Source organism: Nonomuraea zeae (assembly GCF_005889725.1).
Classification (GTDB): Bacteria; Actinomycetota; Actinomycetes; order Streptosporangiales; family Streptosporangiaceae; genus Nonomuraea; species Nonomuraea zeae.
Map to the genome: position 1 here is coordinate 1 of NZ_VCKX01000088.1, position 42,732 is coordinate 42,732.

General features: G+C 72.5%; 40 protein-coding genes, 6 tRNA genes and 1 riboswitch. Of the genes, 23 read left to right on the forward strand and 23 right to left on the reverse strand.

What is annotated here, in order from left to right; all coding sequences use genetic code 11:
• From ETD85_RS26680 to ETD85_RS26690, 3 genes are all read right to left on the reverse strand, one after another.
• Positions 1–825, reverse strand: an 825-nt coding sequence (locus ETD85_RS26680; protein ID WP_206058587.1) for an AfsR/SARP family transcriptional regulator, incomplete at its 3' end; no start/stop codon positions are given.
• A 98-nt stretch (positions 826–923) separates the two neighbouring features.
• A complete protein-coding gene (locus ETD85_RS26685; RefSeq protein ID WP_138692527.1) occupies positions 924–1,691 on the reverse strand; it encodes an HpcH/HpaI aldolase family protein in 768 nt (255 codons plus the stop codon).
• A gap of 27 nt (positions 1,692–1,718) precedes the next feature.
• Positions 1,719–2,639, reverse strand: coding sequence for an aldo/keto reductase (locus ETD85_RS26690; RefSeq protein WP_138692528.1), 921 nt, complete (start codon positions 2,637–2,639; stop codon positions 1,719–1,721).
• A gap of 124 nt (positions 2,640–2,763) precedes the next feature.
• On the opposite strand from ETD85_RS26690, the gene ETD85_RS26695 reads away from it, so the two are divergent.
• The 3 genes from ETD85_RS26695 to ETD85_RS26705 are packed head-to-tail and all read left to right on the forward strand — an operon-like array spanning position 2,764 to position 5,982.
• Positions 2,764–4,194, forward strand: a complete 1,431-nt coding sequence (locus ETD85_RS26695; RefSeq protein WP_170246850.1) for a four-carbon acid sugar kinase family protein — start codon at positions 2,764–2,766, stop codon at positions 4,192–4,194.
• Positions 4,191–5,189, forward strand: a complete 999-nt coding sequence (pdxA, locus tag ETD85_RS26700) for a 4-hydroxythreonine-4-phosphate dehydrogenase PdxA (RefSeq protein WP_138692530.1) — start codon at positions 4,191–4,193, stop codon at positions 5,187–5,189. Before ETD85_RS26695 ends, pdxA begins: the two co-directional genes overlap by 4 nt.
• Before the next feature lie 16 nt (positions 5,190–5,205).
• A complete protein-coding gene (locus ETD85_RS26705; RefSeq protein ID WP_138692531.1) occupies positions 5,206–5,982 on the forward strand; it encodes a DeoR/GlpR family DNA-binding transcription regulator in 777 nt (258 codons plus the stop codon).
• A 44-nt stretch (positions 5,983–6,026) separates the two neighbouring features.
• Here ETD85_RS26705 and ETD85_RS26710 read toward each other — a convergent pair whose 3' ends face one another.
• A complete protein-coding gene (locus tag ETD85_RS26710; protein WP_206058588.1) occupies positions 6,027–6,677 on the reverse strand; it encodes a maleylpyruvate isomerase family mycothiol-dependent enzyme in 651 nt (216 codons plus the stop codon).
• A gap of 164 nt (positions 6,678–6,841) precedes the next feature.
• Between ETD85_RS26710 and ETD85_RS26715 the strand changes: the two genes are divergently transcribed.
• Together ETD85_RS26715 and ETD85_RS26720 are read left to right on the forward strand one after the other, a co-directional pair.
• Positions 6,842–7,534, forward strand: a complete 693-nt coding sequence (locus ETD85_RS26715) for a TetR/AcrR family transcriptional regulator (RefSeq protein ID WP_206058590.1) — start codon at positions 6,842–6,844, stop codon at positions 7,532–7,534.
• A gap of 46 nt (positions 7,535–7,580) precedes the next feature.
• Positions 7,581–8,210, forward strand: coding sequence for a TetR/AcrR family transcriptional regulator (locus ETD85_RS26720; RefSeq protein ID WP_138692532.1), 630 nt, complete (start codon positions 7,581–7,583; stop codon positions 8,208–8,210).
• A gap of 7 nt (positions 8,211–8,217) precedes the next feature.
• Here the strand turns inward: ETD85_RS26720 and ETD85_RS26725 are convergent, their stop codons facing one another.
• The 8 genes from ETD85_RS26725 to paaA are packed head-to-tail and all read right to left on the reverse strand — an operon-like array spanning position 8,218 to position 14,785.
• Positions 8,218–9,060, reverse strand: a complete 843-nt coding sequence (locus ETD85_RS26725; protein WP_138692533.1) for a 3-hydroxyacyl-CoA dehydrogenase family protein — start codon at positions 9,058–9,060, stop codon at positions 8,218–8,220.
• Positions 9,057–9,797: an enoyl-CoA hydratase/isomerase family protein gene (locus ETD85_RS26730; RefSeq protein WP_138692534.1), complete on the reverse strand. Its 741-nt coding sequence runs from the start codon at positions 9,795–9,797 to the stop codon at positions 9,057–9,059. The genes ETD85_RS26725 and ETD85_RS26730 overlap by 4 nt, the downstream gene beginning before the upstream one ends.
• Complete coding sequence (locus tag ETD85_RS26735; RefSeq protein ID WP_138692535.1) at positions 9,794–10,972, reverse strand: thiolase family protein; 1,179 nt, start codon at positions 10,970–10,972, stop codon at positions 9,794–9,796. The genes ETD85_RS26730 and ETD85_RS26735 overlap by 4 nt, the downstream gene beginning before the upstream one ends.
• Positions 10,973–10,987: 15 nt before the next feature.
• Positions 10,988–12,079, reverse strand: coding sequence for a 1,2-phenylacetyl-CoA epoxidase subunit PaaE (gene paaE, locus ETD85_RS26740; RefSeq protein WP_138692536.1), 1,092 nt, complete (start codon positions 12,077–12,079; stop codon positions 10,988–10,990).
• Position 12,080: 1 nt separating this feature from the next.
• A complete protein-coding gene (gene paaD, locus ETD85_RS26745; protein WP_276617283.1) occupies positions 12,081–12,593 on the reverse strand; it encodes a 1,2-phenylacetyl-CoA epoxidase subunit PaaD in 513 nt (170 codons plus the stop codon).
• Positions 12,590–13,495: a 1,2-phenylacetyl-CoA epoxidase subunit PaaC gene (paaC, locus tag ETD85_RS26750; RefSeq protein WP_240779437.1), complete on the reverse strand. Its 906-nt coding sequence runs from the start codon at positions 13,493–13,495 to the stop codon at positions 12,590–12,592. The genes paaD and paaC overlap by 4 nt, the downstream gene beginning before the upstream one ends.
• Positions 13,496–13,532: 37 nt before the next feature.
• Positions 13,533–13,826 carry a 1,2-phenylacetyl-CoA epoxidase subunit PaaB gene (gene paaB / locus ETD85_RS26755; protein ID WP_138692538.1) on the reverse strand — a complete coding sequence of 98 codons (294 nt, stop codon included), beginning with the start codon at positions 13,824–13,826 and terminating at the stop codon, positions 13,533–13,535.
• Positions 13,823–14,785 carry a 1,2-phenylacetyl-CoA epoxidase subunit PaaA gene (paaA, locus tag ETD85_RS26760; protein WP_138692539.1) on the reverse strand — a complete coding sequence of 321 codons (963 nt, stop codon included), beginning with the start codon at positions 14,783–14,785 and terminating at the stop codon, positions 13,823–13,825. Before paaA ends, paaB begins: the two co-directional genes overlap by 4 nt.
• Before the next feature lie 91 nt (positions 14,786–14,876).
• Here paaA and paaZ point away from each other — a divergent pair, with 91 nt between their 5' ends.
• Positions 14,877–16,913, forward strand: a complete 2,037-nt coding sequence (paaZ, locus tag ETD85_RS26765) for a phenylacetic acid degradation bifunctional protein PaaZ (protein WP_138692540.1) — start codon at positions 14,877–14,879, stop codon at positions 16,911–16,913.
• A gap of 1 nt (position 16,914) precedes the next feature.
• Complete coding sequence (locus ETD85_RS26770) at positions 16,915–17,694, forward strand: enoyl-CoA hydratase/isomerase family protein (protein ID WP_206058592.1); 780 nt, start codon at positions 16,915–16,917, stop codon at positions 17,692–17,694.
• Here the strand turns inward: ETD85_RS26770 and ETD85_RS64800 are convergent.
• The 3 genes from ETD85_RS64800 to ETD85_RS26785 all read right to left on the reverse strand — a co-directional run bounded on the left by ETD85_RS64800 (position 17,634) and on the right by ETD85_RS26785 (position 21,026).
• Positions 17,634–17,945, reverse strand: coding sequence for a hypothetical protein (locus ETD85_RS64800; RefSeq protein ID WP_206058594.1), 312 nt, complete (start codon positions 17,943–17,945; stop codon positions 17,634–17,636). The two genes, ETD85_RS26770 and ETD85_RS64800, sit on opposite strands and share 61 nt — an antisense overlap.
• 106 nt (positions 17,946–18,051) lie before the next feature.
• Complete coding sequence (locus ETD85_RS26780; RefSeq protein ID WP_138692541.1) at positions 18,052–19,452, reverse strand: aldehyde dehydrogenase family protein; 1,401 nt, start codon at positions 19,450–19,452, stop codon at positions 18,052–18,054.
• A 14-nt stretch (positions 19,453–19,466) separates the two neighbouring features.
• Positions 19,467–21,026, reverse strand: coding sequence for a GMC family oxidoreductase (locus tag ETD85_RS26785; RefSeq protein WP_138692542.1), 1,560 nt, complete (start codon positions 21,024–21,026; stop codon positions 19,467–19,469).
• Positions 21,027–21,166: 140 nt separating this feature from the next.
• Here ETD85_RS26785 and ETD85_RS26790 point away from each other — a divergent pair, with 140 nt between their 5' ends.
• Positions 21,167–21,625: a GbsR/MarR family transcriptional regulator gene (locus tag ETD85_RS26790; RefSeq protein ID WP_240779438.1), complete on the forward strand. Its 459-nt coding sequence runs from the start codon at positions 21,167–21,169 to the stop codon at positions 21,623–21,625.
• 4 nt (positions 21,626–21,629) lie between these two features.
• Here the strand turns inward: ETD85_RS26790 and ETD85_RS26795 are convergent, their stop codons facing one another.
• Entirely contained in the window at positions 21,630–22,133 is a 504-nt protein-coding gene (locus ETD85_RS26795; RefSeq protein ID WP_138692544.1) for an Lrp/AsnC family transcriptional regulator, read from the reverse strand.
• A 118-nt stretch (positions 22,134–22,251) separates the two neighbouring features.
• Here ETD85_RS26795 and pdhA point away from each other — a divergent pair, with 118 nt between their 5' ends.
• Genes pdhA through ETD85_RS26815 form a run of 4 tightly spaced genes read left to right on the forward strand, consistent with a single transcriptional unit; the run spans position 22,252 to position 26,839 of the window.
• Positions 22,252–23,358 carry a pyruvate dehydrogenase (acetyl-transferring) E1 component subunit alpha gene (gene pdhA / locus ETD85_RS26800; RefSeq protein ID WP_138692545.1) on the forward strand — a complete coding sequence of 369 codons (1,107 nt, stop codon included), beginning with the start codon at positions 22,252–22,254 and terminating at the stop codon, positions 23,356–23,358.
• 1 nt (position 23,359) lies between these two features.
• The gene (locus ETD85_RS26805; protein ID WP_138692546.1) at positions 23,360–24,370 is read left to right on the forward strand and encodes an alpha-ketoacid dehydrogenase subunit beta; all 1,011 of its coding nucleotides are present in this window, start codon (positions 23,360–23,362) and stop codon (positions 24,368–24,370) included.
• Entirely contained in the window at positions 24,367–25,752 is a 1,386-nt protein-coding gene (locus tag ETD85_RS26810; protein ID WP_138692547.1) for a dihydrolipoamide acetyltransferase family protein, read from the forward strand. Before ETD85_RS26805 ends, ETD85_RS26810 begins: the two co-directional genes overlap by 4 nt.
• A gap of 10 nt (positions 25,753–25,762) precedes the next feature.
• On the forward strand, positions 25,763–26,839 hold the full coding sequence (locus ETD85_RS26815; RefSeq protein WP_138692548.1) for a histidinol-phosphate transaminase: 1,077 nt from the start codon (positions 25,763–25,765) through the stop codon (positions 26,837–26,839).
• A gap of 499 nt (positions 26,840–27,338) precedes the next feature.
• On the opposite strand, the gene ETD85_RS26820 is transcribed toward ETD85_RS26815, so the two are convergent.
• From ETD85_RS26820 to ETD85_RS26850, 6 genes are all read right to left on the reverse strand, one after another.
• Positions 27,339–27,413 (reverse strand) — tRNA-Val (locus ETD85_RS26820).
• Between the two features lie 19 nt (positions 27,414–27,432).
• Positions 27,433–27,504: transfer RNA gene (locus ETD85_RS26825), tRNA-Gly, on the reverse strand.
• Positions 27,505–27,552: 48 nt separating this feature from the next.
• Positions 27,553–27,623: transfer RNA gene (locus ETD85_RS26830), tRNA-Cys, on the reverse strand.
• Between the two features lie 15 nt (positions 27,624–27,638).
• Positions 27,639–27,710: transfer RNA gene (locus tag ETD85_RS26835), tRNA-Gly, on the reverse strand.
• A gap of 91 nt (positions 27,711–27,801) precedes the next feature.
• Positions 27,802–30,033, reverse strand: a complete 2,232-nt coding sequence (locus ETD85_RS26840) for an N-acetylmuramoyl-L-alanine amidase (RefSeq protein ID WP_240779439.1) — start codon at positions 30,031–30,033, stop codon at positions 27,802–27,804.
• 26 nt (positions 30,034–30,059) lie between these two features.
• The gene (locus tag ETD85_RS26850) at positions 30,060–30,668 is read right to left on the reverse strand and encodes a TetR/AcrR family transcriptional regulator (RefSeq protein ID WP_206058596.1); all 609 of its coding nucleotides are present in this window, start codon (positions 30,666–30,668) and stop codon (positions 30,060–30,062) included.
• A gap of 59 nt (positions 30,669–30,727) precedes the next feature.
• Here ETD85_RS26850 and ETD85_RS64805 point away from each other — a divergent pair, with 59 nt between their 5' ends.
• From ETD85_RS64805 to ETD85_RS26905, 11 genes are all read left to right on the forward strand, one after another.
• Complete coding sequence (locus ETD85_RS64805) at positions 30,728–31,531, forward strand: ABC transporter ATP-binding protein (protein WP_138692549.1); 804 nt, start codon at positions 30,728–30,730, stop codon at positions 31,529–31,531.
• Between the two features lie 29 nt (positions 31,532–31,560).
• On the forward strand, positions 31,561–32,301 hold the full coding sequence (locus ETD85_RS64810) for an ABC transporter permease (RefSeq protein ID WP_138692550.1): 741 nt from the start codon (positions 31,561–31,563) through the stop codon (positions 32,299–32,301).
• 121 nt (positions 32,302–32,422) lie between these two features.
• On the forward strand, positions 32,423–32,698 hold the full coding sequence (locus ETD85_RS26865; protein WP_138692551.1) for a hypothetical protein: 276 nt from the start codon (positions 32,423–32,425) through the stop codon (positions 32,696–32,698).
• 20 nt (positions 32,699–32,718) lie between these two features.
• Complete coding sequence (gene glmS / locus ETD85_RS26870; protein ID WP_138692552.1) at positions 32,719–34,539, forward strand: glutamine--fructose-6-phosphate transaminase (isomerizing); 1,821 nt, start codon at positions 32,719–32,721, stop codon at positions 34,537–34,539.
• Positions 34,540–34,609: 70 nt separating this feature from the next.
• Entirely contained in the window at positions 34,610–35,398 is a 789-nt protein-coding gene (locus ETD85_RS26875; protein ID WP_276617284.1) for an SAM-dependent methyltransferase, read from the forward strand.
• Between the two features lie 125 nt (positions 35,399–35,523).
• Complete coding sequence (locus ETD85_RS26880) at positions 35,524–36,471, forward strand: Bug family tripartite tricarboxylate transporter substrate binding protein (protein ID WP_138692554.1); 948 nt, start codon at positions 35,524–35,526, stop codon at positions 36,469–36,471.
• 4 nt (positions 36,472–36,475) lie between these two features.
• A riboswitch (cobalamin riboswitch) is annotated at positions 36,476–36,671 on the forward strand.
• Between the two features lie 115 nt (positions 36,672–36,786).
• Positions 36,787–39,135: a ribonucleoside-diphosphate reductase subunit alpha gene (locus tag ETD85_RS26885; RefSeq protein WP_240779440.1), complete on the forward strand. Its 2,349-nt coding sequence runs from the start codon at positions 36,787–36,789 to the stop codon at positions 39,133–39,135.
• 32 nt (positions 39,136–39,167) lie between these two features.
• Positions 39,168–40,163 carry a ribonucleotide-diphosphate reductase subunit beta gene (locus ETD85_RS26890; protein ID WP_138692555.1) on the forward strand — a complete coding sequence of 332 codons (996 nt, stop codon included), beginning with the start codon at positions 39,168–39,170 and terminating at the stop codon, positions 40,161–40,163.
• A gap of 57 nt (positions 40,164–40,220) precedes the next feature.
• Positions 40,221–41,258 carry a mechanosensitive ion channel family protein gene (locus ETD85_RS26895; RefSeq protein ID WP_240779441.1) on the forward strand — a complete coding sequence of 346 codons (1,038 nt, stop codon included), beginning with the start codon at positions 40,221–40,223 and terminating at the stop codon, positions 41,256–41,258.
• 213 nt (positions 41,259–41,471) lie between these two features.
• A tRNA-Pro gene (locus ETD85_RS26900) sits at positions 41,472–41,547 on the forward strand.
• Between the two features lie 114 nt (positions 41,548–41,661).
• A tRNA-Leu gene (locus tag ETD85_RS26905) sits at positions 41,662–41,734 on the forward strand.
• A 261-nt stretch (positions 41,735–41,995) separates the two neighbouring features.
• Here the strand turns inward: ETD85_RS26905 and ETD85_RS26910 are convergent.
• On the reverse strand, positions 41,996–42,580 hold the full coding sequence (locus ETD85_RS26910) for a hemerythrin domain-containing protein (RefSeq protein ID WP_240779442.1): 585 nt from the start codon (positions 42,578–42,580) through the stop codon (positions 41,996–41,998).
• Positions 42,581–42,732 lie beyond the last annotated feature (152 nt).

Consider the following 42,732-nt stretch of genomic DNA (forward strand, 5'->3'; position numbering starts at 1 on the left):
CGTCCCCGTCCCAGAGCCCGTCCCCGTCCCCATCCCCGAGCCCGGGGGAGGCGGCGGAGTTCGTACCGGTTCCTCGCGCAGGATCGCCAGATGCACCGCCCGCGTCTCCGCCGCAGGGTCGGTGCCCAGCTCCGCCGCCAGCCGGCGGCGCAGCCGCTCGTATGCCAGCAGCGCCTTGGCCGGCTCGCCCGCCGCCACATGCGCCCGCATCAGCAGCCGGTAGGCCACCTCGTCGAACGGATCCACGCGGACCGCCCCCTCGGCCGCCCGCCGCGCGCTCGCCGGATCGGCCGTGCGCAGCCCCGCCGTGCCCGCCGCGTGCCGGGCCCGCCGCACCAGCCCGGCCGCCTCCTCGCGGGCGGCCACCACCCAGCCGGCGTCCGGCTCGCCCTCCAGGACGGCCCCGAAGTGCAGCAGCTCCAGCGCCCGCCAGGCCGCCGCTCCCGCCAGCGCCGGTTCCCCGGCGCCCAGACAGCCCTCAGCCTCGCCGACCAGCCCGGCCGCCACGTCGAGATCGACCAGGACGCCGGGCGGCCCCCCGAGCCGGTACCCGTGCCGCCCGCCGGTCACCACCCCCGGACCGAGCACCCCGCGGACCCTGCTGATCAGGGTCGCGACGTTCTCGACCGGCCGTTTCGGCCCGCCGCCCGGCCACAGCGCCGCGACCACGCGGTCCGCGGACACCGCCCGGCCGCGCTCGGCCGCGAGCAGCTTCAGCAACGTACGCGCCTTCCCGCCGACCACCCCCCGCGGATACGGCACCCCGTCCCGTTCGATCGCGAAGGATCCGGCCAGCCGGATCAGCACACCATTCGGTTCGGTCATGTTCCCCCCGGCGTCCCAGCCCCCTGCCCTGGTGGCGTGACACGCGCGTGCCACGCCCGTTCCACGGCGGCGGTGCAGGATCGCGGGAGGTCAGAGCGTCATGTGTCGCCCCGCGCGGCCTCCAGGTGGGCGGCCGCGGCCTGTTCGAGATGGACGAGGTCGGAGGCCACCGTGGCGAAGGTGAAGCCCTCGGCCAGCCGCCGGGCCGCCTCCTCGCCCGTGGGGTTGTGGATCCCGGCCGCGATCCCGGCGTCCCGCGCGGTCGTGCGGATCTTCTCCAGCGCGGCCTCGAACACGTCGGCGACCTCGGGATCGTTCGGGAACCTGCCGCCCACGGCCAGGCACAGGTCGGACGGGCCGACGTACACGCCGTCCAGGCCGGGCGTGGCGCAGATGGCCTCGATGTCCGCCAGCCCATCGGGGGTCTCGATCATGGCCAGGACCAGCACGCTCTCGTCGGCCTCGGCCGGCGTCGGGCCGATCCTGAGCATCGAGCGCATCGGCCCGTACGAGCGGCGTCCCTTGCCGGGATAGCGGGCGGCCGACACGGCGCGGGCCGCGTCCGCCGCCGAGTCCACCAGCGGCACGATCACGCCTGCCGCGCCGAAGTCCAGGGCCCGGCCGATGACCGCGGGATCGGCGGACTCGACCCGCACCAGCCCGGCCGACCGGCCGCCCGCGTCGACGGCCATGAGGTTGGCCAGCAGCCCGGCGGTGCCGATCAGCCCGTGCTGCCCGTCCAGCGCGACGTAGTCGTACCCCAGCCTGGCCAGGCGCTCGGTGGCCACGGGGGCGTCGAGCACCACCCAGTAGCCGAGGCACCGTTCACGGTTGCGGATCCTGGCGGCGAGCTCGGCTGCGGTCATGCTGGTCGATCCCCTCTGCGAGCATGGTCATCGGTTGTAGGGCGGCATCGGGCCGCGGAGTGCGTCACCGACAGCGTCGCAGGCGGCGGCGACCTCGGCGGGCAGCGGCCCGGCCGCCAGCGCCGCGAGGTTGGCGCGCAGGTGCTCGGGACCGGACGCCCCGAGCAGCACGGCGCTCACCACCGGCCTGCCGAGCAGCCAGCGCAGCGACAGCTCGGCCAGCGGCACCCCGGCGTCGAGGGCGATCGCGCCGAGCGCCTCCACCGCCTTGAACAGCTCCGCGTCCCAGTAGCGCGCCCGGTACATCGCCGCCACCCGCGAATCGCCGAAGCGGCCCGTCTCAGGCGTCCGGTCGAAGCTGTGCCTGCCGGTCAGCAGGCCGCCGCCGAGCGGGTTGTAGACCATCGTGCGCAGGCCGGCGTCGATGGCGAACTCGGCGTACTCGTCCTCGATCCGCCGGGCCAGCAGGTTGTAGAGCTGCTGGGCGACCACGGGGCGCGGGCTGATCCCGGCGATCTGCCAGGCGGCGTAGTTGGACACGCCCAGGGCACCGATCTTCCCCTCGGCGATCAGCTCGCCGACCGTGCCGAGGGTGTCCGCCAGCGGGGTGGCCCGGTCGGGCTGGTGCAGGTAGAACAGGTCCACGTGCTCGACGCGCAACCGCCGGAGGCTGCCTTCCAGGCCGGCGCGCAGCCCGGCGGGGGACAGCGGGGCGTGCTCGCCGGCGTCGGGGTGCGGGATGCCGGCCTTGGTCGCCAGCGTCACCCGGTCGCGCCGGCCGCGCAGCAGCTCGCCCAGGATCTCCTCGGCGGCGCCGCCCGCGTAGCCGTTGGCCGTGTCGACGCCGGTGACCCCCGCGTCCAGCGCCAGGTCGAGCAGGCGCCCGGCCGTCCGTGCGTCGGCGGTGTCGCCGAAGGTCATGGTGCCGAGCACCGGTTCCACGGTCATCGCGGGCCTCCTCCGGCCGCCGCCCAGCGTGCCTGTCTCCCGGGCAACTGTGGCATATCGTGCGTGTTCTGTGCAATTCTGGTGGCGTGATTTACGCAGTTCGGCGTTGCTCGATGGCGTGGGCATGACGGGTGGCCACGTGTTCGCCGTGGCGGACGACCTGTCCGGTGCGGCGGAGGTGGCAGCCGTGCTCATGTCGGCCACCCGCCCTGCGCGAATCGCGCTGGCCGGGCCGCCGTACGCGTCCGGGCCGGTGGTGGTGGTCGATCTGGACGGCCGGCATCGTACGGGCGAGCAGGCGGGCGACTCGGTACGGGAGGCGCTGCGGCACGCGGGCGACCGGCAGCTCTTCCTCAAGGTCGACTCCCTGCTCCGCGGCCACATCGCCGCGACGGCCGCCGCCGCCCTGCGGCTCCCTTCCGTGGCGGGGCCGCCTTTCGCGGTGTTCGCGCCTTCGCTCCCGGCGGCCGGGCGGACCGTGGCCGGCGGCGTGCCGTTCGTCCACGGTGTGCCGCTGCGCGAAACGCGCGCCTGGCACGCCGAGCCGCGCGCCGCTCCGGCCTCCGTCATCGAGGCTCTGGGCGGGCTGCCCTCGGTCCTCGTCCCCCTGTCCACGGTCCGCGCCGGCCACGCCACCCTGGCGGCCGCGCTCACCGCCGCCGCCGGGCGGGTCGCCGTGTGCGACGCCGAGACGGACGCCGACCTGGACGCCGTCGTGGCCGCCGCCCTGGGCGGGGCGGGAGCGCGCCTCATCGGCGCCGGCGCCCTGGCCGCCGCCCTCGGCCGCGCCCTCGACCCCACGCCCCCCGCGCGGACCGGGAACGCCGTCATTCCCGAGGCCGGCGTCCCGGAGCGCCGCATCCCGGAGTGCCGCATCCCGGAGTGCCGCGTCCCGGAGTGCCGCGTCCCGGAGTGCCGCGTCCCGGAGTGCCGCGTCCCGGAGTGCCGGATTCCCGAGGTCGGCGTCCCGGAGGCCGGCGCTCCGCCGCCCGGCACGCCGTTACCCGCCGCCGCCCCGTCGCCCGTCGCCGTCCCGTTGCTCGTCGTCGTCGGTACGGCGGAGCCGGGCGCGGCCGGCCAGGTCAGGCTGCTCGTCGAACACGGTGCCAGGGCGGTCCAGCTCACCGCCCGGGACTTCGCCCTCCCGTCAGGACGCCGGACGGCGGCACGACGCGTACGCGACACGCTGCGAGCCGGCCCGCCCCCGGCCACCGTCCTGACGATCGAGTGGCGAGAGCCCGAGCCGCCGCCGCCCACCCTCACCCGCGCCCTCGGCGAGATCGTGCGCGCGGCGCTCGAAGGAGGGCCGGCCGACCTGGTCCTGACCGGCGGCGAGACCGCGAGGAGGGTGCTCGATGCCCTGGGCGTGCGCGAGCTGGCCCCCGTCACCCAGGTCCACCACGGCGCCGTGCACAGCCGCACCCCCGAAGGCCGCTCGGTGATCACCAGGCCGGGCAGCTTCGGCGACCGGGACAGCCTCCTCCGGATGGCCGCCCACCTCAGGCCCCACCTCTTCGCCACCCCGGCGAGCGAGTCCCACGAAAGGATGAAATGAGCACCCCTCTCATCGCCCTCACCATGGGGGACGGCTCCGGCGTAGGCCCGGAGGTCATCGTCGGCGCGCTTCTGGCCAAGGAGAGCGCCGCGTTCTGCCGCCCGGTCGTCATCGGCGACGCCGGACGGCTGCGCCTGGCCGCCGGGTTCCTCGGCGTGCGGCCGGAGGTGGTCACCGTGAACGGCGTCGGCGAGGCCGTGTTCGAGCCGGGCCGGATCAACGTCATCGACCCCGGCCTGCTCCCCGCCGACCTGCCCTGGGGCGAGGTGTCGCCGGTCGCGGGGCACGCGGCCTACGAGTACGTGCGGCTGGCCGGCGAGCTGGCGATGGCCGGCGACGTACAGGCGATCTGCACGGCCCCGCTGAACAAGGCGGCCCTGCACGCCGCCGGCCACCTCTTCCCCGGCCACACCGAGCTCCTCGCCCACCTCACCGGCACGGAGGAGGTGTCGATGATGCTCTCCACCTCCAAGGTCAAGGTCATCCACGTCACCACCCACATCGGCCTGATCGACGCGGTCGCCCGCATCGAGCCGGGCCTGGTCGAGCGGACCATCCGCCGCGGCGAGGCGGCCCTGCGCGGCTCCGGCGCCGAACGCCGCAGGATCGGCGTGTGCGGCATCAACCCGCACGCGGGGGAGAACGGCCTGTTCGGGTACGGCGAGGAGGAGGAGAAGATCGTCCCCGCGATCGAACGCCTCCAGGCGGAGGGCATGGACGTCCACGGCCCGCTGCCCGCCGACACCGCCTTCTTTCTCGCCGGACGGGGCGACTACGACCTGATCGTGGCCATGTACCACGACCAGGGCCACGGCCCGGTCAAGATCCTGGGCCTGGAGGCGGGGGTCAACATCACCGTCGGCCTGCCCGTGATCAGGACCTCGGTCGATCACGGGACCGCGTTCGACATCGCGGGGAAGGGCGTCGCCGACGCCGGTAGCATGATCGAAGCCCTCCGCCAGGCGGCCGAGCTGTCGTCCGCGCAGGTTTCGTGACGGAAAGGGACCATCGATGGGCCGGGCAGCACAGGTTCGCCGCGACGAGATCGTCCGCCTCGCCACGACCACCGGCCTGGCCAGCGTCGAGGAGCTGTCGGCCCAGCTCGGCGTGACCGCCTCCACGATCCGCCGCGACCTCGCCCACCTCAAGGCCGAAGGGCTGCTGGCCCGCACGTACGGCGGGGCCATGGCCGTGGTCACCCACCCGGAGGCGTCGCTGCGGCAGCGCATCGGGGAGGCGTTCGAGGCCAAGCGCGCCATCGCCGCGTGGGCCGCGGCCCGGATCCGTCCCGGCGAGACGGTCCTGCTCGACTCGGGCTCGACCACCGGCGCCCTGGCCCACGAGCTCAGGCATGCCGTGGACCTGACCGTGGCCACGACCGGCCTGAACGCGTTGCAGGAGCTGGCCGGCGCGACGGGCGTACACGTGGAGTGCCTGGGCGGGACCCTCCGCCACGTGTCACAGGGCTTCCTCGGCCCGCTGGCCGAGGCCGCGCTCAGCCGGATGACGTTCGACCGCGTCTTCCTGGGCGCCGACGGCGTGACGGCGGAGGACGGCATCTGCGAGGCCAGCCTGCAGCAGACCCGCTTCAAGGAGCTGATGATGCAGCGCGCCCGCCACGTCTACCTGCTGGTGCACGCCGCGAAGCTGGGCCGCCGCCCGTTCCACGCCTGGGCCCGCATGCCGGACGCCTGGACCCTGGTCACGGACTCGGCCGCCACCCCGGAGTCCCTGAAGCCCTTCGCCGCGCAGGGCGTGGAAACCGTCGTCGTGGACCCTGAGCGATAGATCACCCGCAGCGGGATCCGACCCCCGCGTCACCCGGCCGCTGACTATGCCGCCAGCCTGGCCGCGGCCTCGCTAACCCCGTCGCCGGTCAGCCCGGCCAGGCCCGCCGGCCGTCCGGTGGCGATGAGGAGCAGGTCCCCGGCCGGTCCGCGGACCTCCAGCGGACCCTCGCCGCCCGCCCAGTCGGCGTCGGCGGCGACGAGCCGCAGCCCGGCGAAGCGCTTGCGGGTGCCGTAGAAGAAGCTCGTCCACACGTGCCGCAGCGCGGGAAGCGCCCGTCCGACGGGCATCGGGCGCTCGCGGCCGAGCGGCCGGGCGATGTCCTGCCCGTGCACCAGGATGTCGGTCAGCGGGTCCATCGCGCTGCTCATCGGGAAGCGCCGGGGCCGGCCCGCGGTCTCCCGGAGCTGCGCGACGAGCTCGGCGGGGCTGTACCGGAGTGCCCGCTCGCGGGCCATGTCCTCGGTCACCCGCTCGAAGTTCCCGCGGGCGCGGATCATCCGCAGCGCGGTGGTGGCGAACTCGCGGTCGGCGAGCGTGAGATGGGCGACCACGTCGCGCACGGTCCAGCCGGCACACAGCGACTTCGCCTGCCACTCGTGGTCGGCGAGCGTGTCGAGGAGGTCGGCCAGATCGAGTCGTTCGGCTTCCACGTCGGGTGCCATGGCGACGCGGGAGCGGGTGGGTGCGGGCATGACGGATCTCCCGGGGGATCAGGAATGGTTTCAGGAGCCCGGCGACGGCGGTGCCGCCGAGAGGAGACGTGCGTCCGTGGCCAAGATCGGCCAAGCAACTTAACTGTACGGTACAGGAAAGTTATCCTGTACTCAAGAGTTAAGTTGGCTGTAGGATGATGACCGTGGCCAAAGACACCAGCACATCGCCGGCGCCGTCCGGCAAGCGCGCCGAACGCAGCCGGCAGGCCATCGTCGCCGCCGCCCGCGAGCTGTTCATCCACGCGGGGTTCGACACGGGCATGGACGCCATCGCCGCCGCGGCGGGCGTGTCCAAGGTGACCGTGTACAACCACTTCGCCGGCAAGCAGGAGCTGTTCACCGAGGTCGTCGGGCAGGCCATGGACGAGGCGCACGCGAGCATGGCCGAGGTCCGGGCGCACCTCGCCGGCGCCACGGACACCCGCGAGGCGCTGACCCGCACCGCCCGCGCCCTGGTGGTCGCGGCCACCGACCCGTCGAGGCTGGCGCTGCGCAACCTGGTCACCGGCGAGCTGGGCCGTTTCCCCGAGCTCGGCCAGGCGTATCAGCAGCGCGGCCCGGCCCGCTCCGCCGCCGCCCTGGGCGAGCTGTTCGGCGACCTGTGCGAACGCGGGCAGCTGGCCATCTCCGACATCGAGGTCGCGGTCATCCAGTTCTTCGGCCTGACCATCTACCCGCACCTGATCGCCGGCTCCTTCGGCGCCGCCCTTCCCGCCGGCCTGGCGGACCGCCTCATCGCCGAGGGCGTGGAGACGTTCCTGAGCCGGTACGGCCGCGACCAACCAGGGGCTGGAGCGCGAGCTGCCGATCCCGCCGGCGCTCGTGACCAGGGGTGAGAACACGCCCGGCAGACCGCCTGATCTGCCATGAGATGCTGCATTCGTGACCACGACCGAGCCCACCGGATCCGCCCCGCGCCGCGGCCGTGGCCGTCCCGGCTACGACCAGGCGGCCATCCTGCGCGCCGCCGTGGAGCTGTTCAACCGCAAGGGCTACGACGCCACGAGCATGGGAGACCTGGCCAAGGAGCTCGGGCTGACGAAACCGGCCATCTACCACCACGTCACGAGCAAGGAGCAGCTGCTCAGCCAGGCCCTGGACGACGCGCTCGACGAGCTGACCGCCGCCGTGACGGCGGCCACCGGCGACCGGGCGGGCCAGACCGCCTACGAGCGGCTGCGTGAGGTGGTGCGGCGCAGCGTGGAGGTGCTGGTGGCGCACCAGCCCACCGTGACGCTGCTGCTGCGGGTGCGCGGCAACAGCGGGGTCGAGCTGGCCGCGCTGGAACGGCGGCGCTGGCTCGACGACCGCCTCGCCGCGCTGGTCGCCGACGCGGTCGCCGAAGGCGCGCTGCGCGACACCGTGCCGCCGGCGCTGGTGAGCCGGCTGCTGTTCGGCATGGTGAACTCGCTGGTCGAGTGGTATTCCGCGGATGGCGCGTACGACCCGGCGATGCTCGCCGACGCGATCACCGTCATCGCCTTCGACGGACTGGCCAAGCACGCGGCCTGAGCGGCCCTCACCAGGTGTAGAAACCCTGGCCCGTCTTGCGCCCGAGGTGACCGGCGGCGACGAGGTCCCGCAGGATCGGCGGCGGCTCGAAGCGGGGCCCCAGCTCGCGGGCCAGGTGCTCGGCGATCGCCAGCCGCACGTCGAGCCCCACCACGTCGGTGGTGCGCAGCGGCCCCATCGGATGGCGGTAGCCGAGGGTCATGGCCGTGTCGATGTCAGCCGCGCCGGCGACGCCCTCCTCCAGCATGCGCATCGCCTCCAGGGCCAGGCAGACGCCCAGGCGGCTGCTGGCGAAGCCGGGCGAGTCGGCGACGGTGATCGGCGTCTTGCCCAGCGCGGCCACCCAGTCCTGGGCCCGGGTCACGAGCGCCGGGTCGGTACGGGGCCCGGTGACGATCTCGACGAGCGCGCTCACCGGGACGGGGTTGAAGAAGTGCAGCCCGAGGAAACGGCCGGGGGCGGCCAGCGCGTCGGCGAGGCCGTCGATCGACAGGCTGCTGGTGTTCGTGGCGAGCACCGCGCCCGCCGCCCGCCGCTCGACCAGGGCGAGCACCTCGGCCTTGAGCGCCGCGTGCTCCGGTACGGCCTCGACGACCAGCTCGCATCCTGCCAGGTCGCCCGCGTCGGTCGTCGTGCGCAGGCGGGCGAGCGCGTCTTCGGGCGGGACGCCGAGCTTGCCCTTCTCGCGGGCCTTGGCCAGGCCGTCGCCGATCCGGGCGCGGGCCGCCCGCGCCGTCTCGGGGCCGCTCTCCACGACGGTCACGTGGCTGCCGGCGGCGAGGAACGTGTGCGCGATCCCGGCCCCCATCCGCCCGCCGCCGTAGACGCCCACCGACTGGGGCAGGGTCATGAGCGCGGCTCCTTCCGCCGGTCCAGGAACGCCGTCATACGGGTCCGCTTCTCCTCGGTCTCGAACAGGACGGCCTGCGCGACGTCGTCCACGAACGGGTGCGCGGACCTGGGCGCGTGGAAGACGGCCTTGGTCAGCCGGGTCGCCAGCGGCGCCCGCGCCGTGATGCGGTCGGCCAGCCGGTGTCCGGCGGCCAGGAGGTCGCCGGGCTCCACGACCTCGTTGAGCAGCCGCACGGCCAGCGCCTCGCCGGCCGTCAGGACCCGGCCGGCGAGCAGGATCTCCTTGGCCAGCGGCTCCCCGACCAGCTCCGCAAGCCGCCAGGCGGCCCCGGCCGCCGCCAGGATGCCGAGCCCGGTCTCCGGGTTGCCGATCCGGGCCTGGGGCGTGCCGATGCGGAAGTCGCAGGCGTAGGCGAGCTCGGCGCCGCCGCCGAGGGCGGGCCCGTCCACGAGGGCCAGGGTGGGCATCGGCAGCCGGTGGATCCGATCGAAGATCTTGGAGTTGATGCCGCGCAGCGCATCCGTCCGGTCCCGTTCGCGTAGCTGGGCGATGTCCGCCCCGGCCGCGAACGTCCGTCCCTCGCCGATGAGGAGGACGACGCGCGGCTCCTCCTCGACGGCGGCGCACGCCTCGTGCAGCGCCGCGACCATCTCCCGGTCGATAGCGTTGCGGACCTCGGGACGGTTGAGCCGCCACACCACCCGGTCCGGTGCCTCCTCGACGATCAGCGTCATGGCCGCTCCACCAGCAGCGCGGTGCCCTGCCCGACGCCCACGCACATGGTGGCCAGCCCGCGCCGGCCGCCGCCGCGTTCGAGCCGGCCGAGCAGGGTGACGAGGATGCGGGCCCCGGACGCGCCCAGCGGATGGCCGAGCGCGATGGCGCCGCCGTCGGCGTTGACGAGGTCGAGGTCGAGCTCCAGGTCGCGGACGCAGGCCAGGGACTGCGAGGCGAACGCCTCGTTCAGCTCCACGGCGTCGAGGTCGCCGACGGACCAGCCGGCGCGGTCGAGCGCCTTGCGGGTGGCCGGGACCGGGCCGATCCCCATGATCTCCGGCGGCACCCCGGCGTTCGCCGCCGCCACCAGCCGGGCGCGCGGCGTCAGGCCCGAACGCTGGAGGAACCGCTCGCTCACCACGACCACGGCCGCCGCGCCGTCGTTGAGCGAGCTGGAGTTCCCGGCGGTGACGACCCCGTCGGGGCCGTTGACCGGCCGCAGCCGGGCCAGCCGCGCCAGGCTCGTGTCCGGGCGCGGGCCCTCGTCGGTGTCCGCCACGCCGTCACCGACGGGCACCGCGACGATCTCGCCGGCGAACCGGCCGTTCTTGATCGCGGCGACCGCCCGCTCGTGGGAGCGCAGCGCGAACGCGTCGAGCTCGTCGCGGGTCAGGCTCCAGCGCGCCGCCACCGTCTCGGCGGTCTGCGGCATGGACGCGGTCGTCGCGGTGCCGAAGCGCGGGTTGGTGAAGCGCCAGCCGATCGAGGTGTCGAAGGACGCGCCCGGCTTGGCGAACGCCTTGGCCGGCTTCTCGGTGACCCACGGCGCCCGGGTCATCGACTCCACGCCGCCCGCGACGACCACGTCGGCGTCGCCCGCCGCGATCATGGCGCGCGCGGTCGCGACCGCCGTGAGACCCGAAGCGCACAGCCGGTTGACGGTGAAGCCGGGCACCGAGTCGGGCAGGCCCGCCAGCAGCACGGCCATCCGGGCGACGTCGCGGTTGTCCTCGCCGGCCTGGTTGGCCGCGCCGAGCACCACCTCGTCCACGAGGGCGGGGTCGATCCCGGCACGGGAGACGGCCTCGCCCACGACGAGGGCGGCGAGGTCGTCGGGGCGGACATGGGCGAGCGCGCCGCCGTAGCGGCCTATCGGCGTCCGGACGCCGGAGACGACGAAGGCTTCGGTCACGATAACTCCTAGGGTTCAGGCGTCGAAGTCGACGGTGACGTTCTCGCCGGCCGGAAAGGTCTGGCAGGTCAGGACGAACCCGGCGGCCACCTCCGACGGTTCGAGGGCGTAGTTGCGCCGCATGTCCACCTCGCCGTCGCGGACGACGGCCCGGCAGGTGCCGCAGACGCCGCCCTTGCAGGCGAACGGGAGGTCGGCCCGGGTCGACTGGGCGCCGTCGAGGATCGTCGTCTCCCGCGAGACGGTCGAGGTGGCCCGCCGGCCGTCGAGCACCGTCGTCAGCTCGGTGGTCGCGCCGGTCAGGGTCGCGCCGTCCCTGCGCGGCGCGGGCGGGGGCGCGTCCACGTAGAACAGCTCCACGTGCACGTTGCGGGCGGGGACGCCGAGGCCGGCGAGCACCTGGCGCGCCTCCTCCACCATGGCCAGCGGCCCGCAGAGCCAGACGTGATCGAACGTCTCGACCGGTACCAGGTCGGTCAGCAGGCGGCGCAGCCGGTCGCCGTCGAGCCGGCCGGAGAACAGCTCGACGTCGCGCGGCTCCCGCGACAGCACGTGCACCACCTGGAGCCGGGGGCCGTAGCGGTTCTTCAGGTCGCCGAGCTCCTCGGCGAACATCACGGTACGGCTGGTGCGGTTGCCGTACAGGAGCGAGACCTGGGCGTCCGGATGGGTCAGCACCGTCGAGGCGACCGACAGCATCGGGGTGATGCCCGAGCCGGCCGCGACGCACAGGTGCCGCTCGCCCCGCGCCGGGTCGGCCCGCCACGAGCCGGACGGCGTGAGCACCTCGATCCGCGTGCCCGGCCGCACCTCGCGCAGCAGCCAGGACGAGAACAGCCCGCCCGGGATCTCCCGCACCCCGATGCGCGGCGCGGCCCCGGCCGGCGCGCAGATCGAGTACGACCGCCGGTGCTCCTGCCCGTCCACCACGCGGCGCAGGGTCAGCGACTGCCCCGCCTGGAAGGCGTACGCCTCGCGCAGCTCGTCGGGCACGGCGAAGGTGATCGCGGCGGCGTCCTCGCACAGGTGGTCGACCGCCGCCACGGTCAGCGGGTGGAAGGCGGCGGGCGTCCGGGCCGGCGCGGGTCCGGGCGCGAACGTGGTCATCTCATATCTCCTTGACATGCTCGAAAGGCTCAAGGCAGTCGGTGCAGGTGTAGAGGGCCTTGCAGGCCGTGGCGCCGAACTCGGAGACCAGCCGGGTGGCGGCCGAGCCGCAGCGCGGGCAGGCGAGGGCGCGGCGTACGGGCCCGAGCGTGAGCGCCACCGGCCCGGCCGCGCGGCGGGCCGGGCCCGGCACCGACAGCCCGGCCTCGTGCAGGGCGGCCCGGCCCCGCTCGGAGATCCAGTCGCTGGACCAGGGCGGGTCGAGCACGACGCGCACCTCGACGCGCGGGAAGCCGGCGTCGTTCAGCCGGTGCACGAGGTCGTCGCGCATGGTCGCCATCGCCGGGCAGCCGGTGTAGGTCGGGGTGATCGAGGCGACGACGACCTCGCCGCCGTCCGGCTTCCGCTCGACGTCCACGGCGCGCAGCACGCCGAGGTCGGCGAGGGTGAGCATCGGCATCTCCGGGTCGCGCACCTGCGCGGCGACCTCGGAAGCGCGTTCCCGGGCGCTCACCAGCGCCCGCTCGGGTGCGCTCGGGCGACCACCTGCATCTCGGCGAGCAGCGGCCCGAAGTCCCCGGTGTGCGTGCCGTGCCGGCCACCGCCGGGCAGCGGCGCGACGTCCGGACGGGCGACGCCGCTCGCGGCGAGCACCTGGTCGAGGACGGCGGCCACGTCGTCGCGCGCGGCGCCCGGATCGACGCCGACGCCGGCCCGCGCGAGCGACAGCTCGACCGGGTGCGCGGCGAACAGCTCGTCCTGGAACGGCCACAACCCGCCGAGGGCCGCGAGGAGCCGGCGGCGCGACTCCTCGGTGCCCTGGGCGAGGGTGAGGAACCAGCGGCCCGCCCAGTCGCGGTGGTAGGTGAGCTCCTTGACGCTCTTGGCGGCCACGGCGGCCAGGACGGAGTCGGCGCTCGCGCGCAGCCGTTCCAGCAGCGCGAGCCGGGCCGTGGCGAACAGCAGCAGGCGGACCACCACGTGCGCGAAGTCGCCGTTCGGAACCTCGGCCAGGCGCACGTTGCGGAACCCGTCCGCGCCGCGGAAGAAGGCCAGCGCGTCCTCCGGCGGGACCGGCGAGCCATCGGGCAGGGCCGGCAGCACGCCGGGGTCGGCGGCGGCCGCCCGCGCCAGCAGCAGGCGCGCCTGCCCGAGCAGGTCGAGCGCGATGTTGGCCAGCGCGATGTCCTCTTCGAGGTCGGGCGCGCGGCTGCACCACTCCGTCAGGCGCTGCGACATGATCAGCGCGTCGTCCCCGAGCATGAGGCAGTACGCGGCGAGCTCGGCGTGGTCGACGCCGCCGGGCACCGTCGTGTCGACGCCGGCCAGCGGGTCCTCGAAGCCGGTGCCGAAGGCCCACTGCGCGGAATCACCGCCGATCAGGCCGTCGAAGATGCTGCCGTGGTCGTCGCTCACGGTGGTCCGCCTTCCTGTGGTGTGGTGCCGCATCGGGTCACATGTGCGGGACGTCGTCGGGGATGTCGTAGAACGTCGGGTGCCGGTAGACCTTGTCGCCGTTCGGCGCGAACAGCGGGTCCTTCTCGTCGGGGCTGGAGGCCGTGATGGCGTCGGCGCGTACGACCCAGATGCTCACGCCCTCGTTGCGCCGCGTGTAGACGTCGCGCGCGTGCCGCAGCGCCATCGTGTCGTCGGGGGCGTGCAGGGACCCGACGTGCACGTGGTTGAGCCCGCGCTTGCCGCGGACGAACACCTCGTACAGCGGCCATTCCCGGCGGTCGGCGCTCATCGGGCGCCCGCCTTCGCGGACCGGTCGGCGAAGGCGGTCGCGGCCTCGCGCACCCAGGCGCCGTCCTCGTGGGCGGTCCGCCGGTGGCTGATGCGCTGGGCGTTGCACGGCCCGTCGCCGCGCACGACGGCGGCGAACTCGTCCCAGTCGGGCGAGCCGAAGTCGTGGTGGCCGCGCTCGTCGTTCCAGCGCAGCTCCGGGTCGGGCAGCGTCACGCCGAGCGCCTTGGCCTGCGGGACCGTCATGTCCACGAATTTCTGCCGCAACTCGTCGTTGGAGTTGCGCTTGACGCCCCAGGCCATCGACCGCTCGCTGTTGGTGGACTCGGCGTCCGGCGGGCCGAACATCATCAGCGACGGCCACCAGAACCGGTCGACCGACTCCTGGACCATGGCGCGCTGGGCGTCGGTGCCGCGCATCATCGTCATGAGCAGCTCGTAGCCCTGCCGCTGGTGGAAGGACTCCTCCTTGCAGATGCGGATCATGGCCCGGCCGTAGGGGCCGTAAGAGGTGCGGCACAGGGGCACCTGGTTGCAGATCGCGGCGCCGTCCACGAGCCAGCCGATCGTGCCGACGTCGGCGTAGGACAGCGTCGGATAGTTGAAGATCGAGGAGTATTTCTGCCGGCCGGCGAGCAGCAGCTCGGTCAGCTCCGTCCGGGAGACGCCCAGGGTCTCGCACGCCGAGTAGAGGTAGAGGCCGTGGCCGGCCTCGTCCTGCACCTTGGCCAGCAGGATCGCCTTGCGGCGCAGGGACGGCGCGCGGCCGATCCACTCGCCCTCCGGCTGCATGCCGATGATCTCGGAGTGCGCGTGCTGGGCGATCTGGCGGATCAGCGTCTTGCGGTAGGCGTCGGGCATCCAGTCGCGCGGCTCGATCCGGTCGTGGCGGGCGATGGTCGCGTCGAACGCGGCCAGCAGCCGTTCCGCCGCTTCCGGCTCCACCGGAGTCGTCGTCATCTCTCCTCCGACACCTCTGTCTTATTTACTTATCGCTCGGTCAGTAATACGGTGACATGAGTCGGGGCATCCGCGCAAGAGAGGAGACAGCGTGAGCACGCTGCTGGAGAGCTACGCCGCCGGACGATGGTTCCGGGCGGCGGACGACGGGGCGCCCTTGCTCGACGCCGCCACCGGCGACGAGGTCGCGCGCATCTCGAGCCGGGGGCTGGACGTCGCCGCCATGGTGCGGCACGCGCGGGAGACCGGCGGCCCCGCGTTGCGCTCCCTGACCTTCCACGAGCGGGCCGCCCTGCTCAAGGCGCTGGCCAAGCACCTGTCGGCGGCCAAGGACGAGCTCTACGCGCTGTCGGTGCGCACCGGCGCCACCGAGCGCGACACCTGGGTCGACGTGGACGGCGGCTTCGGCACCCTGTTCAGCTACGCGAGCAAGGGCGTGCGTGAGCTGCCGAACGACACGATCGTCCTCGACGGTGGCCTCGAACGCCTGGGCAAGGGCGGCACCTTCGCCGGCCAGCACATCCACACCTCCCGGCCGGGCGTCGCGGTGCAGATCAACGCCTTCAACTTCCCCGTCTGGGGCATGCTGGAGAAGCTCGCGCCGGCCTTCCTGGCCGGGCTGCCGACGATCGTCAAGCCCGGGAGCCAGACGGCCTACCTCACCGAGCTCGTCGTCCGGCGCATCATCGAGTCGGGCATCCTGCCCGAAGGAACGCTCCAGCTCATCGCCGGCAGCGCGGGCAACCTGCTCGACGAGCTGACCGTGCACGACTCCGTGGCCTTCACCGGCTCCGCGCACACCGCCGGCATCCTGCGCCGCCACCCGAACGTGCTCGACGGCGGCGTCGTGCTGGGCGTCGAGGCCGACTCGCTCAACTGCTCCATCCTCGGCCCCGACGTGCGGCCGGACGACCCCGAGTTCGATCTGTTCATCAAGGGCGTCGTCGCCGAGATGACCAGCAAGGCCGGGCAGAAGTGCACCGCCATCCGCCGGGTGCTGGTGCCCGAGAACCTGGCCGGCCAGGTGGCCGAGGCCCTGGCCGCCCGCCTGGCGAAGGTCACCGTCGGCGACCCGCGCAACCCCGGCGTGCGGATGGGCCCGCTGGCGAGCCTCGGCCAGCGCGACGAGGTGCGCAAGGCCGTCGAGGCACTGCGGGCGAGCGCCGAGGTCGTCTTCGGCGACCCCGGAGGCGCGGCCCTGCTCGACGGCGACGCCGAGCGCGGCGCCTTCATGACCCCGCTCGTGCTGCGCGCCCGCCCCGGCGCCACCGAGCCGCACGACGTCGAGCCGTTCGGCCCCGTCAGCACCGTGCTCGCCTACGACGGCATCGAGTCGGCGCTCGCGCTGGCCGCCCGCGGCAAGGGCAGCCTCGTCGCCTCCGTCGTCACCCACGACCCGCAGGTCGCGCGCTCGGTGGTGCTCGGGCTGGCACCCTGGCACGGCCGGGTCCTCGTCCTCGACCGGGACGACGCCAAGGAGTCCACCGGGCACGGCTCGCCGCTGCCCGTCCTCGTGCACGGCGGCCCCGGCCGGGCCGGCGGCGGCGAGGAGCTCGGCGGCGTGCGCGCGGTCCTGCACCACATGCAGCGCACCGCCGTCCAGGCGTCGCCCGACCAGCTCACCGCGATCACCGGCCGCTGGACGACCGGGGCCGCCCGCGCCGCGTCCGGCGTGCACCCCTTCCGCAAGTCGCTGGCCGAGCTGCGGATCGGCGACACGATCGCTTCCGAGAAGCGGACGGTGTCGCTCGCCGACATCGACCACTTCGCCGAGTTCACCGGCGACACCTTCTACGCGCACACCGACCCCGAGGCGGCCGCGCGCAACCCGCTGTTCGGCGGCATCGTCGCCCACGGCTACCTCGTCGTGTCCCTCGCCGCCGGCCTCTTCGTCGACCCGGCGCCCGGCCCGGTGCTGGCCAACTTCGGCGTGGACGCCCTGCGCTTCCTCACCCCGGTCAAGGCCGGCGACACCATCGACGTGACGCTCACCGTCAAGCAGATCACGCCGCGCACCAACGCGGACTACGGCGAAGTGCGCTGGGACGCCGTGGTGACCAACCAGGAAGGGCTGCCGGTCGCCACCTACGACGTGCTGACCCTGGTGGCGAAGACCTGGGAGGACTGACGTGCTCAGCGTCGAACGCCACGGCGCGGTGGCCGTCCTCACCCTCGACCGTCCCGACCGGCGCAACGCGCTCGACGCCGGGCTCAAGACGGCCCTGCGCCACGCGCTGGCGGCCGCCGCCGACGACGACGGCGTCCGCGCGGTGCTGCTGACCGGCGCGGGCAAGGCGTTCTGCGTCGGGCAGGACCTCGCCGAGCACGCGGCCGGGCTGCGCGCCGACCCCGGCCACGCGTTCGACACCGTGGAGGCGGACTACGCGCCGATCATCCGGCTGGTGACCACGATGGCCAAGCCGGTCGTGGCCGCCGTCAACGGCGCCTGCGTCGGCGCCGGGCTGGCTCTCGCGCTCGCCTGTGACCTGCGGGTGCTCGCCGAGGAGGCGGTGTTCGCCACGGCGTTCACCGGGATCGGGCTCACCTGCGACTCCGGGCTGTCGGCGACGCTCACCCGGGCGGTCGGCGAGGCCAGGGCCAAGGAGCTCGTGCTGCTCGGCCGGTCGTTCACCGCCGAGCAGGCGGTCGCGTGGGGGATCGCCGGCCAGGTCGTGCCCGGCGCGGACGTCGGCAAGACCGGCCTGGAGCTGGCGGCCCGGCTCGCGGCCGGGCCGACCGCAGCCTACGCCGAGTCCAAGCGGCTCATCTCCGAGTCATGGGGCCGCGACCTCGGGACGGTGCTCACGGACGAGGCCCGCGCGCAGGAACGCCTCGGCCGGACCGGCGATCACGCCGGAGCGGTCGAGGCGTTCCTCGGCAAGCGCGCGCCCGTCTTCACCGGGCACTGACCTCCTGGAACGCCAGGTCGATGGCGGTCCAGGCCATGGCGGTGGCGCCGTCCAGGACCGCCCTCCTCGGCCGGGGTGCCGAGCACGGTCACCGTCAGCCCGAGGTCGTCGGACAGGCCGGCCAGCGCCGCCCCGGCGCCGACCGCGGCGGCGGCGGCGATGACGTTGTGCCCGCAGGCGTGGCCGATGCCGGGCAGGGCGTCGTACTCGGCGCAGATCCCGACGTGCAGCGGGCCCTGCGCTCGCTCCACCCGCCGACGACGTCCGCGGCCCGCCGCTTGGCGCCCTCCGGGGCGCGCCGCACGCCGCCCCGGGTCTCTTCCGCGGCCTCTTCCGGGGTTTCTTCCACGCCCGTCATCAGGCCGTGGGAGCAAGGTGGACGGACGTGGGGCGGGTGGCGGCGTCGTAGGCCGCGCGGGCGCCGGTGGCCCCCATGCCGCTGTCGCCGGCCGGCTCGTAGAGCCGCTCGGGGCCGCCGCCCTGCCACTGGTTCACCCACACCACGCCGGCGGGGATGCGCCGCGCCGCCGCCACGTGCTCCGGGTCGCCGGTGTAGACGGTGGCGGCCAGGCCGTAGCGCGTGGCGGCCGCCCGCTCCAGCCCCTCCTCGAAGGAGGCGACCACGGCGACGGGGGCGAGTGGGCCGAAGGTCTCCTCGGTCATGACGAGCATGGACTCGTCCACGCCGGTCAGCACGGTGGCGGGGTAGAAGAAGCCCTTGCCCTCGGGCACCACGCCGCCGGTGCGGACGGTCGCGCCGCGTTCGACCGCGTCGGCGACGTGCCGGACGACGATGTCCCGCTGCCGCCGGTCCACCAGCGGCCCCAGGACGTCGCCGGTGGTGTAGCCCGAGGCGGCCGCCACCAGGGCGTCGATGAAGGCGTCGGCGACGTCGCGGTGCACGTAGATCCGCTCCATGGAGGTGCAGATCTGGCCCGAGTTGGCGAACGCCCCGAACGCGACGGCGGCGGCGGTCGCGACCGGGTCGACGCCCGCGTCCACGATCACCGGGTCCTTGCCGCCGAGCTCGAGGATCGCGCGGTGCAGCCGGCCGCCGCTCTCCGCGCCGACCCGGCGGCCGGCCTCGATCGAGCCGGTGAAGTGCACGAGCCCGATCCCCTCGTCGGCGACCAGCGGCGCGCCGGCGCGCGAGTCGCCCAGCACCAGGTTGACCACGCCGTCCGGCAGGTCCATGAGCTCCAGCAGCCGCACCGCCGACACGGGGGAGCGCTCCGAGGGCTTGATCACGACGGTGTTCCCGGCGGCCAGCAGCGGGCCGATCGCCCCCAGGGTCATGGGGATGGGGAAGTTCCACGGCACGATCACCGCCGCCACGCCGACGGGGCTGCGCACGATCGTGGTGCCGCCGCCGTCCGGGCCCGCGATGGTCTCCTCGAACGGGTAGTCCAGGGCCTCGGCGGCGGCGCCCTTGAGCCCCACCGCCGCGCCGCCGATGAAGGCGCTGCCGAGGGCGACGGGCTTGCCCATCTCGGCGCACTCGACCTCCGCCAGCTCCTCGGCGTGCGCGGCGATCGTGTCCGCCCAGCGGCCGATCAGGTCCACGCGCTCGGCGACCGGCAGCGCGGCCCAGGCCGGAGCGGCCTTCGCGGCCGCGTCCACGGCCAGGCGGACGTCCTCCGCCGAGCCGCTGGGGCAGCGGGCGACGACCTCCTCGGTCGCCGGGTTGATCACCTCGTGGAAGGTGTCGCCCCGGGAGTCCGCCCAGATGCCGCCGATCAGGTTCTGCAAGGTCTTCACAGGGATGATGCTCCTTAGAGGCGGTCGGCCATGAGCTCGCCGACCATGATCGAGGCCAGGTTGGTGTTGGCGCGGGGGACGGACGGGAAGATCGACGCGTCGACCACGCGCAACCCCTCCACGCCGAGGACGCGGCACGACGGGTCGACCACGGTGCCGGCGTCGCCGGGCGCGCCCATCCGGCAGGTGCTGGTGCCGTGCTGGGCGTCCATGGCGGTGGCGAGGAGGTATTCGTCGAGCCGGGCGTCGTCGTCCAGGACGGCGAACAGGCGGCTGTTGCGGGCCTCGACGCTGCCCTCGACGATCTGCGCGGCCTCGGGGGAGCGGGCCAGCCCGACCAGCGCCCGTACGCCGTCGCGCAACCGCGCCAGGTCGCGGGCGTCCGACAGCATGCGCTCCCTGACCTCGGGCTGGGCCTGCGGATCCGCGGACGTCAGCGTCAGCACGCCGCGCGAGAAGCTCTGGTTCAGCCACACGCCGAACCCGCCCGCCGGCAAGCTCGTGTCGGCGGACTCCATGGACAGCACGTTCTGGTTCAGCGAGACGAACATCATGTCGTGCGGCAGGGCGCCGGGGCCGCTGGTGTAGCGGACGCAGACGTTGGTGTGGCGGTCGTCGGGCGTCTTGATGGCGGCCTCGGCGGTCAGCGGCAGCTCGACGACGATCATGGGGTGGTCCTGCATGCCGAGGCCGACGGGCAGGTCCCGGCGTACGGTGATGCCCAGGCGGCTCAGGTCGGCGGCGGGGCCGATGCCCGACCGCAGCAGGATCGCCGGAGAGTGGATCACTCCGGCGCTGAGCACGATCTCGTCGGCGTACTCGGTCACCGCCGCGCCGTCCTGGATCACCTGGACGCCGACCGCCCGGTCACCGGCGAAGACGATCCGGTCGACCAGGGCGTCACCGCGGATGGTCAGGCCGGCCAGGGACCGGGCCGGTTCGAGGTAGCCGTCGTTGACCGTGACCCGGCGCCCGGCGCGCGAGTTGATCGGGTAGGGGGACACGCCGTACGCCTGGGGCGCGTTCACGTCCGGGGCCCACGGGTGCCCGGCGGCCAGCGCGGCGGCGGCCAGCCCGGCGTCTCCGCCGCCCCACTGCTCCTGCGGCACCCGGTAGATCGGGGTCGGCCCGCCGCGCCCGTGGTAGGGCTCGTCGCCGAACTGCTCGTCGTCCTCCAGCCTGGCGAAGTAGGGCAGCACGTCGGCGGCCGACCAGCCGGCGCAGCCGGCCGCGGCCCAGTCGTCGAAGTCCTCCATCGGCGGGCGGATGGCGATCTGCCCGTTGATCGCCGAGCTGCCGCCCACGCCACGTCCCCGCCAGTAAGGGGCCGGCGGCTGCTTGTCGGTACGGGAGGAGGTGACGCCCATCCAGACCAGGCCGTCGACGGCGGTGGGGTCGAGCAGCGCGCGGCCGGGGTTCGGCGAGCGCCACGCCTCGTGCATCGCGGCCGAGCGGTAGTCGGGCCCGGCCTCCAGCAGCAGGACGCGCTTGCCGCGCTCGGCGGACCGGGCGGCCAGTGCCGCGCCGGCGGAACCGGCTCCCACGACGATGATGTCCCAGCCCGTGTCAGTCACGGAGAACCTCCTGCGATTCGGCTCAGGGGAGCGCGGCACCGGATCTGTCCGGAGCGCGTGTTAGCCGGTAGACTGCCGCTAAGCGGAAAGTTCAGTCAAGAGTGAACATTCAAGTTTTTTTGAGAGTTTAGGAGTCGGTGGTGTCCAGCGCGGTCGGCGATGCGAACCCCCTGGTCGACGATTTCGGCCTGTACATCGGCCGCGCGATGGGCTGGCCGCCGATGGCCGGGCGGACCGCCGGCGTCCTCATGCTCAGCGACGCGCCCATGACGATGGCGGAGCTGCAGAGCGCGCTCGGCGCGAGCAAGGGCTCGATGTCGGAGACCACCCGCCTGCTGATCCTCAGCGGCACCGTGCGCCGCTTCAAGGAGCCGGGCGCGCGGCAGTACGTCTACGAGTGGCGCGACGACGCCTGGCTCGGCTGCCTGCAGCACCAGGTGGAGCAGACGACCGAGCTGCTGGGCCTGGCCGAGAACGCGCGGGCGCGCTCGGACGGCCTTCCCGAGCGGCAGCGCGCCCGCCTCGCCGAGATGCACGAGTACTACACGTTCATGGTGCGCCGGCTCGAGGCGCTGCTGGCGGAGTACGCGGCGCGCTGATCGCTCAGGTGGCCCGCCACTCCGCGCCCGGGCCGCGGGCCTCTTCGAACACCAGCCACGTGCGGGTGGCCCGCACGCCGGGGATGTCCTGGATGCGCTCCAGCACCACGTGCCGCAGCATCGCGTTGTCCGGCGTCCTGACCAGCACCAGCACGTCGTAGTCGCCGCCGACCATGGCGAAGTGCTCCACGTAGGGGGTCTCCCGCAGCCGGGCCGACACCGCGCGCCAGGAGTTCTGCTCGATGGTGACCGACACGTATGCGCTGGTGCCCAGGCCCGCCTTGTGCGGTGCCAGCTCGGCCCGGAACCCGGTGATCACCCCGTCGTCCGTCAACCGGGTGAGGCGGGCGTAGGCGTTGGCGCGCGAGATGTGCACGCGCTCGGCCAGCGACCGCACCGACATCCGGCCGTCACGCACCAGCTCGACGATGATCGCGCGGTCCACTTCGTCCAGCTGTCCGGCCGAACGTCCCGGCCAGCCCCCCTCAGTGCCCTCTCCGGCAGACATTTGGCCCCCCTTAAGCCGTCGTTCAACCATTTGTCGCCTATCATGCCTGATGTCTTGAACGGATGGCTCCGCTGGCGGACGCTTTGCTTGTCAAACGTCCAGAGAAAGTGAGCGTCGCATGTCCGTGCGGACGAGCCGCCGAGCGGTCGACGGCCTTCTCCCCTCGCCCGAGCCGGTTCGCTTCGTCGCCGAGGACGGCACGGCCGTCGAGGCGCCGGCCGGATACCCGGCCCCGGCGGACGAGCAGTTGCTGGAGGGCTACCGCCGGATGGTGCTGGGCCGGCGCTTCGACCGCCAGGCGACCGCCCTGACCAAGCAGGGCCGGCTCGCCGTCTACCCGTCGAGCCGGGGGCAGGAGGCCTGCCAGGTCGCCGGCGTGCTCGCGCTGCGCGCCGGCGACTGGCTCTTCCCCACCTACCGGGACTCCGTGGCCCTGGTCGCCAGGGGCGTCGACCCCGTCGAGGTGCTCACCCTGCTGCGCGGCGGCTGGCACTGCGGCTACGACCCGGTGGCCACCCGCGTCGCGCCGCAGTGCACGCCGCTGGCCACCCAGACGATCCACGCGGTCGGCATGGCCGAGGCGCTGCGCCGCAAGGGCGAGGACGCCGTGGTCATGGCCTTCATCGGCGACGGCGGCACCAGCGAGGGCGACTTCCACGAGGCGCTCAACTACGCGGCCGTGCTCAACGCGCCGGTCGTGTTCTTCGTGCAGAACAACAAGTACGCGATCTCCGTCCCGCTGGCCAAGCAGAGCGCGGCACCGGCGCTGGCCTACAAGGGGATCGGCTACGGCATGCGTTCCGAGCAGGTGGACGGCAACGACCTCGTCGCGGTGCTGTCGGTGCTCAGCTCGGCGGCCGAACGGGCGCGGACGGGCGGCGGCCCGGCCCTGGTGGAGGCGCACACCTACCGCATGGACGCGCACACCAACGCCGACGACGCCACCCGCTACCGCGAGACGGAGGAGGTCGAGCAGTGGGCGTCGGCCGACCCGCTCGCCCGCCTTGAGACCTACCTGCTGGGCCGGGGCCTGCTGGACGCCGAGGCCGTCGCCGCGGCGCACGAGGCCGCGGAGGAGTTCGCCGCGCGGCTGCGCGAGCGGATGAATGCCGATCCCGAGCTGAACCCGTACGAGCTGTTCGACCACGTCTTCGCCGAGCCCACACCCCAGCTGCGCGAGCAGCGGGCGGTGCTGGCGTCCGAGCTGAGCGCGTCGGAGGAGTGACATGACCGAGATGACGATGGCGCAGGCGCTCAACGGCGCGCTGCGGGACGCGCTGCGCGAGGACGAGCGCGTGCTCGTCTTCGGCGAGGACGTCGGCCCGCTGGGCGGCGTCTTCCGCATCACAGACGGGCTGACCAAGGAGTTCGGCGAGGCGCGCTGCTTCGACACCCCGCTCGCGGAGTCGGGGATCGTGGGCCTGGCCGTGGGCCTGGCCATGGGCGGCTTCCGGCCGGTGGTCGAGATGCAGTTCGACGCCTTCGCCTACCCGGCGTTCGAGCAGATCGCCTCGCACGTGGCCAAGCTGCGCAACCGCACCCGGGGGCGGCTGTCGCTGCCGATGGTGATCCGCATCCCGTACGCGGGCGGCATCGGCGGCGTCGAGCACCACTGCGACTCCAGCGAGGCCTACTACGCGCACACGCCCGGACTGAAGGTCGTCACCCCGGCGACCGCCGACGACGCCTACTGGCTGCTGCGCGAGGCCGTCGCCGACCCCGACCCGGTGATCTTCATGGAGCCCAAGCGGCTGTACTGGTCCAAGGGCGAGGTCAGGGCCGAGCCCGCGCCCCGCTTCGGCCAGGCGGCGGTGGTGCGCGAGGGCCGCGACGCGACGCTGGTCGCCTACGGGCCCAGCCTCTCGGTGGCGCTCCAGGCCTCCGACGCCGCCGCCGAGGACGGCGTCTCGCTCGAGGTGGTGGATCTGCGCACGATCGTGCCGTTCGACGACGAGACCGTTGTGGCGTCGGTGCGCAAGACCGGCCGGTGCGTGGTCGTCCAGGAGGCCCAGGGGTTCGCCGGGGTGGGCGCGGAGATCGCGGCCCGCGTACAGGAGCGCTGCTTCCACTCGCTGGCCGCGCCCGTGCTGCGGGTGTCGGGGTTCGACATCCCCTACCCGCCGCCGATCCTGGAGCACTCGCACCTGCCGGACGCCGATCGCGTCCTCGACGCGGTGGACCGGCTCCAGCTCGACGACCAGCCGGACCTCGCGCACCTGGCACGGGAGGCGTCATGACCACCACCGTCACGGGGCAGGTGTTCCGCCTGCCCGACCTGGGCGAGGGCCTCACGGAGGCCGAGATCATCGACTGGAAGGTCGCCGTCGGCGACGTGGTCGAGGTCGACCAGATCGTGCTGGAGGTCGAGACGGCCAAGGCCGCCGTGGAGCTGCCCGTCCCTTACGCCGGGACCGTGCTGCGGCTGCACGCCGCGGCGGGCACGGTGCTGTCGGTGGGGGAGCCGCTCATCGAGGTCGGGACCGCGGACATGACGGATCCGGCGGCCGCCCGGTACCGGGAGGAGGAGCAGGCCGGGTCCGGCAACGTCCTGATCGGGTACGGCACGGGCCACGGCACCGGCACCCGCCGCCGCCGCGCCCGCCCCACCGCGCGAGCAACCGAGACGTCCGCCGAGACGACCGCTGTGGTGGCCCCCGCCACGGCACCGCAGCCGGGGCCCGTCACGGCACCGCAGCCGGCGGCCGCCGTTCGTCACGCGCCCCGCGTGATCTCGCCGCTCGTCCGCAAGCTCGCCCGCGATCACGGGCTGGACCTCACCGCCATCACCCCCACCGGGCCGCGCGGCGTGATCCTGCGCCGCGACGTGGAGCAGGCCATCGCCACCACCGCCGGGAAGACCGCGGAGACGGCCATGGATACGACCCCGAAGACGGGCCCGGAGACGGCCCCGAAGACGCTGTCCCTGGAGGGGGAACGCATCCCGTTGCGTGGCCTGCGCCGCGCGGTGGCCGACAAGCTGACCCGCAGCCGCACGGAGATCCCCGACGCCACCACCTGGGTGGACGTGGACGCCACCGCCCTGCTCGCCACAAAGGACGAGCTGAAGCGGGCCCGCCCCGACCTCGGCATCGGCCTGCTGGCGATCCTGGCCCGCATCTGCATGTCGGGCCTGCGCCGCTTCCCCGAGCTGAACTCCTCGGTGGACGTCGAGCGGGCCGAGATCGTCCGGCACGGCCACGTCAACCTCGGGTTCGCCGCGCAGACCGACCGCGGCCTGGTCGTGCCGGTGGTCCGGGACGCGCACCTGATGACGACCGCCGAGCTCGCCGCCGAGCTGACCCGGCTGACCGGCCTCGCCCGCGCGGGCCGGTTGCCGCCCGCCGCGCTGACCGGGGGCACGTTCACGCTCAACAACTACGGGGTCTTCGGCGTGGACGGATCCACCCCGATCATCAACCACCCCGAGGCGGCGCTCCTCGGCGTCGGCCGGATCATCGACCGCCCATGGGTGGTTGACGGCGCGGTCGTGCCCCGCAAGATCACTCAGCTGTCCTTCACCTTCGACCACCGCGTCTGCGACGGCGGCGCCGCCGGCGGTTTCCTGCGGTACGTGGCCGACTGCGTCGAGCGGCCCTCCGTCCTGCTGGCTCACGCGTAAGGGAGGCCCCATGGTTCTGCTCCGCCCGTCCCTGGTCGAGCTGCAGTCCTACGTCCCGGGGCGCAAGCTGCCCGGCGCCGTCGTCCTGGCCAGCAACGAATGCCCGTACGGCCTGCTGCCCGAGGTCGCCGCCCGGGTCGCCGAGCTGACCGGCGGCCTGTCCCGCTATCCCGACATGGGCGCGACCCGCCTGCTCGACGCGCTCGCCGCCCACCACGGCGTGCCGGCCGAGCGGATCGCGGTGGGGGCGGGCTCGTCCGAGGTCTGCGGGCAGCTCCTGCACGCGGTGTCGGAGCCGGATGGCGAGGTCGTCTTCGGCTGGCGCTCGTTCGAGGCCTACCCCATCCTCACTACCGTGGCCGGCGGCACCGCCGTACGGGTCCCGCTGCGGGGGCATGTTCAGGACCTCGACGCCATGGCGGCGGCCGTCACCGGCCGGACCCGGCTGGTCTTCGTCTGCAACCCCAACAATCCGACCTCCACCCCCGTCGGCCAGGCCGCCCTGCGCGCTTTCGCCGATCGCGTGCCCGAGCAGGTGCTGATCGTCATCGACGAGGCCTACCACGAGTACGCCGACCCCGCCGTGGTGCCGGACGCGCTCGCCCTGTTCGGGGACCGGCCCAACGTCGTCGTCCTGCGGACCTTCTCCAAGGCGTACGCGCTGGCCGGGCTCCGCGTCGGCTACTGCGTCGGTCCGCCCGGCGTCATCGCCCAGGTACGCAAGGCGCAGACCCCGTTCAGCGTGAGCGCCCTGGCTCAGGAGGCGGCCATCGCCGCGCTGGGCGAGCACGAGGAGGTCGCCCGCCGGGTCGCCGCCACGGTCGGGGAGCGCGACCGCGTGACCCGCGAGCTGCGGGCTCTCGGCCACGACCTGCCGGACTCCCAGGCGAACTTCGTCTGGCTGCCGCTCGGCGAGGACAGCGCCCGCTTCGCCGCCCACTGCCTGGACGGCGGCGTCGTCGTGCGCGCCTTCCCGGGCGAAGGGGTGCGCGTCACCGTCGGGCTGCCCGGGGAGAACTCCGCCTTCCTCGCCCTCGCCGCGGCCTGGACGCCCGCGGGGCGGAGAACGCCGGCAGCTCGCGGCTGATCGGGTCGCGGTTGACCGGGTCGCGGTGGACAGGGTCGCGGCGGACAGGGTCCGGCGTCCGGCTCCACCGCGCGAAGTCCCGGATCCGGCGTCCGGTTCCACCGCGCGAGGTCCCGGATCCGGCGTCCGGTTCCACCGCGCGAGGTCCCGGATCCGGCGTCCGGTTCCACCGCGCGAGGTCCCGGATCCGGCGTCGACCGAGTCAGTCCACGCCGAGCGCGCCCGCGAACACCGCCTGGCCGGCTCGACGGCGCCGAGGCAGGTCGGCGTGCGCTCGCCGCCGGACGCGGCCGCGCCGAAGCCGTAGGGGCCTCGGCCCCCTGCTCCGCCTGGCGTCCCAGGGGCGGCGACCAGCCCACCGGACGGACGCCGCCCGCGTCGCGCACCCCGCCCATTCAGCAGCGAATGGAGGATTCCGCGCAACAAAAAGCCCCAGACTCCCGGCAGTGCCGTGAGCTGGGGCGACAGTTCCGGTTAGACCCAGGCCTAACAGGGAGACTGGTGGACGATACTGGGATTGAACCAGTGACCTCTTCCGTGTCAGGGAAGCGCTCTCCCGCTGAGCTAATCGTCCGTATTGAGTTAGAACTCAGAGCGGAAGACGGGATTCGAACCCGCGACCCTCACCTTGGCAAGGTGATGCTCTACCACTGAGCCACTTCCGCATGGTGCTGTCTTTACTTTAGCGGATCCGCAGAGTCCGCTGGTCACCGAGGTGGAGACGGGATTTGAACCCGTGTAGACGGCTTTGCAGGCCGCTGCCTCGCCTCTCGGCCACTCCACCAGGAGTTTTACTCCGAGCGGAAGACGGGATTCGAACCCGCGACCCTCACCTTGGCAAGGTGATGCTCTACCACTGAGCCACTTCCGCGTGAATCCCGGGCGGCGTGCGCCGGGCCACGGGAAAACCATATCGTCTTCGCGGAGTGCCCGTGCGCAGCAAGCGGCCCGTGGAGCCAAATTCAACGGATCAAGCGCACGTCCTTGGCCATCACGAACATCACGCGGTGCCCCAGCTGGATCTGGTAGTAGCTCGTCGTGCCGGTCGTGGTGACGTGCCTGGCCGGGTTGAAGGCGCCGGCGGCGTAGTAGGAGCCGGTGATCGTGTCACCCACCGTGTACGTCTGGCCGGGCTCGATCTTGTACTGCAGCGGGGTCAGGGGCTGGTACGACGCGCTCCGGTAGGCCGACTGCTCGGGGTAGGCCCGCCCGTACACCTTCGTGTGGGCCCGCAGCGGCGTGACCGTCGGGCCGTCGGCGGCGACAGCGGTCGGGTTCGCGGCCGGGTTGTGGAACCAGGCCTTCTGGCCCAGGTACCAGATCGCCGTCCAGTCGCCCTGCCTGGCCGCGACGGCGTAGCGCTGGCCGGTGGAGGCACGGGCGCTGTGGTCGTACACGCTGTACGTGCTCGGCTTGCCCGGGTGCTTGCCCGGGTCGGTGACCAGGGAAGCGCTCTCGCTCGGCGCCGTGTGCAGCCACACGCTGGCGGCTCCGTGCGAGGGGCAGTTCTGGCTGGGCTTGGTGGACACGCAGCCGGTGAAGCGCGGGCGGTGGGTGTCGTACGACGGGCGGATCATGATGGAATCGCCGTCCTTGACCGCCTTGAGCGGCCGGCCCATGAGGTCGAAATAGTGCGCCCAATCCCAGTACGGGCCCGGGTCCTCGTGCATCCCGGCGACGGTCGCCGGCGTCGTGCCCGGCACGTTGTCGTGGCCCAGGATGTGGGCCCGGTTGAGCGGGATGTGGTGCTTGGCGGCCAGGAACTTGACCAGCTTGGCCGACGCCCGGTACATCGCCTCCGTGTACCAGGTGCCGCCCTTGGCCAGGTAACCCTCGTGCTCGATGCCGATCGAACGGGTGTTGACATCCCAGTTGCCCGCATGCCAGGCGATGTCTCGGGTCGGCACGTGCTGGGCGACATGTCCGTCACGTGAGCGGATCGTGTAGTGCCAGCTCACGTAACGGGGATTGCCGATCATGGAGGGGATGCCCTGATAGGTGCCCTCGGTGTCGTGGATGATGATGTAGTCGATGGCCCTGGCCCGGATCAGACGGTCGTGGTTGCCGTAGTCCTTGGCCTCCTTGCCGGCCTTGTTGCCCTTGGTCCCCTTGCTGCCCTTGGTCTTGTTGCTGAAGCGTTTGTGCGCGGCGGGCATCCACTCGCAGGCGAGCGTGGCCGGGCATTCGGCCTGCCCGCTGCTCGGCGCCTGGCCGGTCTTGCCCGTATGAGGAGGGGCGCTGACCTGGTCGTCCGTGTCGGTCTGGTCGTCCGTGTCGAACTCCGGGTCCCAGCCGGCCGGCGCGTCCGGATCATCCTGCATGGCGGCCTCGGCCCGCTCGGCGGTGACCGTCCGCGCGTCGGCGGCGGCCCGCTCGTCCTCGGCGGCCTGATCGTCGGAGCCCGCCCCGTCGCCGGCGCTCACCCAGCCGTCCTCCGTGGCCCGTCCGGTGCCGCCCGGCCAGGGCGCGGCCGGGGCCGGCAGGGTCTGTACGGGGTCGAGCCGCACCACGTGACCATCATCGGTACGGCGCTCCGCCCCTTCCCGCATCACCGCGAACACCTCGTCCGCGAACTCCCGGGCGGCGGCCGGATCCTTCGCCCCCGAGTAACGGGCGATCGCGTCGTGCCAGTCGGCGGGGTCGGCGCTGGGATGCTCCTGGTAGGAGGCGAGGAGCGCGGCGCCCGCCCGGATGTTCGCAGCCGGATCGCTGCGCAACCGGTCGGGTGCGAGCTCGGCCAGGCGCGCGGCCTCGGGCAGCGTCGTCTCCTGCCGCATCGCCGTGCGCAGCGCGCCGGCCGGGGGAGGGGCGGTGAGCATGTGGGTCATCGGACGGGCGTCGTCCCCACGCGCGTCGCCGAGCGCGTCGCCGGGCCACAACGCCTCGGCGGGGAACGCGTCCACCAGGTGCATCGGCCCGTAGCCGCCCGACGTGCTCGGCAGCCCGCCGTTCGCGTCCCACCGCGACTCCAGGTACGAGACCCCCAGCAGCACGCTCTCCGGCACCCGGTAGTCCCGGGCGGCGGCGGCGAAGTCGGCCTGCCGGCCGGGCGTCGCCGCCAGCCCGCCGGTGAGCCCGGCATCGCCCGATACGGCAGGAGCGGCGGGTGCGGTGAGCGCCCCGGCGGTCAGGACGGCGGCGAGCCAGAGCTGCATGAACATCTCCCCGTGGAACGTCACGATACGACTACTCACCGTAACTGTTCCCAGAAAGGGATGTGTCAGACGGGTCGGATGATACGCATGAGATCAGCCAGATCTGCTGCGAATTCGGCGTCCCAGTCCGAGGCCGCGAGATGCCCCGCCAGCCGCTGGTGCGCCGGAGCCTCGGCCCCCCGGCGGGTCCTGGTCTCGTTGGAGCCGGCGGCGAAGCGCCCGTTCGCCTCGGAGATCGCGAACCCGATCACGAACGTGCTCAGCATCCGCTCGATCCGGGGAACGTCCGCGTCCGGCACCCCCGCCTCGATCAGCGCCTGGTAGAGCCGGTCGACGACCTTGACCCCGTCGGGCGTCACCGACGGCCGGAACAGCAGCAGCGGGAACACCGACGGATGCTCGCGCGCCAGGCGCCTCGTGGCCCAGGCGATGGCCCGCAGCCGCTCCTCCCAGTCGCCCCCGCCGTCGTCCGGCGACAGCTTGGTGAGCAGCCGCCCGACCAGGCCGTCAAGCAGCTCATCCTTGTTCCGGAAATATCCGTACAGGGCCATGGGCGTCACCCCGACGCGCTCGGCGACCGCGCGCATGGACAGGGCGTCGAGGCCGCGTTCGTCGGCGATCGCGAGTGCCGCGCCGAGGATTTCCGGCTGCCGGGAGGTCTTGAGTTTGCGCACCAGGTCAGTCTACAGTGTAGAGCAGTCTACAACGTAGACTATGAAGGGAGCCGAGCCTCATGCTGAGCGCGAACGGCCTGATCAAGCGCTATGGCGACATCGCCGCGCTGGACGGATTCGACCTGCGGGTGGAAGCCGGAGAGATAGCCGGCCTGGTCGGCCACAACGGTGCGGGCAAGACCACGTTCTTCGACATCGCCGCGGGTCTCATCCGGCCGGATGCCGGAGACGTCGCGATCACGGGCGAGGTGGGGATGGCGCCGCAGCAGCTCGCGCTGTACCCCAGCGTGACCGTGCGCGAGACGCTGCGGCTCTTCGGCGGCCTGGCCGGGCTGCGCGGGCGCGCCCTGACCGCCGCCATCGACGCCACGGCGGAGGAGCTGGCCCTGACCGGGGTGCTGGACCGGCGGGTGGGGGTCCTGTCCGGCGGCCAGCAGCGCCGTACCCAGGCCGCCGCCGCGCTCCTGCCCCGCCCCGGCGTCCTCCTCCTGGACGAGCCCACGGCGGGCGCCGACCCCGAGACCCGCGCCGCGCTCCTGGCGGCGGTCCGGCGCAGGGCGGACGACGGTGCGACGGTCGTCTACTGCACCCACTACCTCCCGGAGCTCGCCGAGCTGCGGGCCACCGTGGCGGTGGCCAGGGACGGCCGGGTGATCGCCAGGGGAACGGGCGCCGACCTGCTCAAGGGCCTGCCGGGCGAGGTCCGGGTGGTCCTGGACGACGACGAGATCACGATCACCACCGCCGACCCCACGGCGGCCCTGGCCGACCTGCTGCGCGACCTCGACCGGCCGGTGCGCGGCATCGACATCCGCCAGCCGTCGCTCGACGACCTCTACCGGGAGCTGTCCCATGCCGCGTGAATCGCTGCACCTCCACCGGGAGCTGTCCCGTGTCGCGTGAGTCGCTGCACCGCATCGCCGTGCTGGCCGGGCACAACGCGCTGCTGCGCCGGCGTGACCCGGCCCACCTGATCAGTTACCTGGTCATGCCGATGGTGCTCATGCTCGTCTTCAAGGCCATGATCGGCGATCCCGCCCAGGTGGTGACGGGGCTGCTGGTGATGTTCTCGGTCCTGTCGATGTCGGACGTCGCCACCGCCACCCTCACGGAACGCGTCTGGCACACCTGGGAGCATCTCAGGGCGACGAGGGCCCGGATCCCGGAGATCCTGGTCGGCAAGGCCGTGCCCGTCTTCGTGGTCCTCGCCCTGCAGCAGGCGGTCCTGCTCGGGTACGGGGTGCTCGCGGTCGGGATGCGCCCGCCCGGCTCGGTGTGGCTGCTCGCGCTGGCCGTGGCGGCCTGGTGCTTCGCCCTGCTCGGCGTGGGCACGGCGCTCGCGGGGGTGGTGCGCAGCCAGGGCGAGCTCAGCACGCTGTGCAACATCGCCGCCCTGTCGGTGAGCGCGCTGGGCGGGGCGCTGGTGCCGTTCGCGCTGATGCCTTCCTGGGCGCAGGCGATCGCGCCGATCTCGCCGGGCTACTGGGCGACGACCATGCTGCAGGCCGCCGTCAAGGGCGATCTCGCGGGGACGGCGGGGCCGGCGGCCGTCCTGATCGGGATCGGGCTGGTGGCCGGAGCGTTCGCCTGCCGCCGCTTCGCCAGGGGGTGGGGTCGTACCAGCCTGCTCTGAGTCCTCGGCAGGCTGCTGCCGACGCGTAGATGCCGGCACTTGATGGCGCTCTAGTTACTTCCTGCCCGATATCGGGCAGGATGTTGGCGTGTCTCGTTCCACATGCGTAGTGTCCTCGTCTGTGTCCACGGCACGGCATCCGTACGAAGATCTCATCGCCCACCTCACCCGGACGAGTCCGCTCGGCCCCGGGGAGGCGGCTCGCGTGGTCGCCGACGTGCTGTCGTACTTCTCGGAACCGGCCGAGGAGTTCGTCCGCCGCCGTCACGGCGAGCTGAAGTCACGCGGCCTCACCAACGACGAGATCTTCCCCAGGATCGCCGGCGAATTACGCGGACGCCGGGTGGCGGCGCCGGAGCTGTCCCTGCGGCAACTGCGCAGGATCGTTTACGGATGAACGGATAAGAGGAGACCTCGATGTGCGGAATCGTGGCCTACGTCGGCCCGAAGGACGCGGCGCCCATCCTGCTGGAGGGGCTGCAGCGGCTCGAATACCGGGGCTACGACTCGGCCGGGGTCGTCGTGTCCAACAAGGGACTGAAGCTCCGCAAGGTCAAGGGCAGGGTCGCCGACCTGGCCAAGGTCGTGCCGGCCAGGTTCAAGGGCGGCCTCGGCATCGGGCACACCCGCTGGGCCACGCACGGCGTACCGAGTGACGAGAACGCGCACCCGCACCTGTCCGCGGACGAGCGCATCGCGGTCGTGCACAACGGCATCATCGAGAACGCCGGCGAGCTGCGCGCCAAGCTCGAGGCCGACGGCGTGACGTTCCTCTCCGAGACCGACACCGAAGTGCTCGCGCACCTGATCGCCCGCGCGGCCGACGAGAACGACTCCCTGGAGGAGGCGGTCAGGAAGACGCTCAAGAGCGTCGTCGGCACGTACGGCATCGCGGTCATCGACGCCGAGCGGCCCGGCGAGGTGGTCGTGGCCCGCAACGGCAGCCCGATCGTGGTCGGGATCGGGGAGAAGGAGATGTTCGCCGCCTCCGACGTGGCCGCCCTGGTCCGCTACACGCGCCAGGTCGTGCACCTGGAGGACGGCGAGCTGGCCGTGCTCAAGGCCGACGGCTTCCACACCTTCGCCAGCGACGCCCGCGAGACCGCCAAGGAGCCGCTGACCGTAGACTGGGACGCCGGCCACTACGACACCGGCGGCTACGAGCACTACCTGCTCAAGGAGATCTCCGAGCAGCCCGAGACGATGACCCGCACGATGAGCGGCCGGCTCGACGAGCGCTTCCACGTGGCCCACCTGGGCGGCCTGAACATGGACGCCCGCGAGACCCGGTCCTTCCGCCGCGTGAAGATCATCGGGTGCGGGTCCGCCTACTACTCGGGGCAGATCGGCGCGCAGCTCATCGAGGAGCTGGCCCGCATCCCCGCCGACGCCGAGCCGGCCAGCGAGTTCCGCTACCGCAACCCGGTCGTGGACCCCGACACGCTCTACGTCGCGATCAGCCAGTCGGGGGAGACCTACGACACGCTCGCCGCCGTACAGGAGCTCAAGCGCAAGGGCGGCCGGGTCATCGGCATCGTCAACGCCGTCGGCAGCGCCATCGCCCGCGAGGTGGACGGCGGCATCTACCTGCACGCGGGCCCCGAGGTGTCGGTGGCCTCGACCAAGGCGTTCACCTCGACCTCGGTGGCGTTCGCGCTGCTCGCGCTGCACCTGGGCCGGGTGCGCGACCTGTCGCCCGCCGACGGCCGGCGCGTGGTGGAGGGCCTGCGCAGGCTGCCGGGGCAGATCGAGGAGATCCTCGCCCAGGGCGACAAGATCGCCGAGCTGGCCAAGAAGTACGCCGACCACCCGAGCATGATGTTCGTCGGCCGGGTGCGCGGCTACCCGGTGGCCCGCGAAGGCGCGCAGAAGCTGAAGGAGATCTCGTACGTCCACGCCGAGGCCTATCCGGCCAGCGAGCTCAAGCACGGCCCCCTGGCGCTCATCGGCCCCGACATGCCGACGGTCGCGATCGTCCCCGACGACGAGCTGCTCGACAAGAACCTCACCACGCTCGGCGAGATCCGCGCCCGTGGCGGCCGGGTGCTCATGGTCGGCCACCGCGAGCCGGAGGCCAAGCTGGCCGACGACGTGATCGTGATTCCCAAGAACGAGATCGAGCTCGACCCGATCCTGCTGACGATCCCGCTCCAGCTGCTCGCCTACTACGCCGCGGTGGCGCTCGGCCGCGACGTGGACAAGCCGCGCAACCTTGCGAAGAGCGTCACGGTCGAATAAATCTCGCCAATTCAGCCACAATCTTCCCAAGGTAGTGTTATCTGGCCGCAGACGACATAAATTCGATTCTGTGCGGCAGTTCGACCACCAGAGGCCCAATCCCGCACGCATGTACGATTACATGCTCGGCGGGAAGGACAACTTCGCGGTCGACCGCCTGGCCATTGATCAGCTCGCCGAGCTGATCCCGGAGGCGGTCCCGCTGGCCCGCGCGAACCGGGCCTTCCTGCAGCGTGCCGTGCGCTACGTAGCCGCTGCGGGCGTGCGCCAGTTCCTCGATCTGGGCAGCGGCCTGCCGACCCAGGGCAGCGCGCACGAGGTGGCCCCCGAGGCCGGGGTCGTCTACGTGGACCACGATCCGGTCGTGGCCGCGCACGCCAGGGCCCTGCTCGAATCCCCGGCTCCGGGGGTCGCGAGCAGGGCCGCCTTCGTCGAGGCCGACCTGCTCGATCCCGACGAGGTGCTGGCACAGGCCGGCCGCTTCCTCGACCTGGACCGGCCGGTCGGCATCCTGCTGGTGTCGATCCTGCACTTCCTGCCCGACGCCGCCGGCCCGCAGCGCGCGGTGGCCGAGCTGCGCAGGAGGGTCGCGCCGGGCAGCCACCTGGTGATCTCGCACGCGACCACGATGGGCCGGATCGAGGAGGAGCAGGGCCGGGGCGGCGGCCACCGGGGATCGTCGGCCGCGGGCGGGGCCGACCGTACGCCTGGCGAGATCCGCGCGTTCTTCGGTGATTTCCCCTTAGAGCCTCCCGGGCTGGTGCAGGCCACCGACTGGCGTCCGGACCGGCCCAAACTGGTGGGTGACTGGTCGCTGCCGTCCTCGCTCATGGCCGGGGTGGGGAAGAAAGTCGGATAAAAGGCACCCGTAAATTCCGATAAAGGCCGAAATTTCGTGCCGAAGTGGATCACGTCCCCGATGTGTAACCCCGCGTATTGCGTCAATAACCTGGAGTAGTGGGGAACTCGGGGGAGAAGTTGCACATGCGTCGTCGGGGATTCTTCGCATGGGGCCTCGGCCTGGCCGCGTGCGCCGCCGGTTGTGGCACCCAGCACATCACCAGCAGCACCACGGGGCTGCGTACCCGCTTCTCGATCAACCCCGCCTCGCGCCGCTGGACCCGCGTGTGCCAGGCGTTCTCCGGGGCCGCCCGCGCGGCCGGGTACGAGACGGGCTCGGGGCAGCGGATCACGGTGGCCGGGCTGCCCGCGCTGGCCGCCGCCGAGCTGAACAACGGCCAGACGCTGCTCGACACCAACACCCCGCTGGCCAGGCTGGCCGGCGACGTCGAGGTCGTGGTCGTGCCCGACAACTCGCGCTTCAAGGACTTCGACGACTTCGGGGCCCACCTGCTCGCCGCCCCGGACCAGACGATGCTGGCGGGCGGGCCGCAGGGCGAGCCCGACCACCTGCTGTTCGGCCTGATCGCCAGAGGGCTCGGCGCGGATGCCAGGCAAGTTGACTACACCGGCTATCCCAGCAGCCAGGAGGCCGTCGTCGCGCTGCTGTCGGGCAAGGCGGCCGCGGCCGGCGGGCTGCTCGCCGACTGGCGCGAGAGCATCGGCACCGGCCGGGTCAGGGCGCTGGCGGTCTCCTCGGCCGCGCGCGTGCCCGACCTCGACGTGCCGACGCTGCTCGAATGCGGCGTACGGGTGGATTTCGCCGACTGGGTGGCGCTCTTCGGGTCGCACGACATGCCGGAGGAGAGCCGCGAAGCGGCTATCCGCATGTGCGAGCAGGTCACCGGTTCGGCGCGCTGGGAGGCCGCCTGCCGGGCCGCCGGCTGGCTCTCGATCCCGCTCAGCGGCGACGACTTCGGGGTCTGGCTCGGCTCCGAGGTCGAGCGCACCCGTGCCGTGCTGCGGGACCTCGGCTTGCTCAACACGACCAAAGCCACAACATGCTGGGGTAGTTGCGGGAACGGCCACTAGATGTAGGATCCTGGTCGTCGCTGGTTCGCTTCTACGGAGGCGAAGCAAAAGGGAACCCGGTGAAATTCCGGGGCTGCCCCGCAGCGGTGAGCGGGAACGACCGCCGTCATGAGCACTGGAGCGATCCGGGAAGCGACGGTCAGTAGGAGCCATCGAGCACGCCCGCGAGCCCGAAGACCTGCCAGCGAATGCCGGGCCTCGGCCTGGCGTGCAGTGTCCAGGCCTCGAGGGAGGGCCGGGGGCTACGCGGCCGACCCATGCCGCCGTGCTCTCGCGTGCCCTCACGGGGGATGAGCTCGCGAGGAGAGAGAGCACGTGACGCAGATCGTTGAGGCCGGCCACCACTCGGCCGCCGTGCAGCCCCAGACCGACGAGCAGCCGCGGACGGCCGTGCCGCCGCAGATTGATGTGCAGCCTCAGGCGGATGCGCAGCGGCGGGCGGAGCGGCGGCTGGCGATCGAGGAGGCCGCCGCCCGCGTGCTCGCCGACCCGGCCAACTCCCGGATCGCCGCCCGGCTGCTGTCCGAGGAGATCGCCGACGAGGCCGCCGGGCACGGGGTGCGGTCGTTCTCCGAGTCCGTCGCGGCCACCCACGCGGCCGGGCTGATCCAGGACGGGCTGGCGGAGTTCGTCGCCGCGCACGCCGCCGAGCTGGACGCGTTGATCGCCGAGGAGGCGGACGACAGGTTCGAGTATTTCGGGCTGCGTACCGTCTATGACCGCTACCTCCTGCGCCACCCCGAGACGCGGTCGGTGCTGGAGCGCCCGCAGCACTTCTTCCTCCGCGTCGCCTGCGGCCTGTCGGAGACGGTCGCTGAGGCCGCCGAGCTGTACGCGCTGATGTCCACGCTGTCGTACCTGCCCAGCTCGCCGACCCTGTTCAACTCGGGCGCCCGCCGCCCGCAGCTCTCCTCGTGCTTCCTGCTCGACTCGCCGCGCGACGAGCTGGAGTCGATCTACGACAGGTACGGCCAGGTCGCCAGGCTGTCGAAGTACGCCGGCGGCATCGGCATCTCCTGGACCCGGGTGCGCTCGCGCGGCTCCCTGATCAAGGGCACGAACGGCCACTCCAACGGCATCGTCCCCTGGCTGCGCACGCTCGACTCCTCGGTGGCGGCGGTCAACCAGGGCGGGCGGCGCAAGGGCGCGGCCTGCGTCTACCTGGAGACCTGGCACGCCGACATCGAGGAGTTCCTGGAGCTGCGCGAGAACACCGGCGAGGACGCCCGCCGCACCCACAACCTGAACCTGGCCAACTGGGTGCCCGACGAGTTCATGCGCCGGGTGGAGGCGGACGAGCCCTGGTCGCTGTTCGACCCGAAGCAGGTGCCCGACCTCACGGACCTGTACGGCGAGGCGTTCACGACCGCCTACCGCGCGTACGAGGCGGCCGGGCGGTTCGTCCGCCAGATCCCCGCCAGGACCCTGTACGGCCGCATGATGCGCACCCTGGCACAGACCGGGAACGGCTGGATGACCTTCAAGGACGCCGCCAACCGGACCTCCAACCAGACCGCCCGCCCCGAGAACGTCATCCACCTGTCGAACCTCTGCACCGAGATCCTCGAGGTCACCAGCGACGGTGAGACGGCGGTCTGCAACCTCGGCTCCATCAACCTGGCCGCGCACGTCGACCGCGGCACCGGAGCCGGCGACCTCGACTGGGACCGGCTCAGGCGGACCGTGCGGACGGCCGTACGCTTCCTGGACAGGACCATCGACCCCGGCTTCTACCCGACGCCCGAGGCGGAGGCGGCCAACAAGCGCTGGCGGCCGATCGGGCTCGGCGTGATGGGCCTGGCGGACGTGTTCTTCACGCTGCGGCTGCCGTTCGACTCGCCGCAGGCGCTGGCGCTGTCCACGCGGATCGCCGAGGAGATCGCCCTGGCCGCGTACGACACCTCGGCCGACCTGGCCGCCGAGCGTGGCAGGCACCCGTCGTACGCCGACACCAGGGCGGCCGGGGGAGTGCTGCACCCGGACCACTACCGGGCGAGCACCCCGAGCTGGGACGCGCTCAAGGACAAGATCGCCGTCACCGGCCTGCGCAACTCCCTCATGATCGCCATCGCCCCGACCGCGACCATCGCCTCCATCGCCGGCTGCTACGAGTGCATCGAGCCGCAGGTGTCCAACGTGTTCAAGCGCGAAACCCTGTCGGGCGAGTTCCTCCAGGTCAACCGCTATCTGGTGGCCGATCTGCAGGCCCGCGGGCTGTGGACGCAGCAGCTGCGCGACGACATCAAGCGCGCCGACGGCTCGGTGCAGGAGGTGGCGGGGATCCCGGACGACCTCAAGCTGCTCTACCGCACGGCCTGGGAGCTGCCGCAGAAGGCGCTCATCGATCTGGCCGCGGCGCGGCAGCCGTACATCGACCAGTCCCAGTCCCTGAACCTCTTCATGGCCAGCCCCACCATCGGCAAGCTCTCGTCGATGTACGCCTACGCCTGGAAGCAGGGCCTGAAGACCACGTACTACCTGCGCTCCCGCCCCGCCACCAGGATCGCCCAGACCACCGTGTCGGCCGGCACGTCCGCCCGCGTGCCCGCGTCCGCCGGGCAGGCGCCGCCGGCCGAAGCCGTGGCGGAGGTCATCTCGGAGGTCATCTCGGAGGCCGTCGCGTGCTCCCTGGAGAACCCCGAAATCTGCGAAGCCTGCCAGTGACGAGCTTTCCCCGCTAAGGAGACCCCTTTCCCATGCTGCTCGACCCCGGAATGGACCTGACCCTGCGCCCGATGCGCTACCCGGACTTCTACGAACGCTACCGGGCGGCCATCCGCAACACGTGGACGGTCGAGGAAGTGGACCTGCACACCGACCTCGCGGACCTGGCCAAGATGACGCCGCAGGAGCGGCACCTGATCAACCGGCTGGTCGCGTTCTTCGCCACCGGCGACTCGATCGTGGCCAACAACCTCGTGCTCAATCTCTACCAGCACGTCAACGCCCCCGAAGCGCGCCTCTACCTGAGCAGGCAGCTCTTCGAGGAGGCCGTGCACGTGCAGTTCTACCTCACGTTGCTGGACACCTACCTGCCCGACCTCGACGAGCGGGTCAAGGCGTTCGCCGCGGTCGAGCACATCCCGTCCATCAGGGACAAGGCCGAGTTCTGCTTCAAGTGGATCGACTCGATCAACGGCCTGCAGCGGCTGGAGACCGCCGAGCAGCGCCGCGGCTTCCTGCTGAACCTCATCTGCTTCGCCGCCTGCATCGAGGGCCTGTTCTTCTACGGCGCGTTCGCCTACGTCTACTGGTTCCGCTCCCGCGGCCTGCTCAGCGGCCTGGCCACCGGCACGAACTGGGTCTTCAGGGACGAGTCCATGCACATGGAGTTCGCGTTCAGCGTGGTGGACACGGTCAGGGCCGAGGAGCCCTCGTTGTTCGACGACGAGCTGGGCAAACAGGTCACCAGCATGCTGGAGGAGGCCGTCGCCGCCGAGCTGGCCTTCGCCGCGGACCTGTGCGGCGACGGCATGCCGGGAATGGGCGTCGACCAGATGCGCCAGTACCTGGAATACGTCGCCGACCAGCGGCTGGCCCGGCTGGGCATGCCCCAGAGGTACGGCTCGGCCAACCCCTTCGCCTTCATGGAGTTGCAGGACGTGCAGGAGCTGGCGAACTTCTTCGAACGGCGTGTCTCTGCTTACCAGGTGGCTGTTGAGGGCAATGTGACTTTTGACGAGACGTTCTAGCACATAGGGGGCATGGGAGTGCAGTCGCCGGCGGACTGGCCGATTCTCGTAATCGCGGTGATCGGATCGATCCTCCTGGTGGAGCTGGGCAGACGGGTGCTGAACCGGGTCGGGCGAAAATGGGCGCTGGCCCAGCACCTGGTCGAGCACTGCACGTGGCCCGCGTTCACGGTGGCCGCCGTGGTCGCCTTCAACCTGGTGTTCGGGCCGGGGATGCTCGGCGACTCGGCGTCCGAGCGCGGCCTGGCGGGGTCGATCGAGCGGGTGCTCGGGCTGGTCACGATCGGCGCCGTCACCTGGCTGATCATCCAGGCCACGTACGCGCTGACGGACGTCGTACTCGATCGGCTGGTCCTGGTCGAGGGCGAGCGCAACCGCAGGGCGCGCCGGATCATGACGCAGATCGCGCTGGTCCGCCGCATCGCCGCCGCGGTCATCATCGTGGTCGCGCTCGGCGCCATGCTCTTCTCCTTCCCCCAGGTGCGCGCGCTCGGCGCCGGCCTGCTCGCCTCGGCGGGCATCGCCGGCGCCGTCGTCGGCATCGCCGCCCAGCCGACCATCGGGAACGTGCTCGCCGGACTCCAGCTCGCCTTCAGCGACGCGCTCCGACTGGACGACGTGGTCGTGGTCGAGGAGGAGTGGGGCCGCATCGAGGAGCTCACCCTCACGTACGTGGTGCTGCGGCTCTGGGACGAGCGGCGCCTGGTCCTGCCCGTCTCCTACTTCACCCAGAACCCGTTCGAGAACTGGACCAGGCACGGCAGCCGCGTCCTCGCCGTGGTGTACCTGCGGGTGGACTGGTCGGTCCCGGTGCCGAAGGTGCGCGAGGCCCTGTACGAGTTCCTCCAGGGCAACCCGCTGTGGGACCAGAAGGACTGGACCCTTCAGGTCACCGACGTGCTCGCGAACGGCCTGGTCGAGCTGCGCGCCCTGATGAGCGCCGCCGACTCGCCCTCCTCATGGGACCTCAAGTGCGACGTACGCGAATTCCTGGTCAACTACGTCAGGGACAATTACCCGGACGCGCTGCCCCGCTTCCGCGTCGAAACCCCGGAAACGCGCGTGGGATTGTCCTGGACCAGGGACCGCGAATAACCCATTAAATAAGTGGCACCCGCCGCAGGGCCGGGTTTACCGTGGACATCGTCCAGCAACGACAGACGAAGGAGGCGGAGTGCGCGACCTGAGGCTACCTCGACCGCTCGCAGCCTTCCCTGAGCTGCTGCGACGGCTTTCCGGATAATCCCCTGCGGGATTACCCAGGAAAGCCGCCTCGGACCTGTCCGGGGCGGCTTGTCTTATTCATGACCGAGTGTGGGGCAGTTTGGTCAGCCCGCCTGCCTTGGGAGCAGGAGCACCGCAGGTTCGAATCCTGCCGCTCGGACCGGCCCTGAAAGAAAAGGGCCGCGGGTACGGCCTGGCCGACGGGAATGGCGCCCCCCGGCCGGACTCCGCCCTCGCCCCGGGTTCGGCCCACGCCAGCCACGCCCGGGGCCCAGCCGCTCTAGCCCAACGGCAGAGGCGCCGTCTTCAGGAGGCGGAGGTTCAGGGTTCGAATCCCTGGAGCGGCACGCAGAAGTCCCTGAACTTTCGGATCCCCTCCGCGAAAGACACGGGACAAGGGGACGCCTCCGCTGTGGCCGCCGAACAAGGCGTACTTGCGGCTCAGAGATCAGCGCCGAGCCGGCAGGCGAGGATCGAGACGGTCCACCGGCTTCCGCGATCGAGTCGCCGGTCACGGCGGCGGGCTGACGGCGGGCGGTTCGCCGGCAAATCCGCCGAGCCCGGCCCCGGGGATTCTCCCGGGCATGCCTGTCCGCGCGTCGTCATGCTCAGGGGTTCTTGCCCATGGCCTGACGGATCACGTCACGCGCCCGGTCCATCATCGCCATCGGTGTGCCGACCAGGACGTTCTTGAGAGCGGACTCGACGCCAGGGTGAGGATGGGTGGGCGCCAGCGCCTCGGCGGCCTTCACCCCGGCGGCCATGCCGCGCCGCTCGGCCCCGCTGGTGCGAGCGCGCAGCTGGGGGAACTCATACCGCTCCTCGCTGCGGGCGTGCGCCTCTACCGCGGCGCGCAAGATCTCCAGGTTCTGTCGGAAATCGGATGCGTCCGGCCCGGCCTCGTCCATCCGCATCAGCAGTTCCTTGGCCTCCTTCTCCTCGGCCAGCCGGTCCTCCACCACGGCGTCACCGCCGTCGATCTTGTGGCGGGCGTAGGGGTGGACGATCTCCTCCTCGGCGGTCTCGTGCACGGCAAGCAGCCGCACCAGCCGGGTGAACGCCTCGCCGCGCCGGTCGGCGGGCGCCTGCTCGACCTCGTCGAACAAATCTCTGATCATGCCGTGCTGGGCCTGGAGCAGATCGATGACGTCCGTCTCGTCCATCGTCTCCGGCCGCGTCTTGTGGGTGGTCATGGCCACTCCTCAGTCGGGTACAGACGCGGCCTACCCGCCGAGGGAGCACACACGCCTGGGTGCATGAAGACCAGGCGGGATCCTTACCGAGTCCACAGCTGTGCGGGGGAACGCCCGGAGATTGAGCTGGGAAGCCTCGGGTAGGGCGGGCG

What these genes read in the sequence shown, in the direction of transcription:
- ETD85_RS26805 (WP_138692546.1), top strand. Translation starts at nt 23,360, where the DNA reads ATGACCGAGATGACGATGGCGCAGGCGCTCAACGGCGCGCTGCGGGAC.
- ETD85_RS26730 (WP_138692534.1), bottom strand. Translation starts at nt 9,797, where the DNA reads ATGACGCTGATCGTCGAGGAGGCACCGGACCGGGTGGTGTGGCGGCTC.
- ETD85_RS26710 (WP_206058588.1), bottom strand. Translation starts at nt 6,677, where the DNA reads ATGCCCGCACCCACCCGCTCCCGCGTCGCCATGGCACCCGACGTGGAA.
- paaE (WP_138692536.1), bottom strand. Translation starts at nt 12,079, where the DNA reads ATGACCACGTTCGCGCCCGGACCCGCGCCGGCCCGGACGCCCGCCGCC.
- ETD85_RS26705 (WP_138692531.1), top strand. Translation starts at nt 5,206, where the DNA reads ATGGGCCGGGCAGCACAGGTTCGCCGCGACGAGATCGTCCGCCTCGCC.
- paaA (WP_138692539.1), bottom strand. Translation starts at nt 14,785, where the DNA reads ATGACGACGACTCCGGTGGAGCCGGAAGCGGCGGAACGGCTGCTGGCC.
- pdxA (WP_138692530.1), top strand. Translation starts at nt 4,191, where the DNA reads ATGAGCACCCCTCTCATCGCCCTCACCATGGGGGACGGCTCCGGCGTA.
- ETD85_RS26725 (WP_138692533.1), bottom strand. Translation starts at nt 9,060, where the DNA reads ATGACCCTGCCCCAGTCGGTGGGCGTCTACGGCGGCGGGCGGATGGGG.
- ETD85_RS26815 (WP_138692548.1), top strand. Translation starts at nt 25,763, where the DNA reads ATGGTTCTGCTCCGCCCGTCCCTGGTCGAGCTGCAGTCCTACGTCCCG.
- ETD85_RS26690 (WP_138692528.1), bottom strand. Translation starts at nt 2,639, where the DNA reads ATGACCGTGGAACCGGTGCTCGGCACCATGACCTTCGGCGACACCGCC.
- paaB (WP_138692538.1), bottom strand. Translation starts at nt 13,826, where the DNA reads ATGAGCGCCGACCGCCGGGAATGGCCGCTGTACGAGGTGTTCGTCCGC.
- pdhA (WP_138692545.1), top strand. Translation starts at nt 22,252, where the DNA reads ATGTCCGTGCGGACGAGCCGCCGAGCGGTCGACGGCCTTCTCCCCTCG.
- ETD85_RS26685 (WP_138692527.1), bottom strand. Translation starts at nt 1,691, where the DNA reads ATGACCGCAGCCGAGCTCGCCGCCAGGATCCGCAACCGTGAACGGTGC.
- ETD85_RS26810 (WP_138692547.1), top strand. Translation starts at nt 24,367, where the DNA reads ATGACCACCACCGTCACGGGGCAGGTGTTCCGCCTGCCCGACCTGGGC.
- ETD85_RS26890 (WP_138692555.1), top strand. Translation starts at nt 39,168, where the DNA reads ATGCTGCTCGACCCCGGAATGGACCTGACCCTGCGCCCGATGCGCTAC.
- ETD85_RS26910 (WP_240779442.1), bottom strand. Translation starts at nt 42,580, where the DNA reads ATGACCACCCACAAGACGCGGCCGGAGACGATGGACGAGACGGACGTC.
- ETD85_RS26880 (WP_138692554.1), top strand. Translation starts at nt 35,524, where the DNA reads ATGCGTCGTCGGGGATTCTTCGCATGGGGCCTCGGCCTGGCCGCGTGC.
- ETD85_RS26695 (WP_170246850.1), top strand. Translation starts at nt 2,764, where the DNA reads ATGACGGGTGGCCACGTGTTCGCCGTGGCGGACGACCTGTCCGGTGCG.
- ETD85_RS26795 (WP_138692544.1), bottom strand. Translation starts at nt 22,133, where the DNA reads ATGTCTGCCGGAGAGGGCACTGAGGGGGGCTGGCCGGGACGTTCGGCC.
- ETD85_RS64805 (WP_138692549.1), top strand. Translation starts at nt 30,728, where the DNA reads ATGCTGAGCGCGAACGGCCTGATCAAGCGCTATGGCGACATCGCCGCG.
- glmS (WP_138692552.1), top strand. Translation starts at nt 32,719, where the DNA reads ATGTGCGGAATCGTGGCCTACGTCGGCCCGAAGGACGCGGCGCCCATC.